Genomic DNA, 57671 nt, shown 5'->3' on the forward strand with positions numbered 1-57671 from the left:
GTTTTCAAGCTGGAGTTTTAACTCAAGAAATTCAAGTGCGTAAACAAGACGTTGAACTGTCTTCTAGCAATCCGATGACGCGATATCAGTTACTCTCTTATATTTTGAATCAATTTAAAGTAGATCAAACAACTTAAATTTTTAACTCTAAAATAAAAAAAACTCACCATAAGGTGAGTTTTTTTTATTCATTCAATTTAAGCTTCTAAAAGCTTGTAAATACTGTCCGATTTTTGACTTTCAAAAAGTAGTTCGATACTGGGTAGGATGATTTCACCTGCAATAATGATATGTTCAATGCGATGAAACAGCCCTCTTGAATCTTCTTCTGAAGGATTACGCACCAAAGCTTGTGCTTCATAAACCTGACTAAATTGGTCCTTCACTTTAATATCGATCATCTGTGTCATAGTGACGTCTCTACTTGTTTTAATAATTGAATTTTTTATATCACACCTTTACGCAACAACCTGCTTTGTAAATGTTAGATTTCATGGCAATGTAAACTTATTTTACTTTAGTAAATATATATCAATAACATAGATTGACTATTTAATTATTGTTTGACAAAAACACTATATTTTCACATTTTGAAAGACATTAAAAAGCCCGCATTGCTGCGGGCTCTATGTTGGAAGGCTAGTGCTGATTTCTTGTCTGTAATATTCAAAAACATCTTAAACATTACTAAACTCAACGAGCTGTCATTGATCCGTCCAACCTATTAGTAGCGTCTTGGTTATGACCTACTGTGATTTCAATATAGCACTTTTTTACCCCTTGCCAAGGGGGCGTGACACTTCTAAACATTTGATCAAATAAAATACAATTGATATTTTTTCAAAATAAGCGATCATAGCTCTGCCCAATGCTTGTGAAAGATTTAAATAAATAGGCCATTAAAAATAAATTCAACACTATCAATCTATAAACATTCTTTTCTCTTACTTTTAATTCAACCTTTGACAACCCTTGCATTAATTTCTGACTTGAATTTTAAGTCTGATATCCATTTTTAGCATTGCTTAAAATACTAGTAAGTAAGATTGCCGTCTCAAATTAAAATCTAAAACAAAAAAAAGCCCCTGTATCACTACAGGGGCTTTTTTGAATTTGGCGGAAGCGGTGTCCGTCTAACAGTAGTCCTAAGCAATCCTGGATAATATTATAAACATATATTTTTCAATTATTTAATATTTTTATCGTCCTAAGCCATCTTGCCCAATCCTACCATTTCCAGTATTTTATGAGGGGTAGGTTGTGGGGTAAATTAAGACATGCCAAAGAAATCTAAAGAGCTATCTGCACTCAGTGTAGCAAAAATTAAGAAGACTGGGCGACATTCTGTAGGGGGCGTTGATGGCCTTTGCCTGAATGTTGAAGGTAACTCCCGTGTCTGGATTTTGCGTGCAGTAGTGGGAAAACGTCTGGATAAAGATGGGAAGTTAAAACCACATCACCGTGATATTGGAATCGGTCCCTACCCTGAAGTTTCTTTAGCTGAAGCCCGTGCCAAAGCAACTGAATTAAGATTACAAATACGAAGTGGCATTGATCCAATTGCTCATAAACAAGAACAACTAGAAAAGCTGTATGTTCAGAAACTTCGTGACAAAACATTCCTTGAGTGTGCAAAAGTCGTTATTGCTAATAAAGCCCGTGAACTGAAAAATGAAAAGCATATTGGACAGTGGACTTCTACATTAGAAACCTATATTTACCCAACTTTAGGTGATATCAGTATTGGTACAATTACTAAAGTCGATATTGCCGAAGTTCTTAGACCTATCTGGACTGAGAAGAACGAAACAGCTAAACGTATTCGTGGTCGTATAGAAACCATTTTTGATTATGCTAAGGCCATGGGATATTTTGTTGGTGATAATCCTGCTGAATGGAAAGGCAATCTTGAACCAATCTTGGGTAACTTAAAGCAGGAATCACGCCCTCACCCATCATTACCTTATGAACAGGTAGCTGAGTTTATTCAGCACCTGAGACAGAAAAAAGGAATTTCACCTAAAGCTCTGGAATTTGCAATTTTAACTGCCTGTCGGTCTGGTGAGGTTTTTGGAGCTAAATGGCAGGAAATCGATTTTAAGAATAAGGTCTGGATTATTCCTAAAGAGCGGATGAAAGCAGAAAAGGAACATCGTGTGCCTTTATCTCAAGAAGCAATCGCTTTATTAGAATCAATTCAACCATATACTCAGCGACAAGACTTCATCTTCCCTGTTCCGCGCAATGGACAAATGCTTTCTGATATGTCTTTGACTACACTAATCAAACGGATGCATGAACAGAAGCTAAAAGAAGATCGCTTAGGCTATATTGATCCAAAACAAAATCGCGTGGTTACAACACATGGTTTTAGATCAACTTTCCGTGATTGGTCGGCCGATAAAACGATTTACCCTCGTGAAGTTTGTGAGCATGTTCTTGCACACAAGCTACCTGATGAAGTTGAAGCTGCATACTTACGTGGTGCGTATTTAGAGAAACGTAAAAGTTTAATGACTGATTGGGCCGATTATTGCTATCAAAGTGTCGTCCAATGATGGATTGGACAAGTAAAATTATATTTGTAATTTAAATCAAAAACTTATTATTGATACTTATAGCAAAGTGGTTCACTGCAAGCTGTACACAACCAAGATGCCAATCACAGCCGCAGATTTATTGAATGACCGCGTGTTACCATTCTATGAGTCACAAGAATTGCCAATGCTTCGCATTTTGACCGACAGAGGCACCGAATATTGCGGTAAAGTTGAACATCACGATTATGAGCTTTATTTGGCTCTGAATGATATTGATCACACTAAAACGAAAGCAGCCTCACCACAAACAAATGGGATCTGCGAGCGCTTCCATAAGACGATCTTGCAGGAGTTTTATCAGATTACTTTTAGAAAGAAACTCTATAGCTCATTAGAAGAGTTACAGCTTGATCTAGACGGTTGGCTGAAATTCTATAATACTGAACGAACCCATCAGGGTAAGGTGTGCAATGGCAGAACACCATTTGCTACATTACTTGATGGAAAATGTATTTGGGCTGAAAAGAATTTAGCTCAAATTTAACCTGACAGTCTTAAGCAAATATCGGTAACTGTCAGATCAGGTTTGAGCTAGTACAGCATTTAAAATTGATAGTTTGGAGCTTCTGCTTGTATAGTCATCCACTGCCATTGAGTAAATTCATCTGCATTCGCTGGACCGCCAATGCGTGTACTATTTCCAGATGAACCATACCCGCCAAATGGATTTAAAGTTTCATCACTCACAGTTTGATCATTTATATGCAATAGACCAACTTTTAGCTGTTGCCCTAATTTCATACCGCGACCAACATTAGAGGTAATAATACCTGCCGATAGCCCATAATCCCCCATATTTGCTAAATCTATAGCTTCTTGGTCTGTTGAAAATGGAATTAATACAGCTACTGGACCAAAAATTTCTTCACTAAAAATAGGATTATCTTGTTTGACTGCAGATAATACGCTTGGCTCAAAAAAGGCGCCTTTAGAGTTTCCACCAATTTCTAGTATTGCTCCATGCTCTATTGCATCATTAACTAATTGTTTAACTCGCAGGCTTTGCTTTTCATTTATTAATGGCCCAATTGTTACATTTTCTTGAGTTGGGTTACCTACAACAAATTCCTTAACTTTCTCAACAACCTTATTTTTCAATTCTGTATAGATATTCTGATGAATCAGTATCTTTCCTGATGTCATACAAATTTGTCCCGAATGAAGAAATGCACCCCAAACAATATTTTTAGCAGCTAATTCAATATTAGCATCTTCCAAAATTATAAGTGAGTTTTTACCACCTAACTCAAGTGATACTTTTTTTAAAGTTTTACCTGCATTTGCACCAATAGTACGGCCTACTGCTGTTGAACCAGTAAATTGAATACTATTTATATTAGGATCAATGGTTATAGCCTCTCCAGTTTCAGCATTGCCAGGTAAAACATGCAGTAACCCCTTAGGCAAACCAGCAAGTTCAAAAATTCTTGCAATAGCATAACCACTGCATACTGCAGTGCGCTCATCCGGTTTAAGGATGACAGCATTACCAAAAGCCAAGGCTGGTGCAACAGCACGTATAGCTAAATATAATGGAAAATTAAATGGAGAAATTACGCCTACCACACCTAATGGAAGACGTTTGGCAATACTAACCTTTCCATTCGAAGTTGGGAGAACGGTTCCTTGATCCATGCTTGGCAAAGCAACGCAATTTTTTAAAACCTGTAAGGCAATATTAACTTCAAAATTAGCTTTCAAACCAATAGAACCGCTTTCTTTGACAATCCACTCTACTAATTCAGCCTGATGTTCAACTACAATTTCTACAGCTCGTTCAAATACAGTTTGCCGTTCTTGATAGCTTAGAGCCCACCAATCCTTTTGCGCTTTTTGGGCTTGCTTCCCTGCTTCAATAACATTGTATTTATCTGCATATCCAATTTTACCAAGCGTTTCACCCGTTGCAACTTCTTCAACGCTATAATGATTTTCTGTATCAAACCAAGTACCATTAAATAATTTTCCATTCCAAATCGATTGAGTGATTAATGACATAATAATTTCCTAACATCCTGTTAAATAAAAGTAATACTCTGTCTCACCATCAGATAACAATGAAACATTAATTATCAATTAAAAGTTTCAAATAGTTTAATTGGCACTTTCCAATCCGACCTTACCAGCGACAGTTGATTCAATTTTCTCTATTTGGTCATCAGGTTTAAATTCATTTTCACCTTCATATTTTGGTAAAGCTGAATGAAATGGGCAGCCTGTAAATTTTGGATCATCTTTGTATAGAGCCGAAAACTGTGCAGGAAATTTTTTATCCAAATCACGAATTTTCTGTTTAAAAGTGTTTCGTTGCTCGTCACTCATCTCTTCGCGCATTTCAATAAAACTACGCGGAGGATCATCCTCAAATGTATCTTTATGCCAAAGGATAAAGGCAAGCATTTTAGGAAGGATTTCTTGCGCCATTGGTAAAGGAGGATCAATTTGCATTGTTTTCAAAGTCGACGGTAAAGCAAGGCTACGAATTAATTGATGACCTAACCAATGTAATTCTTCAGGGAAGTGACGTTGAACAAATTGTTCATAAATTGCTGATGCAATTAAATTCCCTTGTTCAGGCTGAGGTCTTGGCGTATTTTCGAGGTCTTCACAAAAGCGAATGCAACCTTCAAAATCTTCTGGGTATCCCTCTACTGGTATATTATTTTCCGCTCGAAATAACTTGCACATTTCCCCCCAAAATTTATGAGAAGCTATTTTTTCATTTTCCGAGACTCCAGGTAATCCTAGGCGAAGTCGAAAGCGATGACCTAATATCGCTGAGAAAGCACAAACATAAATATAGTCTTCTTGATATGAAAAGTTTCCAGGATATTTCTTAGCCCAAAATGCATGCAAGTTATTAATTCCTTCCACAGATTTTTTTGTGCGTTCATCATGAGGGCCATACCACCACCATAAAGCATTTGTGCTTTGAGTTTGTTCTACCCGAGAGTTAGCCCGTTCTACAACTTTCCCACCTTTATCTCGCCAGACAACTTCTGCCCCCCATTCCGTAACAACAAAATTAGGAAATGTTAAGGCATACATCAAATTAGACATAAATTCACTGGAATCATAACAAGTCGCAAGTTGCCAGATTCTCACATAATCTTTTTCTGGATCTAGTGTCTCAATTTCAGCCCTAATCCATTTTTTTGGCGAACTATTCATAGAAGTATTTCCTATATTTATTGATATCTAGAAAATATTAAAAACACAATTTAGGAAAACTCATTTTTTGTGTTTTAATATTTAATTTCTTAGTTACTATTTATTATGCATAGTAGAAATTGACTCAATAATTTACATGCCTAAATTTCGTAAGATTTTGATATCATAAAAATCATATTTAGAATGAAAAAATCATTTTTTCATTCTTCCATTTAATTACTTTGGCAAATGAGCAACATCTATAAAATGCTACCCATATTAAATATTACGGGAGAATTGCTTAACATTTTTGAGTTACCAACATATATGATGCAATCACACGCGCCACCTTTAACTAAACGAAACCGTTTAGTTAAAGGTGATTTTTATACACCTATTAATTAATGTCAAGCTTAATTTGGACATAAATGTAGTCTATTTTTTGAATTAATTTACCAAAGCAAAATTAATTGGATCATTACGATATGCGAAAAAAAACTAAGGATAAAGAACTCTTGTTTGTGAAAACTGCAAAAGATTTATTTATAAAACAAGGAATTGGAAGAACATCCATGGAAGCAATAGCAACGGAGGCTGGTGCTTCGAAAGCAACTTTATATAGCTATTTCCCAAGCAAAGAGTCTTTATTTGAAGCAGTTGTTAATGAAGCTGCCATTGGTGCGCGTGAATCTTTTGCATTTGCAAATAAAACAGAAAATCTTGTTGAAGCATTACATCGCTTAGGAATGGCATATTTAGAATTAATGACACGTCCAGATATCATTGCAGTAAATCGATTAATTATTAGTGAATCAGGTCGGCAGCCTGAATTAACTCGAATTTTTTATGAAAATGGGCCACGCAACATACATCTTTCAATATGTGAAACATTGCAAATATTCATTAATAAAAAAATAATAGATATAGCAGATGTACAGCAGGCAGGCATATACTTCAAAGCAATGTGTGATGCTGAACTTGTTGAACGTCAACTTTGGGGGTTAGATGATGCACCTACATCAAATAAGTGTAAAAATTCTGTAGAAAATGCTGTTAAATTTTTTTTAGCAGCATTTTCCTTGAGCCATATCATTAAAGTTAATAATAATTAAGCTGAATTTCACTTTAAAAATTAATAAATCATAGCTTTGCATCACAATGGCTTTGTTGCACAAAGATTTGAAATGCAAAGCGCCCCTAATTGAGCCAAATTTAAGGCGTAACTTGGGTAAGTGGTCGACCTAATTCCGTAAATCTGTTAAGAACTGCTACACGTGCATGGATCTCATTCACTTGGCTATCAAAACTCCTTGCACTGAGTTTATCTCCTAATAATTTGATGCAATGCATCTTAGTTTCAACCAAACTTCGCCGATGATAGCCTGACCATTTTTTCCATAGTGTCCTGCCTAAACGCTTAACTGTTCGAAGTAATTCATTTCGCTCTAGCGAGCTACTCTTTGTATCTTTCCATGGTTTCGCATTTTTTCTAGGTGGAATCACCGCATGCCCTTGCCGATCTGCAATGACCTGACGGCATTGCTTGGTGTCATAAGCTCCATCGGTATAAACAGAGTCAATCTGCTCATCTTGTGGAATCTGATTAAGTAAATCACCAAGCACCTGTGAATCACTGACATTATTGGTTGTAAGCTGAACTGCTCGTATTTGTAGGGTTTTAGCATCTATACCAATATGAAGTTTACGCCATTGGCGACGATATTCAGGTCCATGTTTCTTGCGCTTCCATTCGCCCTCACCTAGAAACTTCATGCCTGTAGAGTCCATGAGTAGATGCAGCCCATCGCTACTTTTTTGGTAGCTGATTACAATATCAATATGCTTTTGTCTTCTACAAAGCGTGGTGTAATCTGGTGCGGTCCAATTTAATCCGCAAAGTTTAATCAGACTTTGCACAAAGCCAGTAACCATACGTAAAGACAGACGAAATAAGGATTTAATCATTAAGCAGCATTGGATGGCTGCGTCGGAGTAGGTTTGATTTCGCCCTTGTTTGCCTTTTGATGGCGCATACCATTGCGTAGCAGGATCAAACCAAATGGCAATATTTCCGCGACTCATAAGTGCTCGGTTATATGCGGGCCAATTGGTTGTGCGGTAGATTTTGTGTGCAGGCTTCTTCATTTGAAAATTATATCGCTGAAAAACCCTTTACAGATAGGTTTGTGCAACAAAGCCCATCACAATCATTCAATATAAATTAAATTTGCCTGATAAAATCATCAGGCAAATTTAACATTAAAACAAATATAACCATCTAAATATAACATTTTCAGAATTTTCAAATCTATTCTCAACTTTAGATTCTTTATGGGATGTTACATAAAATTTATTATTACCATAATCAAGCATAAAAGCTGGCCCAATTGCAAAAACATTTTCTTTTGAATTATCTATAGTTTCGTTATTAATTTTATCCTTTGTTAATTGATGAAGATAATATCCATTTATACCTAAGGTAAGATGCTCCCCCATCTTATATCCTAGATTATAATTAGTAGTTAAAAATTGACCTGATTGCGTATTTCTAATATTATCATCAAGTGGTATGCTACTTGATGGTGAAGTATTTTTAAAATTATAGTAATAATATGGCCTTAAGCTAAGGGAAATATTTTCGTTAAAATTAAATGTCATTGCAGCATATAAAAATATAGATGAAAAATTTGCACCTGGGTTTATATCTTTATTTTTGTCATATTCACCAACAGGAATTGTAATACCAACACCTAGACGATCAGAAAATATTGGATTGTTTTTAAAATAAATTGGATCATGTTGAATATCTATCCCAATCGTTGGGTCTCCCATACCAAAAGGCTTATCTTTAAGTTGAACAGGACCATTCATATCTGCATCTAAATGTATAAATGGAACAATTAAATCTAAACCTGGATGACCTCCAAGTATTGTCTTTTGAGTATCAAACATATAAACATATTGATTGTTTATTACTGTTGTTTTTAAAGAAGATTTTCCTGGTAAAGCATTATTTCCGTGACTATCTTTCAAGTTGCCTGCATTTGAATAGCCAATATAGGTTTGCCAAATAGAATCATTAGGTTTACCTCCAAACCCATCATAAAAACTGGTTGCTCCTAAATTAATGCCATTAGGTAACGTTACACTCGGGATTGCAGCATAAGACATACTTGTGCAAGTTATAATGTTTAATAGATACAAAACTTTAAAAGATGACTTCATAGAAAAATCCTTATTTCTATACTGAGATTGTTTAATAACAGTGATACTAATCACTTTAAAAAATAAAACTATTTATGTGTGGTATAAACCATCCAAAATAATGAAATATCCATTTAAAAATTATTAGTATTAAGTTAATTCATTTATCACACTTAACTAAACGACACCGTTTAGTTAAGTGTGATTTTTATACAATCCCAACAGAGTGTCAAGAAAAAATTAAAACAATAAATTTTTCTTATAAAGAATGGCTTTTTTGCACAAAGATACGGAGGCTATACCTCTCCCAATCCAGACAAATTTAAGTGACAACTTGAGTATGCGGTCGGCCTGATTCTGTAAATTTATTTAATACGGCTACGCGAGCGTGAATCTCATTGACTTGGCTATCGAAGTAGAGTTTTTGATTGGGAGCTTTAGCTCGAAGTTGTTCATCCAGTGGATGTTTGTCCCAAAAAAATCCGGGGCATTACCACACAATTTTCGCTCCACGTTCCTTAATTAGTCGACTGATTAAACCCACTACCCTCGTGAAATTTCAAATACATACTCGCCCATATACTCCTTAGTGAGTTTGAAGAAACTTACATATGTGGAGTACATCTAGAGAAAAGAAAGGGTTTGAGGAAATGTTGGGCTCAGTTTTGTTATAAATTATGATCAGTGTTAATTTAAAATTCACATAATAAAATTACCCGTTCAACTACAACTCACCCCTGTATATTTACAGAATATTTTATTCGTGTATATTGATGATATAGTTAATAATTACCCAAAACTCCGTACTGAAATAACGCATAAGTATGTACACTTTGGATCAGGGCATAAAGACTAAAATTTACAATAATGTTCAATCAAAATATTGAGTGTAAGGAAATAATGGACACCGTAGAAGAACGTTCTGAAAATCTCTCTTTTGATGACCAAATCAAAATTGTAAATGATTTGGAACAGTATATATTTGAAAAAATTTATTCTAGTTTAGAATTCCGCTCAAAGATACATAATCAAATAAAACTAGATCCTCTAAACTTAGTCAAACTCAAGTATACGATATTTGATAAAAGTTTACTTTGCCAATCTTTTTATCAAATTCAAGCTGCTACACCTTTAAATTTCTTCAAACTTATTCATGACAAAATTCTTAAAACAGCAATCTACATATTACATGATCAAGGTATGTTTAAAGAATCAGATGAAGATCGAGTAAAAAGGTTATGTAGGGATACTGTCAAAAAACCTATTTCTTGTCCAAAAGATAATGATGAAGCTCCTTGTGAGATTTGTAAAAATAAAGATAAAGATAAAGTGCTTTGTAAAAAAGGTGATGATATAGCTGAGAAACTGGATTTTGAATATTTGCCTAAACATTATCATGAAATTATTCAAGGCATAAAAAATTTTCGTTCCGATATCGAAACTAAAAATTATATGCAAGCCAATATTACTTATACTACTTTATTCCAAGAATACTCAGAACATTACGATTGTTATATTATCGAGGTGTTGCCTGAAAGCTTTCAAAATAAAATTGATAAAATTAAAAAAAACAAATTATCTAAAATTAAAAAGTCCAATAAAAAAAATATGTACATTTCCTTTGTAAGTTCATTAATTAAAAAATATGAGAATAATACTGAACAACTTTGGGATGAAATAGGTTTCACGCCTTACGAAAAAATTCAACTAAAAAAATCAACTATAATACTTCCAAAACAAGAAAATAAGTTTAAAAGCAGTTCTTTAAAAAGAAGTAATTTTAATGAATCTGAAGAGCACTTAAATAAAATTTATGAATTACTCAATCTTCTAATTGGGCATATAGATGATTTAGCTGAGAAAGATGTAAAAGAAAAATTTAAGGTAGTACATAAAAGTAGAATATTAATTTTACAACTACAAATTAATAAGATTAATTATATTTTAAAGCAAAAATTTCAAAAAAAACCAAAAAAAAATAATTTACTGAATCAATCTAAGTCACTTTATTTAAAGAAAAAATTAACACCAAAACAAACACTCAAACTGTTACATTTATTCGAACCAAATATATCTATGCATGAACGGTCTGAGCTAATTGTATTAAGAAAAAAATTAGAAACATTACGAGATAAATATCAAAAAAAAGTTGATAATCAACAAACAGAAACAGATGATAATTGTGAAGATAAAACAAAAAACTATTTCGGAAACACACTAAAAATTATTGATGAGAATGAAGAATTATACTTAGGCTTATGCAGCCTATTAAAATGTAATGACAAAAATGATAAAAAACGTTAAAAACTGGTCACGCACTTTTCCACGAACATAAAATTTTTTTAGTACCGTCTATTCGTTGGTCCAACACCTTCCAGATTGAACCAACGTTATAGAAGGAAATCTAAATGTCTACTATCCAAAACACAATTCAAATGCTGCGTCTAACTGAGCTGATTAAACTCATCGGTTTATCTCGGTCGTCTATTTATGACCGACTGAACCGACGGTCTAAACGCTACGATCCTAACTTTCCCCGCCCGTTGAAGCTTAACAATGCCTCACGGTGGTTACTCTCTGAAGTTGAAGAGTGGATTGAAAGTAAAATTTCAGCACGCAATCACGTGAATACTGAGAGCTAACGCTGTACTTGTAAATTCAAAACATAATGCAGCTGTGCAATGCATTCTGAAATTATAAGTATGGCTAGGCTATCATTTTAATTTTCAATGAATTACGGTCTTATATATTTACTATTACTCTATATTTATAAATCAAAGAATATTCTATCTATTTATAGATGATCAGTAGTTTTAAAGTATTCAGCTACATCAATGTTCATGTTACCCGACAAGTTATTGATGTATTGGCAATACTGGTGAAGTAGATACGACTAATGCTCATTCTAAATTAGCTGAACCCATCTACATCCCATCATGGATACTGCCCTAAACAGTATCCATTGGATGTCTATACCCAGAATACTGATCACAGTTGCGCTTTTAACTTTTTAAATTAAGCGCAATCAATATGAACATTATCACAGCAAATGCTGGTCGCTATATGGGAACGCATGACCAATGGCTCCAGCAATTTGAAACCGAACTGCAAACTACTCCAGTCAACGATGGTTATAAAACCACCTTTTTAGTAAATTCACAGGATAACATCCTAGCTCCTGCTATAGGGAAAGCTAAACTGGTCAAACAGTTCAAAAAACGTAACTTCCCTGAAGTCATAACTGAAACGAAAATACTATCGAATGGTCGGTATGGCTTTGCCGTCAAACACCCTGCTCAAATGAGTAATTTACCTTCTGATATTGCAGAACTTATAAACTATTCTACGCTTTCAGACATTATCAGCGGTCTTGATATTCAGGCATTTGATTATGCACTAAGCCAGATGTCAGAGGATGAGTTAGAGCTTCTACGTAATGGCACACCTTTACCTTCCAGTCTAAAGGAGAATTTGCTCCCGTACATTAATGCAATAAATAAGTTTATTGGATTAATTCGTGCCTTTTTTCGTCGCCCGAACATCAGACGCAAAGTTTACGATGAGCGGAAGAATCTGAAAAAAAATAAGTCTCGAATGATCGAAATGTTCAACTCTTTAATTGAACGGTATTCGCGTGTAGTCGTTGTTCGACTTGATTTATATCTCAAGCATAAACCTGAAACATTACTGCAAACCTGTTTCAAAGCTGAAGATTGTTTATCTAAAAATGATTTTGATGCATTTAAAAAGTGTGTTGAACAACTATTAGAAAACAAGCGGCATAATCCTGTGTTGAAACAAGCCATCGGTTATATTTTTCGTTTTGAATATACGCCAAGACGTGGATTCCATCTGCATACATTCTGGTTTTTCAATGGGAATAAAAATCAGGAAGACATTAGCCTCGCACAAGGTATTGAAAAGCTTTGGAAAAAAGTGACCAATGATCAAGGTTATGCCTACATCTGTAATATGCGGAAGCATACTTATGAAAACTGTTTTTTAGGCACGATTGAATACAACCAATCGCAGAAAAGAAAGTGGCTTGAAGATGGCTTTGATTATCTCTGTAAAACCAGCCAGTTATTCATTTTCAGCAACATGAAAAATGGACGACGTTTCCAGATTAGTCAGCCTTTAAAACCACAGACTCGTGGTCGTCCGAGAAAAAACCACCTAGAACTCAATGCCTTTGCGGGAGATGAAGCATGATTAGATTACAGCCTGACGAATCCTATGCATCTCTACTCAGTACTCACCATATCACTCAAGCGTATATCCAGCCTTTTATTGGCTATATACCCAATAATCGCCCTCCTGTTGGCTTGGATGATTATCTGAAGTTGTATCTCATGATTACTGAAAATAAGACTTTTAAGATTATCTCCAAACAACCAACTTACGACTATCTGGTGCCTCATGTTTATCTAACGCCCAAGGGTGTTAATTTACTCAAGATTATTCAGGATATTCCGATTAATCCTTTTCTGACAGGTAAATTTTCAGATGTGATCATCAGACCAGAGATAAAGCTGATGGTTGATTTACTATACAAGCACAGACTCATTGACTTTCCACTTGGATTGTATCAACAGTTTGAAGCAGTTGTTGATGGGTTCTGTCAGGATCTAAAAGTGAGATCTAAAACACGAGATTTTATGAGCTTGAAAAATCACTGGGATTCTTCATTTGGCAATTCTAGAAAGGCTTATAATCGTTTTGAAGAAGCTGTCTTATGTAACAATCCAATGTTTCAAGTTCATTCATTGCTTGTTTCGGCTGAGTTTATGAATGTTGATGATTTTTCAATGGATCAGAAAACATTTAGTCCTGTGACTGTTGAGGATATGCTGCGTGCCACGTCAGGTAAAATTATCGAAGCAGTCTGGGCTAACAATGCTGAGAATCACACTCTAGGTATTTTGTCGAAACAGGAAACGACTATTCGAGGTTTTAGGAGTATTCGGCTCATATTTTTTGTAGCACGCGAAGATACCGACTTTACCCCTTTTGCTGAATCTCAGCTCTATACAGATGTTGAACCTTTTGTATTCCGAGAAGGTAAAACCAGTATTGGGTGGAGTGATATTACCTGCATGAACTCAGGGGTAGAGCCTTTGGTTTATGGTATAGAATCCAATTTTTACGATACAAATCAGAACTACATTGGGATGCGGCTTACCACTTTAAAATACAGTTTGATTGGTCCTGAATACTGGGTTCGGTTTAAGTACACCAACACAACGTTTAAAGTCGAAAAAAGTTCATATTAATCAATTATTTTATGATTAATAACATTCGCGTAACCCTGAAAGTTTCGGCTTTCGGGTTATTTCGTCTGACCTTAGTGTATTAGTTCAGACTTAATCTGACAGCCTCAATCAAATATCGGTAACTGTCAGATCAGGTTTGATTTAGTACATTTAAAATGATGAAAAGCAATTACACAAAATTATTTACAGGCTCTGTAAACAATCACACTAGTCTATTAATTGCATTAACTCTTTGCTCAAATCCATTTTCGGTTGAAGCATATCTGTTGCAAGTACACGCTTACTCCCTAAAAGTCTATCCAACTTGACTTCAAAAGTTTCTAATTCCTCCCCATCAGGTGCATAGATCGTTGGGTAATACACATAAACTTCTTTCTGCTGACCGATACGATAAGCGCGGTCAGTTGCTTGATCTTCTTTAGCAGGATTCCAGCTACGTGTATAATGAATAACATGATTTGCCGCTTGGATATTTACCCCGAACCCTACTGCTGTAGTAGAAAGAAGAATTACATTAAATCCTGGCTTTTCTTGAAACTTATCAATTAAATTTTGTCTAGTTAACCCACTTTTACTGCTTGTATTAGTATCCCCATTTACAGTCGTTACATTTAAGCCAAAACGTTCCATTAAAACGCGCTTCAGAAATACTTGGATTTCTCTAAACTCCGTAAAAATAATGGCCTTTTCATTCCTTTGCTGAATCATCTGCAGGGTATTGAACAACCAATCTACTTTTGGTGAATCTTTGAGTGTTGCCATTGGATCTTCTGCTAAAGGATGTGCACAAATCATTCTCAATTTGTGTAAGCTACTTAGCATGGCACCACGATTTCCCTCGGCCGACAACTTATGAAAATGTTGAGCCACATCGGCATATAATTTTCTTTGTAAGTTAGAAATATGAATTTTTTTACAACTATTTACTTCAGTTTTAGGTGGTAAATCAGCCACCTCATTTTTCATTCGTCTTAGGACTTGAGGATCAATCAATGCTCTCAGCTCATTTAAGACTTTCTCATCACTGACTTCAGCATCTTCTATCGGTCTACGATATTTTTTCCCAAACTCATTTAACGGACCAAGTAAGTTTTCCTGAATAAAATCGAATAAACACCATAAATCTGTCAAAGAGTTTTCCACGGGTGTACCGGTACAAGCAATTTTAAAATCCGCTTTTTGTGCTTTAGCCGCTTTAGTCACCATTGAGGTTGGGACTTTAATTTTTTGTGCTTCATCACACACCATGATTCCCCAGTCTTCCCGTGCCAAAGAGAATTCTAAATCACGTAAGGTTTCATAAGTGGTTAACACAATCTCTGCATCACCACGCCAGTCTTCTTCTAACAGATGCGTAATACCATGATTTTCACGCAACTGGGCGGATATCAAATGTTTAGGAATTTTTCTTGTTTTGAGGTGATCACCATATAAGCTTAAAATTTTAGGGAATTGGCGACTAAAAAAACGATTCGCTTCTGCTTCCCAGTTTTCAAGTAATGAAACAGGTGCAACCACGAGTACAGGCTTTTTATTTTTGGCATTTTCCAAATATTCGCCAATAAAACATAACAGCTGTAAGGTTTTACCTAAACCCATATCATCCGCCAATAGACATCCACTGACCTCTTCAGGCGCATATTGATGCAGATGCTGTAGCCACGCAACACCATAACGTTGATGCTGTTTTAAACTAAATTCGCTTTGCCTAAAACTTGTTGGCAATCTTGGTGCAGGAAAATTGTTTCGATCAAATGCAAGTTGTGCTGCACGTTGTTTACTATACTCAGCCTCATCAATGTTGTTAGCAATTAAGAGCGTATCTCTCTTTTTTTTCTGAGCAGAATTTTCTTCTTGCCTCACTTCTTTGTTATTCAGTGCATGATGTTTTTGACGTAGTTCTTCTAAAAGTTGTTTGCTTTGCTCAATTGACAACTTTTGATCCGCATGTGGCAACGCCACTTCTGTTAAACCATCCTGTTCTGCAGCTTGAATACATTTTTCAAGTGCAGTAACCATGTCATCTAGTTGAGCATCAGTATCAGTCTGATCATATATAGCTAAATACCAAATAAATCATTACAGTAATCTTTAAATAATTTATCAATATCTTTAACTCTAAACTTAGTTCGAATCGACTTGACTCGTGACCACATATTTTCTATTGGATTTAAATCTGGACTATATTTAGGAAGCCACACAATGTAATGGCCTGCACAACGTATCAACTCCTGAAGTCTTTTCCCTTTGTGAAAGGTCGCATTGTCCATAATCAAAACACTGCTTTCTTTCAACTTAGGTAATAAATCCTGTTCAATCCAACATTCAAATACTTCTGTATTCACAGAACAATTAAACACACCAACTGTCAACAATCTATTTTCGATAATTGCACCGATCGCATTACTGCAATTCTTCAACTGCCAGTTAAATTCACCTTCAGCACGTGTTCCTTGAAGGCTATAACTATGAGTTCTGGTACTTTCACTTTGAAAACCACTTTCATCTATGTAAATCAGAGGCAATTTCCCTTCTAAACACTCTATGAGATTTTGAAATTGCTGACGTTGATTTTGATCTGCTTTAGGATGCTTTAACGTCTTTTTTTACGCGATATTCCTGCGGCATGTAATGCATTAAATACCGCATGAGTGCTTACTCCTAAACGTTCAGCTCGCTCATACTGATAATCATCAGGATATTGTTCAACATCCTTCAATATTTGCTCTCTGCTAATTTTAGCTGGACGGCCAGGAATAGGTTTGTTTGTAGTGGACTTTTTCCAGTTCTGAATCGTTTGTATACAGATGTTAAAATGCTGTGCTGCTTTTCGCACAGACATTTCATCTCGAATCATAATTTCTATGACTTTGTCTTTAAAATCTTTTGAATATCCCATATCTCTATTGTTCTATAGTTTTTAGGATTTGGCTATAGATCAATTAAATGCTGTGGTAACCAACCTGATTCTCCACTGTTTCTCTGAATAAATTCTGAATTAAGCTTTGGTGCTTCACCAATGCCAATGACTCGATCACTATAGTTCGATAAATCCAAAACTTGCTGTGCTTGTGCTGCATCCTGATATTTTTGGATGGTCTCTAAGTCTTGCTTGAGTGTTTTTATCTCTTGGTCTAAAACACTTGTACGTTCAATTTCATAACCCGCCCATACAAAAAATGGCGTATTGCGTTCATATGCCTGAATGAAATATGCACTTTGTTCTAGATTACTCAGCGCTAAGACAATTGGGTTTGTCTCTCTTTCAGAATTTTCGAGTAAGTTGAGCGTTGCTGAGGTATAGAGATTTAATTCATTGTAATTTTTGTGAATACTTAAGGTGTAGCTATAAATTTCAGCTTGTTGTTTGGCTGCTTCAAAACTTTCTGGTGTCACCACATCTAGGGCATCTTCGCCCAATTGTGCAAAGGGATTATGTAAAAATGCCTGAGCTTGCTCACCTGCCACACGCCGATTGGGCATTTTTTTAATTTCTTGCAGTACATGTTTTACCTCTGGCTCAATCACCACATGAGCAATGCCACCATCTGGTAAACCAATACTGTACTGATCCTGAACCTGCTGATATTGATCAAACGTTGTTAACCAATCATTTGGCGCTTCATCGAATACCGGCTGTACTTCGACTACCGCTTCTTGGCTAATCAGATTTTTTCTTAAATTTAATTGTAACTTTTCAGGTGCCAATACAATGGTTTTTCTTAAAAAATCATCTAAATTGGCATTGGCTTTATGTGCTAAATTTCTAATTTTGGCCCAATATTTTTGATTTAATGCTTTATCTTTATTTTGTAGTCTTGAAAATTCTTTTAGCTGCTCTACGACTTTAAAATTGTGTTCATTCAACAAGTATTCTTGACCATCTATTATTAAGATGGCACCAATACGCTCAGGCTGATTTTTGAGTTTAATATTTTGTTCATTCAGCCAACCATCTAAAATGATTTTAAAAGTCGAATCGCTTAAACCACCTTCACTTTTAATGATCGGACGCACATTGGCTTGACTAGGTAAATGTAATAGATGAATCACACTTGCATGATCTTCATCATTTAAGATCTGGAATAGTTCTTCCCAAGGTAAGACATAGCCCTCATCCGTCAAATATGCTAAAGCTTCTTCTTCAAGACTTTGCCAATAGAAATCTGCGTCCGTCATAGCATTTTGTAAAGACGGAAACGTAATACCTAAGTCATTGTAGGTTAAGGGCTGTGTTGGCGCTTGTGGCACTTGCGCTTCAATAACCTCAGCAGACTTCTTTCTTTTCCAAAATGCCAATCTCATGCTAGATCCTAATGTGAACGCTTATATCTTGAAGAATCGTTATTGTTTGAAGGCTTTCGTGAAAAAAGACCAATTTCCGCTAATTTCTCGTCAAACCTACTTTCCCAATCCCCACTATGACTCAATGCTGTCGGTTCCCCCCATCCATTTCTAAAGAGTACAGTATCTTTATTTTTAAGATCTCCAATAAAAATTCTTTCTTTTTTATCATTGTATGGCAATTTGTTATAGGCATAGCAAGCATTACCTGTATCTGCAAAATCCACTACATATACATTATCAATTTTTAATAAAAAGGCATTATTTGTCTGCGTTGAGCCAATTAACTCTTTCAATCGACCACGGTTCATTTCACGAAACTTTTTATGTTGCGCTTGCTGAGAATTTAATGCACTAGGACCTAAAAAAATTTGAGAGAAGTTAATCTTATCTATAAATTTAATCCAATAATTAAACCTGTTCACATCTGCGGTTCGACTGAATAATTTAAAGAACGCTTCCAAATCAGCTTTTACAAACCATTGAACCACCATGCGTTTTGTATCAGGATTTACATTATTCCAACCCGCAGAAGAATCGTATTGTGGATTACCCCATTGATCTAACGCCATCTGCTTGAGTGTTTCATGTACATTGTCACGCTCAGATGTTTTTGCATAACGTTCTAACAGCGCAGCTAGAATATCTCGACTATATAGGCTATTTTGCGCTGAAAGCGTAATAAAACGTGCAATAAATTTAAAATAGTCTTTTTCATTCATCTGTCGAATGGACTGAATAGAAGATTTAATTAAGTCATCCCAAAACCAACTATTTGGTGCAATTCTTAGAGTTTCAAGTTCATTCTGAATCCCGCCCGTCTCATTGTCTTGCAAGAATTGTTTCACAAATGCTTTGGTTGGTGTATCAGATAAAATATCTGCATGATCAATTAAAGTTGTCATCCATTGTTTTGGACGTTGCGTACTTTTATAAACATTCAACTTATGACGATTCAATATATCTCGCAATGTCAACCAAACTGTTGGCTTCTCTACAACATCTTCTTTCGCTAAAGCAAAATAACTATACAATAATGGGTAATAAACCAAGTTAATGATGCTCTCTTCTGCCTGATTAAAATGCTGAACAATACGTTTGCCAATATCATTAAAAATAAGTTTTTCTTGGGTGTCTGGCAACATCTTACTTAATGCCCAAGCTAAATTCTTCCAATCTCTTCGAGTAAATTGTTCAAATCCTGAATACTCAAGTTTCGAAATCGTTTTGAATATTTTAACGTCTATTGGAATTGCATTTTCAAGATCATCAAATTTTCGCTCCAATAACTGCAAAGTTTTTGTTAAACGTACAGGTTGAGCAAACTTACTATATGTGGTTTCTTTTGGGAAAAGCTGGCTTAAACTATGTTCTAACCGATGTTGCAAACGTTCTATTGTCATCGTTTTACCTCGCCAACTGACAAGTTTCAACAGGAGATGAGACGAAATGTGGCTGTGGTTCAGCGTTTTCCTTTTCTTTTAAGCCATAAAACTGCATTCTTAATTCCACACGCCGCGAAGCTTCTTTACTGTCCTTTGCTGAGTTAAATGAAACACCACCTGCTAAAAAAAGCTGTTTCACTTGCTGTTTTTCCTGCTCAGTTAAAGACAAACCAGAAATAAACTTTGGATCAAGTAAGCTACACATCACCCATTCTGAACGTCTTAAACTTAAATTAAGATTGTATAAATAAGAGCCATCCGTATCAGTAAAGCCCTCAATCACAACTTGTTTAAACCATTTTTCACCTAAAGGACTATTCGCTTCCTCAAGAATAATCGGCACGATGGTATTGAGGCGATTGCGACCCACCTCATTTAAACGATAGTCATTATGTGCAAAACGTCCTGCTATCCCAAAATTTATACGGTTGTTTTTACAGTCCACTTCAATACCAGCATCTTTTAAACGCGCACTGGTCTGAATACTTTGACAAATACTTAAAATATCCGCATTACGTTGGTCTTCTGCTTGCGTCGCTTCATTAATTTTCTTGGTCACAATCATTAAAGACACAGCCATAACTACAAGGAAAAGAGTCATTAAAGCCGTCATCAGATCGGCGAAAGAAATCCAGAATGGCTTTTCACCTTCATCTTTAGATCGTGAGGTATTAGAGTACCGATTACCAAACATGACTTAAGTACTCCAATATTAATGTTTTTTCTGAGTCACAAGCTCTTCAAGATCTTCAACGAAACCACTTAACCCCTCTATACCTGTAGATAAGCGTTTAACGGCTTGATCAAGAGCATTGTCATATACGCCCAAAGTGTGATTAAGGCTTGTTTCGACTGAATTACCAAAGCTTTCAAAGCTTTTTACCATCACGTCACTAATTTGCGTTGAATAATCCTGCATTTCTTTCTTCACTTGATTTAATGCAGAAGTCATCTGATTCATGTCATTAAGCATTTTGCTACTCATACCGACTTCTGTTTGTGCTTGTTGAATAAGCCCTTCAAGTGTCGCAATTGCATTATTCACACTATCTTGTGAGTTTTTATAATCACCGAGCAAGGAAATCAGATTGCTGCTTGCACTTGTCAAATGGGTGGATGTTGTCGTGACCTCTGAAATCAATTGTGATGTTTTATCTGTAACCGTCGTTAACGATGAACCTGCTGTATTAAATTGATCTGCAGCAAGACGCATTTTTTCTGCACCAGTATTCATTCCTGAAATACTTTCTGTGGTCACTTGTGTCAGTTTATCCATATTGTTTTTATATGCATTTACAGCATGTTGGCTATGCACAATCAATTCTTTGATTTCTGTACCTAAGTGATCAATCAATGCTGATGATTGCTCATGCAATTTTTGTTGGTTATTGGCAACCAATTGGTCTTGTTCCATACGTTGTTTTGCCATATCTGCCATTACATTCGACATGGTGCCACCCATATGGCCAATTAACTCAGATACCTTGCCATTTAACTGCTCAATTGCATATTGTCCCTGCTCACTAATTTTTTCAGCACCTTGCGATAAATGTTCCACCATTTGATTCATTTGCTCAGACATCGCATTTTGCTTCGCCTGAATATCTTCAATCATTTTAGTGATCTGTATTTCCAAGTTTTGCGATGCACTTTCACTATTGAGTTTCATCTCTGTAATGAGCTGACTAAACCCCACTTGCATTTCTTTCATCGCAGATACAGATTGGGTCATCATTTCGCCCATACCCTGCATTTGTGTACCAAAAGTAGATTCCAGTTTGGACATAAACCCTGTTAAAACATCGGTAATTAACTCTTGTACCCGACTACCCTGATCTCCACTAACCTGTTGTACACTTGATGCAATCTTGTCTAACGGTGCTTGCAAAGTATCTGTAATGGATTGACCAATTTGCGTCGCCATATCCTGACTTGTTTTGGCATAACTCTCGGTGAGTTGGCTCGCAAATGCGAGTTGATTCTTTTTATTTTCCTCGACTAAGTTTGTCATCATGACTTTTAAATCATTGACCAAGCTGTCTTTTAATTGACGTGCATTGGTTTCATTCGCTTGGCTAGATCTTAGCAGTTGCGCCAAATACTCTTCACCTGTTTCATCAGGTTCAAATTTCAAATCAATGACGCTAGTCAGTTTCTCGAGCTTTGCATAGCATTCTCTTAGCCAATACTTTTCTTTCCAAGTAATGAACATTGCAATACAGATCGCAAGCCCAGATGCCATAAATGCCTCACCAACACCACCTAGAAGTAAGGCAAGGCTGTTCTGGACTTTGGATGGATCGCCAGCTGGATCAAAAGCCAGCAAACCAAATAGCAATCCAACAAAGGTAGCAATAATACCAACACCGGTAATAATGCCCGGAATGTGTTTATAGAAATCAACTTTCAGTGGCGTATCAATAATCGCGATATGAGAAAAAAAAGCATCGCTTGAAACAGTTGATCGGGAGGCAATAATTTTTGACTCACCATCGACTTCTTCACGAATATCATGTAGCGAGTTCTTATAATTCTCCCAAGCATGTTTCAGTTCGCCATCTTCTGAAAAAATTTCGTCAAGCACATGTTTAGCTTTATGTGACTGCTGATCTTCTTTCAATTTTTGAATAATTTCATCAAAATTCTGCGCTAACCTCTTTGCAGGAAACCAATATTGTTTGACAAAGAAATACATTACAAAGGAGACGAAAATCGCCATTACAATCGGTATAACATAATAACTTTGTAAAAATTCTGCTATTGTCAAAAAACTCACTGCATACCCCATAGTATTTTTATAAATTACAATTAGAAAATTATATCAAATAACTTAAAATCAATATCTCATCAGTATATCTAGGATGAAGAAGAGACAATCTAGAAAAACCAATCCGTTGCTATTCAACCCATGGCTTATCTTTCTACAAACCCTTACACTTCTTCCATCTCAATCAAGTTTTCCAAGGTCTGACTAAACGTGTCTTGGAATGCAGAATCCTTACGGTAGAGGTTGTACAAATCCACCATATTTTTACGCTGTACTACCATAATTTCATCCAGCATCTTTTTAAACATAAGTGCTCTATTTTGTGGATCTTGCGTCTGCTTATACTTCTTCATAAAGTTTTGATGCTGCTGAATACGCTTCACCAAATCAATAATAATCACCCGTTGATCTTGTGGTGTTGCACTCCAATCCTGAAACCATTTTTCATTAAACTTAGAAATAATCGTATCTAAAGTTTCATCATCATTTTCTTCGCTTGGATTACGAGGATTTGAATTTTGTGGATCTAAAACCGTTTCTTCGGCATCAAGTGTAATGGTTTTATTGATATGCTCACGCTTCAAGGCATAAGTACTTAAATCGACTGATTCCAACAGGTCATCAATACCATTTAAGCGACCATCCTGTACATTCAATTTTGGGATGAGGAATTTTAAAAACCAATACAGTTGCTCCCATTCCTTTTTATTGAACTGCATGATTGAAGATACTTGTGCATAAATTTTAACGAATTGTTTTGCTTTAACCTTAAAATCAACTCGTTGTTCATGCTCCCACGAGCCTTTTCTCTCCGCGTCAAATCGTGCTGCAACCGTATCGATGATAGGGCTTAAATCACTGCCTGACGCATCACTAAAGAACAGTTCATTAAACTTCACCACTTCATGTAATTCGTAAATGCCTGTGTCATCTAATGCCGTTTTAATATCATTCAGTACATTGACATTTGTTGCTTCGGACAATGAAGTCGAGGTATAGAAATCATCAAAGGCTTTTTTTATGTCATCAATCTCATTGTAGAAATCTAAGATAAATAAGTCTTCCGTGCGTTTATTATATTTTGGCGCAGCACGGTTTAAACGTGACAATGCCTGCACACATAGTACGCCTGTCAATTTTTTATCGATATACATCGTGGTCAGTTTCGGTTGATCGAAACCTGTGAGATATTTGTTTGCCACCACCAAAATACGGTTTTCATCTAAATCAAACTTTTCTTTTGTTTTAGCATCATTAAATCCATTCAGTGATTCTTCAGTATAGGTTGTACCATCAACTTCTTTCTCACCTGAGAACGCAATCATGATATTAAATGGGTTATTTTTTTGATCTAGCAATTTTTTGAGTGATAAGTAATAGCGGATTGCAGCTTCAATGCTTTGAGTCACGACCATGCCCTTTGCGACGCCTTTGAGCTTTTTCTTATTGACCACGTTATCAATGAAGTGCTCAAGCATAATGCTGGCTTTGGCATCAATGGATTGTTGTGATGCTTCCACATAGGCTCTTAAAATACGTTGTGCTTTTTTCGATTCAAACATTGGATTATCTTCAATCGACTTTTGAATCTCATAAAAGCTCTTATAGGTCGTATAGTTTGCCAACACATCTAAAATAAAGCCTTCTTCAATGGCTTGTTTCATACTGTATAGATGGAATGGTACATATTTGCCTGTCGCAACATCTAGTTGACCAAACTTTTCTAAAGTGGTGTTTTTAGGCGTTGCAGTAAAAGCAAAGTACGATACATTTTCACGCTTTTTACGTGTGGTCATCATTGCCACAAGCATGTCCTGAACATCATCAGCAGTTTTTAACGCTTCATTGCCCATCGCTCGGTTCATGCTGTTATGTGCTTCGCCTGACTGTGAACTATGTGCTTCATCAATAATGATGGCAAAGTTTTTATCACTTAAATCAGTCACGCTATCCCAAATGATGCGGAACTTTTGAATAGTGGTGATAATAATCTTTTTACCTGTTTCTAAAGCACTTTTTAGCTCTGCACTACTCAGCGCCGGGGCAATAATGTTTTTGATTTCTGAGAAATCTTTAATATTATCCCGCAGTTGTTTATCCAAGATTTTACGATCTGTGACCACAATGACAGAGTCAAACAATGGCTGATGCAATGCTCGTTTGCCTGCTGCTACTGCATTATTTGGATAGGCTTCAATGAGCTGAAAAGCTGCCCACGTAATTGAGTTTGATTTTCCCGAACCTGCGGAGTGTTGAATCAAATACGGCTTGCCTACGCCATGCTGTGACACATCACGAATGATTTTACGCACCACATCAAGCTGATGATAACGTGGGAAAAATAAGGTGCGTTTGCTGAGTTGATCTGAATCTTTACCGTCTAAACGGACAAAGTGCTGAACGATATTCACCAAGCTTTCTTTGGCAAAGATTTCTTCCCACAGGTATGCTGTTTTATAACCGTTTGGATTAACAGGATTACCTTGTCCACCTGAAGCTGTACCTTTGTTAAATGGCAAGAAGTAAGTCTTTTTGCCTTCTAGTTTGGTGGTCATATAGACTTCATCGGTATCCACAGCAAAATGCACCAAGCAACGTGCAGGCGTCAGTAATGGCTGTGTTGTGTCACGATCTTCACGATATTGTTTTTGACCGTGATAACGTGCTGTTTGATTGGTCCATGCATTTTTAAGTTCCATCGTCACCAATGGCAAGCCATTGAGGAAGATGACCATATCAATTTCTTCACGACGGTTTTTCAGTGAATACTGTACTTGTCGTGTCACACTAAAAATATTAGACGCAAAATTTTGTTTGACCGATTGGCTACTGCTTGCCAATGGGCATGGGTACATAAAATGAAAATGCTGTTCATCCAGTGCCATGCCTTTTTTCAGCATATAGGCAATGCCATGTTTTTTTATCAACTTATCAAAACGACCTAGAATTTTTTGTTTCCAGTCGTTTTTGTTATAGGCTTTATAGGCATCTAAGCTGTCTTTTTGGGTGCTTTCCAAAAATTGGAAAAAAAGTTTTTCATCAATGGCATAGTCTGCATTAAAGTCGGACACCTGCCCGATGACATAACCCAAACCCGTTTGGGTTTGAGCGATGCCTTGAGCAAGGTCTTCTTTACAGATACCGACCAATGCACGTTCGATATTTTTTTCTAAAGCCAGTTCGTTTAAATTTTTGTTCACAGTTACCCCTCTTACATGCATTGGTACTTTATATTTTTAAAAGCTAGATAAAGAATTAAACCACTTTAATTTTTCCTGTAATAGCATCATTAATCAGCGTGGTTTTATATTCTTTAAGCTTTTCTATTTGCTGTTTTTTAACATCAATTGCGAAAGCTATTTGCTCATCTAATTTTTTGATGTAGTAAATAATTTCCTGTTGTTCATCAATGGGTGGAACAATTGTCATTAATTGCTTAAAACCATCCCAATATAGACGCTTACGGAAATCCGTAATACCTTTCGAATATCTGTCCATTTGCTGAATAAATTCAGGACAACGATATTGATATTCAAAGAACTCTGAATTCATCAACTTATTCGGCTTTGCAACAATATATGCAGGGCTGACCATACCATCTACCGAAACAGCACCAATTCCACCCTGCCATGCTCGCATCATGTTAAAAGCGATATCACCTTGTTTAACCAATATATATTTGGATTTATCTTCAATTTTGATTCGACCACGAACATTTTCTTCTTCAGATATCTCTTCATTTGAGACACCTGAATGAATTGAAACGGATAAAAGTAGCAAGCCTTCTTTACCTTGTTCATTGCGCTCTTTAAAAATAGTTCGATTTGCTCGAACTTCCCAATGCTCAGGAATTTCCCCAATCCATTCCACACCCGAATCTTTCATCGCAACATTTGGATTTAAACCTTGTGTCACTGCTTTTTGAATCACAATTTGCTTACGTTCATTGAGTAAAGCAATTTGCTGTTCTTTAATTGCAATCGCTTGGTTTAGCTCACCAACCTTTGTATCTAAAAATTGTGATATTTCATGCTGACAATCAACATCAGGTAACCAAATAGTCGTGTCTTTAAGAATCGTCTTCGTAATGCTATAAACCTTTACACCTTTGACTGCTTTACGAATTTGATTTCGAAAAGTTAATGAATCAAAAACATAAGCCAAAAATCTAACATTAATATCATTTTTAGGTCGAACAATGACTGTATGATAACCAGCAAAGGTTAGTTGATGGCTATTCAAGTAAGTAAAATTTCCCGATCCATCAATATCTTCTGATGTATCAGCAAATACAAAGTCACCATATTGAAGTAAAGATTTTGGTGAAACTTTCAAGTAGTTTTCCGATACACATTTTAATTGGTGAATTTCAGGATTAACTTCAAAACCATATTTAGAATGGACTTCACCATAATTTACACATGGGATTCCGACATCTTCTAAGTTTTCTTTAGTAATATTTAAACCTTTTCCAAAATCGCAAATATCTCGAAATCTTAAAACATTCCAATCATTAGGTATCTCGCCTAAGGCTTCCACACCCGAATCTTTATAAGCATCATATTTTTTAAACATTCCGCTTCCCCTTAAAGACCCAAAATCTGTGCAATCAAACCATCGGCTTGTTTTTCAAGGCTTAAAATATCCTGAGCCACATCTTCAAGTGAACGTAACGGCTTATGTTGGTAGAAATACTTGTTAAAGCTGATCTCATAACCAATCTTCACAGAATCTAGATTAATCCATGCTTCATCCACATGCGGTTTTACTTCATCTAAAAAGTATTGGTGAATACGCTGATTTAATGGCACAGACTCACTGTCACGAATATCTGCATTGCTTTCATAAGTGATGAACTCGCCTTTTTTGCCTGTTGGATAATAACCAAAGTCAGCTAAATCAGATTCTTCACAACCTAATTTCTCAAGTAACTGTGCGAGCTTTTGCTCATTCAGTTTTTCGACTTTCTTCAGTACTTTCTCAGCCGTTTCGTCATACCAGCTAACGGCATTTAAAATACTGTTCTTTTCAGATCCAGATAGTTTTAAATCAAGGGCTTTAATTGCTTTATCTACGTTATTTTTAAACACATTAAAGTCGCTTGATTCAGCTTCACCCACTTGCGCCATAATCGCTTGAGCAGACTCAAATAACGTCTTGAGCGATGTCCAATGCTTGATATCAAACAGCTTCGCTTTCGCCTTGGTATTTAAGCTGATCTCTTGCTTCTCACACCAATCTAAAACATCTTTTTCCACGTCTTTGAGCTTGCCTGCTTGGTATAGCGCATCGCCATATTCAGCAAACATATACTCCATTGGCTCAAGCAATGACTTATCAAAACGTAATGGCTGTAAACGCTCCAAACTAAACTGTGCTTTACGACGGTCAGGACGTTCGATATTAACTTTGTAATAGCCAAAATCACTGTTATTAAAGACTTTCGATGCTAAGCCAATTGGGTCGTTATTGGCATCTAGACCGCGCTCAACATCTTGTCCATTCAGGTATACATTTAAAATTTCTTCAATATGCTCAGATGCAAACTCGCAGTTTTTTTGCCCTAAGTTTTTACGTAACTTACGGTAAAGTAAACTTGCATCTATCAGTTGCACTTTGCCCTTACGTGATTCAGGCTTGTTATTGGATAACAACCAGATATATGTGGTAATACCCGTGTTATAGAACAAGTTGTTTGGCAATTGAATAATGGCGTTCAACAAATCATTTTCGATGATATAACGACGAATGTTGGATTCCCCGCCACCCGCATCACCTGTAAATAAGCTTGAACCATTATGAACAGAGGCAATACGGCTACCGATTGGGCTGACATCGGTTGATTTCATCTTACTGACCATTTCCATCAAGAATAGAAGCTGACCATCACTTGAGCGTGGCGTTGCATCTTCTTCTTTTAGCGCACCCCAATAGTTTTTAAGCTCGACTCTAAAACGTGGGTCGATAACTTTTTTATCTTCTACAATGTATTTTTGATCTGATGCCCAGCTTTTACCATACGGAGGATTTGACAACATAAAGTCAAAACGTGTTGAGGCAAACTCATCACTTGCCAACGTTGAACCCACACGAATGTTTTCAGGGTTGTTACCCTTAATCATCATGTCAGATTTACAGATGGCATAAGTTTCGTCGTTAATCTCTTTACCGTAGAGGAAGATGTCACGATCTTCATCGCTATAACGCTCTTCAATAAAGTTTTGCGCTTCGGTGAGCATACCGCCACTACCGCAGGCAGGGTCATACACAGATAAGGCATACGGAATACGATCTTTGATTGGGTCAAAGACTAAGTGCGTCATCAGGTCAATGACTTCACGTGGGGTAAAGTGTTCACCTGCCTCTTCATTATTTTCTTCGTTAAACTTACGAATTAACTCTTCAAAGACATAACCCATACCAAGGTTAGACAAGCCACCGAGCTTATAGCCATTCGGATCTTGCGTTTCAAATGGGCTGAGGTTGATGTATGGTGATACAAATTTTTCCAGTACATCTAGCAGAACATCTTTATTTGCCATGTGGCGGATTTGAGCAAACAAATTAAAGCAGTCGATGATCTCTTTAACGTTATCGCTGAAACCACGTAGGTAGTCTTCAAAGTTTGCTAGTAGAATTTGCTGATTATTAGTCGCTGTTTCAAATAGGCTTTTAAGCGTCCATTGCGAAGTGTTGTAAAACACATAGCCTGAAATATGACGTAATGGTAAATCATCTAGTTCAACAAAATCAGGCTCTGCTTGTTGGTCCTGTACTTCGGCTAAGATTTCAGCTTTGGTTGGTTCCAATAAGGTATCTAAACGACGTAACACAACCATCGGTAAAATGATGTCACGGTACTTACCTCGTACATAAACGTCACGTAGGCAGTCGTCTGCAATTGACCAGATAAAAGAAACTAATTTGTTGTGAACTGAGTGATCCATGTATTAACCTAAAAATATAAATTTTATAATAACTTGCCTTTAACTAACCCTATTCTACATTTGAATAATCGCTAGCAAATGACTATCTTCCCACTTAGCGACAATAAATGTCGCTAAGCATTAATTCTAAAAATTTCCTGTACTTAAGACTTTTTAACTGCACATTAATATGCCATCTTTCGGCTATCAAAATCATAGGTCGTCAGCAAAGCCTCTCCATCTGCGACCACAACCACCCCACCTTTATCTCTGAGTCGCTTGGCAACTTTCAATTGTGCTTCGAGTTCATGAATTGTTTCATTCAACAATTTCCGATTCAGGAACCATCGATCACCTTGGATGACACCATGATCTAAAGTAAAGTTAATCATGTCTTTGGTAATGCCACGCTGTTGTGCTCGTTTTTGAACATGCTTGGTATCGTACATGACAGCTCTCCTTTAAATTTGGCTTAGCAACTGAGTAAGCTTTGTGTTCGCTGCTTGATATTCATGTTCAAGCATTTCTAATTTCGCTTTTTCTTTCGCTAAATCAAACTTTGGAACTTGAATTTGATTGATAAAATATTTGTTGAAACTCAAATTCATATCTTTTGAGCGAACTTCATCTACCGTCACGATCTTACAAATCTCAGGATCATCTTGCCCATTAAAAACTGACGCAATATGTTTAATCGACTCTTCTGATAGAACAGAACGTAAAACGGCACGCTGTTTGACATGGTCACTGATATCGATCAGTTTGATCCCATCATGTTGTTTTTCGCCCTTATTCAACACCAACAAAACTGTTTCAATTTTGGTATGTTGCATAAATCCCTTAGGTAACAAAATAATCGTGTCAATCCAATCATTTTCTAAAAGCTCTGTTCTCAAAGCGAGATCATACCCCCCGCGGAACAACCACCCAGATGGAATTTGGATAAACGCTTTACCCGTATCATTTAACTGATATAAAGCTTGCTGAATCCATGCACTATCAGAAGCACTCGTTGGCATTGCTTTAAATAGTTGTCTTAAATACGGAGTAGTCTTAATTGCATTTGGATTAATTTTCCCCCCAAATGGCGGTGTAGTAATAACTAAATCAACCGCATGAGACAACTCATTTTCAGTTAAGGAATCTTGGAGTTGGCAATCCAGTTTTTTACCTACCAATTTAAAGATCACTTCTACAATAGCAATCGGTAACTGATTAATATCTCGTAGATAATACTCTTCAGCATTTACCTGCGATGCAACTAAGCCTATACCACACGCCCCATCATAAAAACGCTTGATAGGTTGACCATCAAGAATAGCTGAAACGAGGTTTGCTAAATTTTCATTACTCGTAAAAAACTCATAATAAAATTCATTAGACAATAAGGTTGGCAACTCCTGAGCAAGCGCCTTGCCATATTCTTGCTTATTATCATAAGCAGAAGAGGCTTCAATAAATGCTCGAGTTAAGATAGAAAATTCAACCTCTTCAACTTTATCTGAGACTAAGTGATTCACAAACTTTAAGTCAGATTTATTTAGAAATTTCAGTAACTCTTCTTTCACTTTTGCCTTGCTGAGCTTTTCAATAGATTGAGCAAATTCAATATCAATAAAAGAAATATAAGCTGCAAGCGTAAGCAATTCAGAAGCATATTCAGCTTTTTGGAACAGATGCAATGCATCCAAGCTTTTTTTAATGCGTGCTTTTAAATCAAATTGATTCGTTTTCATGATTGAACCCTCATACCATCAATTGCTGTAAACTAGCTTCAACAGTAATAAGCTGTTGCGCTTTAAGCTTATCTAGTAGAGTTAAAGCCTCAATATTTGCATAAAAAATAGAACTGATTAATTTTTGATGCTCTATCTCAGGAACAGAGATCTCTAAATTTTTAAGACCTGCAATAGATAAGCTACGTACAGTCGATCCAATTGCAATCTCGTCCATCAATGCCTGCCCATGACCACTATTAACAAAGCTCACTATCACTTCAGGTAATATCTTCTCTCCACAACGAATCACAAATACATTCGGAGATGCAATGCTAGGAACATTCAAGTCATATTCTGTCAATAGAGCTGCCCGAAAGTTGGTTCCTCGTGCCATAAGTAGAATGTCTCGATCCTCCAAGATATGACCTTCCAAACGACTTTGCTCGACATAAACTTTTTTCAGCTCACCGTCTGTCAATTTCACTAGCCCATTTTCCAATAGGTTATTTCCAGTTAAGCAAACAACTTCAATAAAGCCTGTTTCTGGCTCTGACATCTCTCGCTGATTTGCAGCACTTAATCCTGATTGAATAGATGCTATATCTATTAACTTCTTCTTATTACTCATACACACCTCCAAGTACGCTTCTAATCGTATCCCATTTACGATTAAAACTTTATGGTTAAAATTTATCTCGTTTTTGATACGATGTCAATCGTACTTTGAATAATATTTTTAATAAATGTTAGTAAATATTCTTAATCATTTGATTTTTTTTATAATTTAAATATTCCAGATACCGTAGTTATTTTCTTTCCCCTGAGCATAAGCCCACTCAGCCACCTTATGCGAACGTTCTTTATCAGTTAAAAAACCAAGCACAGAGATTCGATCAACAATGATCAGATCCTGTTCTTCATTTCGTTCTTTCCACTTATGCAAAAACTCATCTGATGCAAGTAAATTACTTTTCTTAGAATTACAGCTTGAATCTGCTAATACAAAGTTATGCCCTGTGTCCGATGGGTACATCGACCAAGGAATAAAATGATCGACTGCATAATTACCTTTTCGCATTGGCTTATTACAGTAAAAGCATTTACAGTCTTGTAGCTCAACCAGTACATTCGCCACAGCATTCAATTGGTTTCGACTCGGCTCAAACATGAATTGTTCAAGGTTTGGAAGCTTATTTAAGATTGGTGCATTGGTGCTGTTCTTACGGATATAGTCAATCCAACGCTTCTGACAAAGCTCTTCAATAATTTCGCTAAACTGTCGTAAGCAGTACATCACTTGAGATAAAAGAATGAGTTGCTTACCGCATTGATTAAGCTGATATAAAAACTCAAAATTTTGGCCATTGATGTTTTGTAGGTAACGTACTGGCATCTCTTTGACAGTTCTTGCCACATCCTTTACTAGCTTCAACCACACCAATGAGTCTCGTCTTAACAGCCCAAGAGATGAGTAACTCTGCCGAAGTTCAATAATCCGATTTACAATCGCTGCTTGCTTACCATTGTTCTGATTTAAGATCAGTTGCCCTTCATCATTAAACACATATGGCACCGCTTGCTTCCAATACAGCTCAATAAATTTCTCAGCGATATCGGTATATTCAAGTGATAAGCTCCCACCTGTATCCTCACCTTTTTCGATCGCCAATCGGCTCAGGCTTATTAGTAAGGCAAACTTGTAGGTACTGCTAAAACTACCTGATTGTAAAATTAGCTGAATATTTTTAAGGAACTTAAGTTGTTCTTGCGCAGTAGGTACATGCATTTTTATCAATGTTCAACATCCTGCCTTATTTGAATACTGCTCATAAACGTTTATTGAAGTTCTTAACATTCAGCAAATATTTGTTAGTCGATTTTGCCTTTTTATGTTTAAAAAACATGTCTACTGATGACGCAAACAGACTTCTTTCATAAAGCTTATTCCCTCATCACCTCTGTGAAAACTGCTCTCTACCCAACTCGGTAATTCAAAATTCAGCTCCCACATATCTAGAAACATCATATCGAGTAAGATTGTAGGTGTAAGCAACAAACGAAAAATACTGAGATATCTGTATTGAATCAAACGATCATCATGCAGGTGTAATATAAGTTGCCGTCTACTTAATCTAATATCCAGCTGCATTGCTTTTATATCAGCTAACGATATAACGGTATCTTTGAGTAAAACGCACAGCTGTTCATTTTCATCTACAAATACTGCAAAGATACTTTCGGGATATTGAATATACATCCCTCGGATCATCTCTGTCTTTTTTCCTGTAGACGGTATGATCTGGTAACTTTCTACATCTCGCTTTAACCCGACTGTGCCACACCCATAAGCCGATGAATCAACCCAAGGTCTTAACCAATATTCTGACATGATTCATTATCCCTAGAGATGGTTTAGGCAATCTTTTTCCAAAGAAGATTGAGCCATTTTTCTTGCCGATCAGGTCGTTGATCAAGCGTAATCCATTGCTGAACCTGTTCAACATTGTGCAGTGTATTAAGTAGTGCCTTGGCCTGAGTCTCATCTAGATCCGTGAATTGCCGTCCCTCTTTTTCTCGATCTGTGTTGCCATATTTAAAAGACATATACAGTACGCCCATTGGTTTAAGTGCTTCTAATAACTTTCCAATGACTTCAGCTAATCGATCACGCTGACAATGTAATAGAGATGCGCATGCCCATATTCCATCGTATCTTTCAACGTCATTAAGCTCATAGAAGCTTTGGAGTTGTACATCCATTCCTGTCAATGCTTTTGCTTTTTTGACTAATTCGTCTGAGTAATCAATTGCATCAACTTTATGGCCTTTATTTATAAAGGCCAAAGTATCACGTCCTGTGCCACACCCAACATCAAGGATATGAGCAACTTCAGGTAATTCTGCTAAGAATGGCTGATATAGACTTGCCATATCGACATGTAATGTAGCTTGGCTAAATTCTTCGGCATTTTTATTGTAGTAGTCAATTGTTTTCATTAATAACACTTAGGCTAAAGTTTTCTTCAGTCTACAAGAAAACAAAAAAATAAGGGAGCTGATGCTACCCTTATTCTCGTTCCGCTAACTTACTTTCAATCCATTGATGGATCTCATAAGCTGACCAACCGATACGGTTTTGGGTGATTTTGACTTTCTTTGGGAAAGTCGGATCGTAGTAAGGTGAATTCTCATCCATCATTTCATAGATGGTTGATCGACACACACCAATTAACTCCACAACTTGTTTTAAGTTAATCAATTGATTCACTTGAAAGGCCTGTCCAACAAATGCATTCATGACATGTTCTCTTCAAATTATTTAAGCGAGCTGTCTTCCGCTCAATTAATCAGGACGCTCCGAAAAAAATAATTCGAGGGCGTCCTAACAGATCTAATTCACTGCCTGTACACTCTGCTTTAAACCTTGCTGAATCTCTTGCACGTAGCCTAATTGCGCTGAATGCTCTGTATCTACAGCACTGTCATTGTGTGGATAAAACTCCTCTAGCATTTCCATCCCCTCCTCTGCATGCACCTCAAACTTGGCATTGGCAAAACCCTGCCGTGCAATCTGATCCAATGCCGCCTGATCAAACCCCGCCTGCTTCCCCTGTTGGTCAATCTCCTTGGCTGTCTGAATCGCGGTTTGCAAATCCACGCCTTCCCGTAACGTTAAATCCACGTAATACACGGGCTGACGATAGCTTTGGGTGGTACTTTTTCCCCTTAACATGAGTTGCAATGGTAAACACGACAACAAACCACCTGATGCTGCATGGTAGTAATTCAAACGTGCTGCCAAAGTGCGAATGCTGTTAAAACCAGTGGTTCTGAAAATAAAAGTCCCAAACTCATCGGCTTCGCCTAAATTGACATGCAGGCGTCCATAAGGCTTGCAATGTCCACCTTGTCCAAGTGGGCATAAGTCGGGTGATGGACAAGGATGTTGCTCTACACCTTGTGATGTCATACGCTGACACGTCTGACCATTCCCCACACAAATCGGGCGACCTGTCTGTCGGTCAAATAAACTATATTCAGCTCGAAGATTGAGTTCAGGGTCATTGAAGATCATACGTACAGGGATGCTACGCAGCTTTTGATTCGGTGCTTGACTACGCAATTGCTCATCCAAGGGGTGTTTAATCCAACCGTCCTTACCCTGTATTTGACTGGTAATGGTGAACTGATCATCTTTCTCTGGCAGACGCTTGCCATTCTTTTCTATTACACGGCCAATACTGATCCGTCCCAAGATGGGTGGTGTGATTGCTAAACCTTTAATCATGTTGAAATTCCTCTGTCGTTGAGATGTTTAGATGTGTTGCCCTGTGTGCTTAAAATAAAATCGGCATAAAAAAATCCCATGCAGGGCTGCACGGGATTTCAGATTTCTTCTTGCTGAGTGATTAACTCTAAGTTTTGAGCTAATCGTGATAAATGTTGAAACGACGACTGCCTGCTTTCTGCAATGGGTACTGTTGGATGAGTTCAGGTTGGTGCTGAAGTAAGGATTTGATGTCCAGGCTAATACTATCCTTGCTCTTCTTCCATGTCACTGAACCTTGCTGAAATACGGCACGTTCATGTTCCTGCATCAGTGCCTGAATACGGTGTTTAAGTAGGTCAAATTGGCTTTGGTGCTGTTCAATCTGCTGTTTCTCCTGTATCAGCTGATCAAACAGTTCATTGGCAAGCTTAACCTCCGTTAGATCAACACAGCTCAGTGGGGTATGTTCAGGGTAGAGCTGTTGTAAAGCTTTGGCTGCCGATTCACTGGCATCCACTGCTGGCGGAACGTCATTTTCAACACACTCCCAAAACAACCGTTCCGCCTGAATGATCTGTTCAATCAGGGCTTCGTTACGACTGACTTTGTAGATTTTTGTTTCCTGTCCACACAGCAACACACAAATATGTGCCGCTTGCTTGCCTGTAACGGCCAACTGATGTTGTACCTGACACAACACGTATAACGGCACACCATCTCGCCAGAGTTTGGCACCATATTCCCCTGCAGTTTTACATTCCAGTATTTGTACTTCCTCATTGCCCACTACGGCATAATCTAAGTTCGCCAACATAAAGGCTTTGTCAGGATCAGGGTGCTGCAGTACCGCATTGACCCGACGGACTTTATTATTGGTGTGCATGCTGTAGTATTCTGCGACCAAGGGTTCTAACTGCTTGCCCCAATATAAAGGTGCATGCCCTGAGCTTTCATCTTCAATATTTTGCTGTACCCGTCCTGTTTTAATCATCCACAGTTCTAGCATCGACATATAAGGATTCAAGCCACAGGCAGCTGCGGCATCACTGCTGCCTATTCCCTGTTTACGCACTTCCAGCCATGCCTGATAGTCCAGTTGTTTGGTGTTGATCAGACGTTTGGCATTTAAGCTGCGTTTTGAACCTGATTGACTTTGTTTAGGCTTGTCATTGGCTATAGTTGGTAAATACTGAGATTGAGACGTTACTGTTGGGTTTATAATCTGATTCATGGGTTTATCCTTCTATCATTGATTTTAAAACGGCATAAAAAAAGCCACATCCGAAGATGTGGCAAAGAGGGATACAAGATAAAATTTAGGCTGCAAGATATAATGCTTGCTCTAATCCACGTTGCTTTAATGCTGCCCCTGCACCAAACCAAGCAGAGTCAAGGCGGTGATCAGTACTCATCGCACGACGTTCATGGTCGACAAACTCGGTGATCGCACAAAGTAGTCCATAGGCGGTGTCTTTGGCTGAAGATAAGTCTGCTCCACGTCCCTGCCCATTAAACATATTCATGACTTTGGTCATGGCACGTCCATTCGGTTCAGTTTTATTGGGTTGTGGATTGGCTTGAGACGCGACATTACGGTAGTACTGAATAATGTTATCCTCCTGTTCCATCGCACTTAGGCTATTGTTGTTAAATACCGCATCAAAATAAGCCGCTGCTTCTTTCTGGGTGACTTTACGTTGGGTGAGTTGTTTCATTTCATACATGTGGTCGTACCATGTTTTCACTGAAATACCGAGTTGATCTTTGACTTTGTCGGCATCAAACTTAGTACTGTGCGGTACTTTGACCACGCCTGCATTGGAACTCTGCCCTCGTAAGGCAATCGCTAAGGTGTTATTGCACACCACACGGATATTGGTGAATTGTGCGGTGGTGGCTAAAGTACCATCACATGCGGTTGCTAGCAGAATATAGCCATTGCTGACATCCCCACCTTTCAATTCTGCAGTTTGTCCTGTACGTGCCAAAGCCCAGAACTTTTTCCCACCTTTTAGGACACCTGCGGTTTCCAGTTCAAAGCCTGATTGCTCAGTCAGATCACGGTAGAACTCCAGAATTTCCATCGGTTGGACTTCTTGATAACGCTGACTCACCACCGATAAAGGAGCATGGGTATCTGAACGGTACAGTACCCGTTGTTCTTCATACGGCATGATGATGCTTTGTCCACGTGAGTTTTGAGCCATGTAGCTGACATTGGATGATTCAATGCGCCAATCCATACCTGCTTGCTTGGCCCAGACTTCAATCGGTTGGTTTTGGCTAAGTTGATTGCCCAGACCATGCCACGGGGTTTGTCCGACATACGCCATTTGTTCAATTTGATGTGCCATTTTGATTATTCCTTAAATAAAAGTGAAAGATGTAAAGATGCAGAAATGCGCTGTAAGGGTTTAAACAATCCATCTATTCAAAGATGTAACCGTGTAAAGTCAGAGATGCGATTACGGCACCCATGCAAACGCTTGTTGGCAATCCAAACAGAGATACTGCTCGGCATTGCTGTAATATTTTTCATAGCAGTACTGACTGACAATAACCAATACACCACCCACCACAACACCGATGGCTGCACCTGTAAAAGGCGGGAATCCTGCCTTTTTGGCAAGCTGCATGCCGAACAGCGCCATCTGTGTCGGTGAAATACAGCGTTGCAGTTGTTCGAAATAGTTGGCGTTTGCATGACTTGAATCAGTCTGTCTGACATGGGTGGACTGACAATAGGGGCATTGAATTAAGGACATTGAATATTCCTTGTTAAATGAATTGGGTACGAAAAGCTGAATTGAGGGCATAAAAAAACCGTGCCCATTGAGGACACGGTTTGATTTAAATTTTGCTTTGTCGAGGAGAGTCGCTATTGAAAGCTATAGCTTGCAGTGCCTTTATCTGTTTCGACATCAACCTGCACCACATTACTGTAGCTACAGTCTGTTAATTTCAGTGTTAAACGTTGCCCCATCTTAAAATGCTGCGGATATTCCAATGATCGACGATAGCCTTCATAACGGCATTGTCCATGATTGACAGAAACACCGCTGACATCGATAGGCTCTGCAATATTGGAACGGATGGTCAATACCGTAGCGGATTGATTTTGGGCATACCAGTTACTGGTATCAATTACATCGAGTTCGACCGTAAACGTGTTTGGATCAAGACCTGCATTACAGCCACTCAACATGATGCCTGTCGTTGTAGTCACTGCGAAGAGTAAGGGTTTTAAAAGTTGCTTCATCAAGTTCATCCTTAGCAGTAGTTATAGCTCACGCCATAATCACCTGTATTTAAATCAATGCTGGCCAGATGGATTTCACAGTCTGTGCCGTTATCAAATTTATAGACGTAGTAGCGATTACCCGCTTGCTCCGACTCCAGTGCGCCATGTTCTTGCAAGCTAAAGTCTTGCACTGATTTGCCTGTATCTTTTGCGGCTTTGGCAAAGATATAGTGCTGATACTTGTCTATATTGTCCTGCTCAAATTCAGGCAGTTCATCATAAGGCAGCATCGACAGTAAGGTATCCACCGCCTTAAGGTTTTGATCAAACTCAAAACTCAGCAATTCAGGTTCATGATCTGATGGACTCAAACGCTTGCTTCCCGTGGTCAATTCTTTGACATCGATCCCATCCATTTCTGCTGCTGCAATCTCAGTGGATACTGCTTCTGAACTGGTGGATTCTAAAGGTTGTGCAGAGCTGACCTCAGACGTACTGGCTAGAACCGTTTTTTTAGTTGCGTGTTTAGGGCTAAAGAAGTAGAAGCCTGCGATGCTGATCAGGGTCAGGGCTAAGATTGCCGCCAAGCCCAAGATGGTTTTTTGGTTCATTTGAATGTTCCCCTCATTTAGTTGGGCACAGTGACTTGACCATTCTGCGCATTAAAGTGAACAAAGCGTGGACAACCACCTTGAAAGTTCACCGTAAAATTACGCCAACCACGGTTGCCAGGATTGGTTTTATAAAGACATTGATAAACCCCACCGCCTGTATGACGTGCCTGAACAAAATAGGCTTCACTGGCTTGCGCAAACCAGCCTGCCTGCGCCAATGATGCGCCTGCAAGTAGTGATGAAATCAGGGTCATTTTTAGGAAAGTTTTAAACATCATCATTTTCTCTTTTTATAGGCATCACTGGTCTTGGTCTTAATCAGATACAGTGTTCCCCATGTCATAAATGTTGGAATGAATATCTATGTTTTTTTGAAGTGTTATAGACGATAAAGCACACAAATCTACGCCCCTCAAAACAGCATGAGAGATTCATCTTCATATCGGTAATATGTACTTGAAAAAGTTTTATTCTTAGAAAGTCATGGACACAGCTATGCATTGACTGCACGGCATCAGGTCTAATCACCCAACGGCACAAACATGAAAAAAGAGAAATGTAAAAGACGGTATTGATGTAAGCGCATGGCGTACTCCTTAGGTAATAGAGCTCCACCACAACCACTGTCAATTGATGGTGGCAGAACGAGAAAGGGTTGACAGACTGAACCTAAGAATCAGCACGCCCGAAGGCGTCCCTCCCCCGTCCTACCGCAACGCAGGAGGGACGAACGAGTTCGCCACCAAAAAATTACTTTTTGATGTTCTTAGGTAAGGGTCTGTCAAAACCCGCTGACGATGTAGGTCAGCAGACTAAGGATAATCTGCACGCTGTAGAGCGTCAAGCAAGCTAAATAAATGGGGAGTGAAAATATTTATAATAAAAAAATGTTTGAATAAGAATTTAGTTTGATTTAGACACAGTTTTCTAAACTGCATTCCACCATCTTCCGAATACGACTCAAAAAAGCCGATTCAATCCAAAATTTTATGAGGGGTAGGTTGTGGGGTAAAATCATAGACAAGAAAAAAGCCCTTGTTATTACAAGGGCTTAATTCAAAATTTGGCGGAAGCGGTGAGATTCGAACTCACGGAGGACTCGCGCCCTCGTCGGTTTTCAAGACCGGTGCATTAAACCGCTCTGCCACGCTTCCATGTGCGCCATAATACGGAGGTTTTATCCATCTGACAAGTAAAAAATACAACTAAACCTTTCAAATGAATATTGTTTCACCAGCCCATTAAAGTTTTGCCGCTAGTTCAGCCCCTTCACGGATTGCACGTTTAGCATCAAGTTCTGCTGCCAATTTAGCGCCACCAATAATATGGTAATTTGCGAGCGTTTTCTCACCTTGTTCTGGCATCAAATGCTTTACTGATTCCTGACCCGCGCAAACGACAATTGTATCTACTCGAAGTAATTGATCATGCCCCGCTGTTTCTACCCACAAACCTTCTTCAGTAATGGCTTTGTATTGCACACCACGTAACATACGTACACCATTTTTCTTTAATTGTGCACGATGCACCCAACCAGAGGTTTTTCCTAAACCAGCACCTAACGGTGTAGTTTTACGTTGTAACAGGTAAATTTCTCGCACAGGGGGCTCAATTTCAGCTGCTTGCATTCCACCTTCGGTGATATAGTTCGGATTTGGGTCAATACCCCATTCACGCTGCCAATCTACCAATGGTTGAGGCTGCGGCTGATGTGGCGGCTTTAATAAAAATTCAGAGACATCAAAACCAATCCCCCCAGCACCAATCACTGCAACTTTATCACCTACTGCTGCACCTTTTAGCACCTCAGCATAAGACAGTACATTTGGTGCATCACTGCCAGCAATCTTCAAATGACGTGGTACAACACCTGTAGCAATGATCACCTCTTCAAAACCTTCACGTTCAAGTTGTTCGCGGTTAACGCGCGTATTTAAACGCAGTTCAACACCAGTTTTTTCAATTTGAACTTTAAAGTAGCGAATGGTTTCATGAAATTCCTCTTTACCAGGTACAACTTTTGCCAAGTTAAATTGACCACCAACCTCATCATTGGCTTCAAATAAAGTGACATCATGCCCACGACTCGCAGCAACAGTGGCAGCTGACATACCTGCCACACCACCACCCACAACAGCAATTCGTTTTGGTTTTTTGGCCTTTAAATAAACCAGCTCAGTTTCATGTGCCGCACGTGGGTTCACCAAGCAACTCACGCGTTGATTTTTAAAAGTATGGTCTAAACATGCTTGGTTACATGCAATGCAGGTATTAATTTCATCGACACGGTTAGTTGCCGTTTTATTTACCCAAAAAGCATCTGCCAATAAAGGACGTGCCATTTGCACCATATCAGCTTTACCACTTGCTAAAATTTCTTCAGCGGTATTTGGCATATTAATACGATTGGATGCAATGACTGGTATTGATACATGCTTTTTCACTTCTGCTGTGTAATCGACAAATGCGGCACGTGGTACAGAAGTCACAATGGTGGGAATTCGCGCTTCATGCCAACCAATCCCTGTATTCAATAATGTAACACCCGCTTGTTCTAATGCTTTCGCAACAGCAATGACTTCTGCCATCGTGTTGCCGTCATGCACCAAATCTAATAAGGACAAACGGAAGCAAATAATAAATTTTTCACCCACTTCAGCACGAATCTTTTTAACAATTTCCACTGCGAGGCGCATACGATTTTCAATGTCACCCCCCCAACGGTCTGTACGTTGGTTCACATGGCGACTTAGGAATTGATTCAGCAAATAGCCTTCAGAACCCATGATTTCTACGCCATCATAGCCAGCTTTGTGTGCAAGGCTTGCGGATTTCACATAGTCATCTATGGTCGATAAAATTTGTTTATCACTCAGCTGACGTGGTTTAAAAGGTGAAATCGGTGATTTAATCGGACTCGATGACACCACAAATGGTTGATAGCCATAACGACCCGCATGCAGAATTTGCATTAAAATTTTAGCACCATGCTTATGCACGGCGTGTGTAACTAAACGATGTGGCGCCACATCGCCTAAGGTATTCATTGTTCCCCCGGCTGGTAACAACCAGCCTTGACGGTTCGGCGAAATACCGCCTGTAATGATGAGGCCAACACCACCTTTTGCGCGCTCGCCAAAATATGCAGCAAGTTTTGGATAATTATAAAAACGATCTTCTAAACCACTATGCATGGAACCCATGACCACACGGTTTTTAATGGTGGTAAAACCTAAATGCAGCGGTTTTAAAATATTTGCATAGCTAGTCGTTGTCATGCTGAATCCTTATTTTGGCTTTGCAACTTGTTGCATAACACTTTAGCGGTTTTTTTATATTTTGGGATGACAATTTAGAAAATATTCTTCGCTTTTATGGTCAATACCGTGTAACGCATAAATTATTCACTCATAAAAAAGCCGTGATATATCACATCACGGCGTGTCGTTTTTAAAAGCATTATTTCCAATGTTTCAGCTTACTGGTTTGTCCAATCCCGACATTAAAGCTATTGGTTGGATCCAGCTTTTGATAATGATTTTTTAATGCAGGCTTCGCCACATATAAATGTCCAACATTGTGTTCTGCAGGATATTCAGCGCCACGATCATCGAGTAAATGCCACATTGCATGTTCCATTGCCAAAGGATCTACACCTTTTTTCACAATATAATCTTGATGAAAAACATGACAGAGAAAATGTCCATAATAGAGTTTATGGATAATTTGCTCATCCATGGCTTTGGGTAAGGTTTCCACCCACTCGCGATCATTACGACGCAATGCGATATCCAGAGCTACAATATCTTCAACTTCTGAACGGTGCGTATCCCGATAACGAATTGCTGCACCTGCAACGGCAAAACGATGTAAAAATGCTTTACGTCCTTCTTCCTCGCTACAGTGGAAAAAATCACCTGAGGCTTTATCTTGGAAGTACCGTTTTAAAAAGCTTTCAACTTGCTCGACATCTTGATTTTCAATCCGAATAACCAAATGGTGTTCATACAGATCACGGAAGGCATTCATCCGTTTCGGTAAATGATTGGGCATGAATTTGGTCACCAGCTGTAAAACTTTATCTGACAGTCCTTTCATACCAAATTTTTCTAAGTACGCATCGACCTTATCTTTCATTGCAAATGCAGCAGGTACTTTGGCTGTGCCGAGTTTTTCAATGAACATGAAGGTGTCTTTACCGTACTCTGCCCCAATATCATAAGCCACGCGGTGGATATATTCCCCTGCAATCGGCAATCGCGGCAAATCTTTTAGTAAAAAACGGCGGATTTCAGTCAAATCATCATGTGAATTTGTACCGACGTAAAATACCTGACTTGGAATTTTTTCAAAGGTATCCAAACGTACGGCAAAAACACACACTTTACCTGCCGAACCCGATGCTTCATATAAACGAGACGGATCGGCATTAAAACGTGCAGGCGTATTTTCATCAACTTGTTTAACATCATGTCCATAACGATGGTCCGATGCGCAGCAGCCTGAGTTATTAATAATGTCGCCGATTTGATAATTTTTCGTTTCAAGCTTGCTTAGAATTTCTTCAGGTGTTTCTCCGAGATTTACCCCTAAATGATTCACCAACTCTAACTGACCATCATCATTGACACGAGCATACAATGCCAGCTCAGTATAAGCAGGACCACGGCGCACCAAAGCACCGCCTGAGTTATTACAGACGCCACCTAAAACTGAAGCTCCAATACACGATGAACCAATCACCGAGTGTGGCTCCCGATTAAATGGCACCAATTCTTTTTCAAGTCGATCTAGTGTTGCACCAGGTAGACAAATCACTTGTTGACCGTCATTAATGACCTGAATGCCAATCAAACGACGCGTGCTGATCAGAACCACAGGACGGTCATAGTCATCGCCAAAAGGCGTTGAACCACCGGTCAAACCTGTATTGGCTGCTTGCATAATCACAATACAATCTGCATCAACAGCCGCTTGTAGTACTTGCCACTGTTCCAGTAATGACCCTGGTGCAACAACAGCCAGTACTTTCCCTGCACCGTAACGACGACCTTGGCGGTATAAACGTGTGTCTTTATCGTCAGTTAAAACGTGTTGTTTACCAACAATCTCGATGAGTTTTTGAATGGTTTGCTGTGAATCTGAATGGGGTTGCATATTGGTTATCCTATGGATGAATGCTTATACAGTTCAGGCTTTAAAGGATTCATAACGGCGGAGTAATTTCAGTTTTGTTTATATTTAGGAATTAACCTTCGGTTCGACCTACTTTCCTTTTGGGAAAAGTAGGCAAAACCATTGTCATCCGCAAAACTCGTCAAATACTTTCTGATAAATATTATCTTCGCAGAAACATCACTTTAAATATGTAAGCCTGCCTCGAACAATTGCAGATGACATTTACGCGTATCAAAGTTAAGAAACAACTCGAATTTGACATTTAAAAGTTAACGGCTAAGCCAACTCTCGCTCTAAACGTACCAAACAATCTGAAGTAATATCAGCAATGGTTTTTGCACCTGTTAAAGTCATTGCCACACGCATTTCTTTATCAATCAGTTCTAAAAGATTTGAAACGCCCGCTCCACCCGCAGCACCTAATGCGTAAACAAAAGCACGACCGAGCATACACGTGTCCGCACCCAACGCCAGCATACGTACAACATCTAGACCATTACGAATACCCGAATCTGCAAGGATTTTAATATCACCCTTGACTGCATCTGCAATTGGTGGAAGCGCACGTGCAGAAGATAAAACACCATCCAACTGACGACCACCATGGTTTGAAACCACAATCCCATCTGCACCGAAACGCACTGCATCTTTGGCGTCTTCAGGGTCCAGAATTCCTTTAATGACCATTGGCCCATCCCAAAACTCACGAATCCACTCAAGGTCTTTCCACGAAATAGACGGATCGAAGTTAGAACCTAACCAACCAATATAATCTTCTAGACCTGTAGGCTTACCTAAGTATTTGGAAATATTGCCCAAGTCATGCGGACGTCCCATCATGCCGACATTCCACGCCCAATGTGGGTGGAAACATGACTGCATATAACGGCGCATTGCTGCATTTGGGCCACTCATACCCGAGTGGGCATCACGGTAACGCGCGCCCGGAACAGGCATATCCACAGTAAACACCAAGGTTGAACAGCCTGCCGCTTTAGCACGCTCCAAAGCATTTTTCATGAAACCACGGTCACGTAGTACATAGAGCTGGAACCACATTGGACGTTGAATCGCAGGTGCCACTTCTTCAATTGGACATACTGAAACGGTAGACAGTGTAAATGGAATACCCTTTTTATCTGCAGCGACCGCAGCTTGAACTTCGCCGCGGCGTGCATACATGCCTGTTAAACCCACAGGCGATAATGCAACTGGCATCGACAAAGTCTCATCAAACAGTTTGGTCTCTAAACTTAACTGTGACATGTCGTTCAGTACACGCTGGCGCAAAGCAATTTTTGATAGATCTTCTACATTACGCTTCAGGGTATATTCTGCATACGCACCACCATCGATGTAATGGAATAAAAATGGCGGTAAACGACGTCGTGCCGCTTCACGGTAGTCATTGGCAGAAGAAATAATCATGCTTATATCCTGTTTAATCGACTGGCACGCTGACGACGAGCTTCTTCTTCATCAATCATACGCACCTGTTGTACTACAAACTCAATGTGTCCACAGACTGCTCTACGTGCAGCTTCAGGATCACGACGTTCAATTGCATTCATGACTTGAAAATGCTGATCATGCAATTGATCAAATCGGTGTGCTTCGCTATAAACTTTTCGACGACCTAAAACGACATTAAATTGCAACAGATCAAATAGACCACGCATCATCTGAATCAACACTAAATTATGTGATGCTTCAGCAATCGCCAAATGAAATTTGGCATCTGCACGCGCTGCTTCATCGTCATTGCCTAAAGCCTGAAAATGATTGATCTGATCATAATAATGTCGGATATGTGCCAAGTCCTCTGCTGTAGCACGTTGTGCCGCATACCATGCAGTACCACCTTCCAAAATAATGCGCGCCTCTTGCACATCAAACCGGTAGGCAGGGTCTTCACTAATCAAACTGCTGATGGGCTGCACAATTTGATAACTCGACCAAGTCGCTGGTAATTGCTTTAAAAAAGTCCCCGCACCGACTTTACTGACCAACACGCCCATGCTGGTCAATTGAGAAATCGCTTCGCGTAAAGAAGTGCGTGAGACGCCAAGTTGTTCACACAGTTTCCGTTCTGCAGGCAGACGATCTCCAACTTGCATATTGCTTTCTTCAATCAATACGCGAAGACTTTGAACAGTTTTATCAGAGACTTTCATCTGCTTTCCTTAACGTTGTTACACAATGCGTGTTATGGAATCATCCAAGGGAACACATAAGCTTGTAGGGTGATTAAAATCCCCATCATGATTGTGAACGTTATACTGTGTTTTACGGTAAAACGGAATAAATCAGACTCTTTACCTACCAAGCCAACTGCCGCACATGCAATTGCAATGGACTGGGGTGAAATCATTTTTCCTGTCACACCACCACTGGTATTGGCAGCAACGAGTAATACTTCTGGTACACCGATTTGCTGTGCAGTGGTTGCCTGTAATGCAGCAAATAGCGCATTGGCTGACGTATCTGAACCCGTAAGGAAGACACCAAGCCATCCTAAAAATGGTGAGAAGAAGGTAAAGGCTTGACCTGTATGTGCAAGTGCTAATGCCAATGTTGCTGACATCCCTGAATAATTGGCGATAAATGCAAAAGCCAAGACCATCCCAATTGAATAAATTGGAATTTTTAATTCATTAATGGTTTCACCAAAGGTCACAATCGCGTCTTTCGGCTTCATTTTTAAGAAAATAATGGTAATGATCGCAGCGATAACAATTGCTGTACCTGTTGCCGAAAACCAATCAAATTTATAGATAGCATCGTAGTCCTTCATTTCAGGTACGACTGGCGGCATCTTTTGAACCAATTGATGTAAAAATGGCACTTTGATCGAAATAACTAAATCATGTAAGGCACCGTCTTTAGTAAATAAATCTTTAAACGGTTTAATACTCCAGATCGTGACCATCACCGTTAAGATCGCAAATGGCGACCACGCTTTTGCAATTTGACCCAAGCTATATTTTTGCTGTTTTTGTGCAGCAACATCTTCACTCATCGTCGCATCTTGATCTGCAAAGCGGAAAATATGTTTAGGCTGCCAATATTTAAATAAAATCGTTAATGACACTAAAGAGGCAATCGCCGCGGTAATATCTGGTAATTCAGGACCGACAAAGTTCGAGGTTAGGTACTGTGCAATCGCAAAGCTACTCGCCCCAACTACAACCGCAGGCCAAGTTTCCTTCACACCGCGCCAGCCATCCATAATCGCCATAATCCAAAACAGTACAATCGGCACCATAAATGGCAGCTGTCGACCAACCATCTGACTGATTTCCATCGTATCAACACCAGACACTTGTCCAGCAACGATAATTGGAATACCCATCGCACCGAAAGCTACTGGCGCTGTATTTACGATCAGACAAAGACCTGCCGCATATAAAGGCTTAAAGCCTAAACCTACCAATAGTGCTGCAGTAATCGCCACAGGGGCACCAAAGCCCGCCGCACCTTCTAGGAAAGTACCGAAAGCAAAGCCAACTAACAGCATCTGTAATCGTTGATCTTCAGTAATGGAAAGAATCGAAGAACGGATAATGTCAAACTGCCCTGTTTTGACAGAAATTTTATACAGGAACACCGCACCAATAATGATCCATGCAATCGGCCATAAACCGTAGAAGAAACCGTAGACCATCGAAGCCAATGCCATGAGCGCAGGCATGTCATAGGCAAATAAAGACACCAAAAGTGCCAGTACAACGGTGATCGTACCTGCCACACTGCCTTTTAAACGAAATACAGCAAGCGCCAAGAAAAAAAAGATAATCGGAATGAGCGCAATTAAACTTGATATCCATATATTCCCCATTGGGTCATATATTTGCTGCCATTGAAGCATTGTCATCTCCTTGAAATGCTTACTAAGATTTAATTATTGAGCAATATCAGCATGTGGTCTTTTCATATTGGTATTACCAATATAAATATTAAAGACATAAAAACTCATACTATTGCTGAAATACTCCGCAATTTTTAATTATTTCAACTCAACCATTCAAGCTTTTCTTATTTTTGGTATGACCAATATTCAATGCGAAAACATTATTTTCCAGTTTAAATTTTTAACAATCCTTTTTTAAATATATGTTTTATATTTATTATTTATGAATAAACTTTATAAAATATACTTTAGTCTAATAACCAAGCTTTGTTTGACTTCAGTCTCATTTCAACGAAAAGGATAAAAACCAAATCAACTCAATATTGGTATGACCATTTATTTAAATCAAATAGATTTATTTATATTTGCATCCTATTCCATTCAGAAAACGCATTTTCGGCCCGCAAAAACTGGATGAAGTATTCACCAATAGATTTCAACGATCATTTTTTTCCACCTCATCGCTTGTATCTCATGATTTTTTAGAAAAACCGTGCAGAAAAGTGCTACAATCGCGCACATATATGTATTCTTTCAGGCCACCCATTCTCGGTGCCTATATTTATATCGTTAGGATTAACAATGACTGATAATGCAACTATCTTGCAGAATGTCCCAGTTGGCAAAAAAGTTGGTATTGCCTTCTCTGGTGGTCTAGATACTTCAGCTGCGCTTTTGTGGATGAAACAAAAAGGTGCAGAACCTTATGCTTACACAGCAAACTTAGGTCAACCTGATGAAGACGACTACGATGCGATTCCAAAAAAAGCGGAAGCGTATGGCGCAGTTAAAGCTCGCTTAGTTGATTGTCGTTTACAACTTGCATTAGAAGGTATTGCGGCTATTCAATGTGGCGCTTTCCACATTTCAACTGGTGGTATGCCTTACTTCAACACGACTCCTCTTGGTCGTGCAGTTACAGGTACAATGCTTGTAACAGCAATGAAAGAAGATGACGTAAACATCTGGGGTGACGGTTCGACTTATAAAGGTAACGACATCGAACGTTTCTACCGTTATGGTCTATTGACTAACCCTGCACTTAAAATTTACAAACCGTGGTTAGACCAAACCTTTATTGACGAATTAGGTGGCCGTGCAGAAATGTCACAGTTCCTAATCGACAACGGTTTTGACTACAAAATGTCAAAAGAGAAAGCGTACTCAACTGACTCAAACATGTTAGGTGCGACTCACGAAGCAAAAGATCTTGAATACCTGAATGCTGGTATCAAAATCGTAGACCCAATCATGGGCGTTGCTTTCTGGAAAGATGACGTAGAAGTTAAAGCTGAAGAAGTTTCTGTAACTTTTGAAGAAGGCTTCCCTGTTGCATTAAACGGCAAACGCATCGAAAACCCTGTTGAATTCATTCTTGAAGCCAACCGTATCGGTGGTCGTCATGGTCTAGGTATGTCAGACCAAATCGAAAACCGTATTATCGAAGCAAAATCTCGTGGTATTTACGAAGCTCCGGGTATGGCTCTTCTTCACATCGCTTACGAGCGTCTTGTGACTGGTATTCATAACGAAGACACCATCGAACAATACCGCATTAACGGTCTTCGTTTAGGTCGTCTTCTTTACCAAGGTCGTTGGTTCGATTCTCAATCTTTAATGCTTCGTGAAACTGCACAGCGTTGGGTTGCTAAAGCGATTACAGGTACAGTTACTATTGAACTTCGTCGCGGTAATGACTACACCATCATGAACACTGAATCTCCTAACCTCACTTATGAAGCTGAGCGTTTAACCATGGAGAAAGGTGATTCTATGTTTAGTCCTGCTGACCGTATTGGCCAATTGACTATGCGTAACCTTGACATCACTGATACACGTGCAAAACTTGGCATCTACACTGGTGCTGGCTTGCTTGCAGTGGGTACAGGTTCTGCAGTGCCTCAATTAAAAGACAAAAACAAATAAGATTTGTTGAGTCAAAAAAAACCGCGCAATTTGCGCGGTTTTTTATATCCAAGCTTTATAAAAGCATCACTTAAACCTACCTTTAAGCGACATTGATTGCACGTATCGATTGGTAATAAATTTGATTCCGGCCTAATTGTTTCGCACGATACAACGCCTGATCGGCAATATTTAACAGTTCATCCTTCGTCATATTTTCAGCACGATATACCGTAATACCCAAACTAATAGTGACGTGATTTGAAACCTGTGATTTGGCATGTGGAATTTCTAAACGATCGATTGCTTTATAAATATTTGACGCTACCGCATAAGCACCATGCGCATCGGTTTCAGGCAGTAAAACCACAAACTCTTCACCACCATAACGTGCGACAAAATCCATATGTCGAATGGCATTTTTAATCGTTTTGGCAATCGTTGAAATGACCTCATCACCCTTCTGATGCCCATAGAAATCATTATAATTTTTAAAGTGGTCAACATCGATGAACAGCACAGCAAGTGCTGTATTGTTTTGTTTAGATTGCTCATAAAAAGTATCAAGCATTTCATCTAATGTGCGGCGATTGGATATTTTAGTTAGTTCGTCATGCTGACTAAGATGCAATAGCTCAGTGGTATGGATACGATGTATTTTCTCACTGATATCTGCACGTAACATATTTAAATAAATCATGCGTTCACGTGCGCAGAGCATTTTACTAACAGCAAAGCCCATCACACAGCTACCCATCAATACACGACCCATAACCATTGCATCAAATTGTACATACATTGAAAACAGCATCAGCATTGTAATCACTGCTGCCAACATGCCAACCATTAGCATGTGTATAGGTTTAACCCCTGTCAAAATATATCCCAAAATATAAATCATGCAGATGATCATCATCGCTTGATGCTTTAAGGCTTCGGTGTATACAGTCATGGTCAACCATGTCATCGATAGCACAGCCCAAAATACAATGAACATACTGGCATGGGCAAAATAAGCTTTGAGAATGTTATAACGCGAGAAGGCATAAAGCGTCAGCAAGCACAGTGCGCCATTAACCAAACCCAATAAACATTTAATAAAGTCATGGCTAAAATGTTCTTTTTGAATAATCCAGTAATCCCCAGGAATAATCAGGACAGTGAGAACAAAATAAGTTAGTACACCCATCCAAAAGTATTGGCTGATGTTATGACGGGCGCGTTGTAAATTGAGCGACCAAAATTGTTGCTCGAGTTTTTTCGGAAAAATTTCACCGACACGACGCGTTTGCCGTGTAATCAGTTCTTCTATTTTTTCCTTATCGTATTGCAACTTTGCAAGGTTATACTTGTATTCCATTTCCAAGCATTTATCTAATTCTTTTAGTGATTTAAAAATACCACAGTTTTCAAAATTTATTTATACCCACAATACCATTTGTCCTGAATTCTCGTTACCATTTTCACATTATATGCATTATCATTTGTATTATTTCAAAGTTCCGGGATCGCTGTGAATACGATTACTCTTCTTCAGCCAGATGATTGGCATGCACATTTACGTGATGGTTTAGCACTTGAGCGCACAGTTCCCGATTTAGCAAAACAATTCTCTCGTGCGATCTGCATGCCAAATACTGTTCCACCGGTTAAAACAGTGGAAGAAGCGAATGCCTATCGTGAACGTATCATGGCTCATGTACCTGAAGGCGTACACTTTGACCCACGCATGGTGTTGTATTTCACTGACAATACATCTCCAAGTGAAGTGAAAAAAATTAAAGAATCTGCACACGTCAATGCCATTAAACTTTACCCTGCGGGTGCAACCACAAACTCAGACAGTGGTGTCAGCGACATCAGTAAGGTCTATGCTGTGATTGAGCAACTAGAAGAACATCAAGTTCCTCTGCTTCTTCATGGTGAAGTGACACATAATCATGTGGATATTTTTGACCGTGAAAAACGCTTCTTAGATGAAGTGTTATCTCCACTGCTTAAACAATTTCCAAAATTAAAATTGGTGCTTGAACACATCACCACAAGTGAAGCTGCGCATTTTGTTCTAGAACAAGACCGTAACGTTGCTGCCACTATTACCCCGCAACATTTATTGTTTAACCGTAATGATATGTTAGTCGGTGGCATCAAGCCGCATTTCTACTGCTTACCAATTTTAAAGCGTCAAACACATCAGCAAACCTTACTTGAAGTAGCAACCAGTGCAAATCCTAAGTTTTTCTTAGGTACAGATAGCGCGCCGCACTCAAAAGATGCTAAAGAAAATGCATGTGGCTGTGCAGGATGTTATAGTGCACCTACAGCAATTGAGCTCTACGCTCAAGCATTTGATCAAGTCGGTAAAATCGACCGCTTAGAAGGTTTTGCAAGTCACTTTGGCGCAGACTTCTACGGACTCCCTCGTAATACCAATACCATTACTTTGGTAAAAGAAGATCAAGTGATCCCTGAAAGTTTAGACTATTTGGATGGCGAAAAAATTATTCCGTTATATGCGGGTAAGACCATTCAATGGAGAAAAGTGTGACAGATGAAACTCGACCAGTAGTTGGTCAACGTTTCCGTGGTTTTTTACCTGTTGTTGTCGATGTCGAGACAGCAGGTTTTAACTCACAGACCGATGCCTTACTGGAAATTGCAGCCATTCCAATTGTGTATGATGCAGAAGGGAAATTTGTGCCAGGTGAAGCTCACCATGCGCATATTAATCCGTTTGAAGGTGCGAATCTTGACCGTAGATCTTTAGATTTTATTGGTGTTGATCCATTTAACCCAATGCGTATGGCGATGGCAGAGGATGAGAAATCTGCGTTAAAGCGTATTTTTAAATCTGTAAATGAAGTACGTCGTCAACAAAACTGCACACATGCGGTATTAGTCGGTCATAACGCGCATTTTGACTTAGGTTTTGTACAAGCAGCAATTGCCCGTACCGGTACAAAAAATCAAAACCCTTTTCACAGTTTTTCCGTATTTGATACCGTAACTTTAAGTGCGGTGATGTTTGGTCAAACTGTACTTGCTAAATCGTGTATTCAAGCTGGAATTGAGTTTGATGGTAAAGAGGCTCACTCTGCCTTGTACGACACTCAAAAGACTGCTGAACTGTTCTGCTATATTTTGAACAAACTCGGCCCTCACCTACTTGACACTCTGGTGGCGGATCAATAAGATACCGCCATCTTCTAAACGTCCCTATCGTCTAGAGGCCTAGGACATCGCCCTTTCACGGCGGTAACCGGGGTTCGAATCCCCGTAGGGACGCCAATACTTCTTATCAAGCTCTTTCTTTTTTCTAATATTCATAACGAATGAATATTCTTAAATCATCACTATTTCTATCTTAATTCTCATTGACTGAATTTCTGTGTATTAAAAAAACATTTATTGCAAATAATTCTCATTTCTATTGATTATTTTTGTAAAGTTAATGATAATCGCTATCGTTTTTATCTGCATAATTGTTGACAGCCATGCGCTTTGCCTATTCTCCCCTTAATATCGCAATTTTGACTGCTTTAGCATCTCATGCGTATGCAAATGAAAGCCAGGTCACTGAAGAAATCAAAACCAATACGGTGTCGATGACACCTATTGAGGTTGAAGTTAAAGCCAAACAAGAAGTTGGTAAAATTGTTTATAGCAAAGAAGATTTAGAAAAAACGCCGAATAGCTCTAAAAACATCACTGACTTTTTAAAAGTTAATCCAAATGTGCAGTTTAGCCGTGAACAACGTTCTGCAGATTCACAGGCTGAGCTACGACCATCCGAGATTTCTATTAATGGCGCGCAATCTTACCGAAATAAATTTGTAATTAACGGCGTCAATACCACCAATAACCTTGACCCTCTGGCAAGCGGCAACTCCTATTCAGGCAAGCTTGATGGTGGCTCACAAGGGATTGCCCTAAATACCGATTTAATTTGTAAATTAGAATTGATCGATAGTAATGTTTCTGCAGCATACGGCGAATTTACAGGTGGTGTAGTTAATGCTGAAACTTGTGCACCAAATACTGAAATTGGCAAAATCCACGGCTCCGTTACTTACGACTACACGGAAAGTGATTGGTCACGTTATCATTTTACCGATGAAGAAGAAGCTGCAGAGTTTGAAGATCCAACATCATCAAATAATAAAGAATATAAAAAACACGGCCTAAGCCTGAATCTATACAGCAAACTCTCTGAACAATGGGGCATCAATAGTTATGCCTCTAAACGTGAATCCATCGTTCCAGTAATGAGTGGTTTAGAAGATCGCAGTAAAGTCAAAAGCGAGCGTAATAATATCAACTTAGGGACTACCCTTTTTTACACACCTTCGGACACAACCAAAGCGAAGTTTGGCTTTGATTTAGGGGATTTGGACAGTCTAAATTTCGTTGATAAGCGAATAAATTCAAAAAGTATTAGCAATACAGAAACGTTGACATTTTTTGGTGAATTAGAAAACAAACTCAATAATTCAACATTAAAACAAAATATTAGCTATCAAACGCTAAGCCAAGCACGTGAAAATGATTCAACTACCGGCATTCTTTGGAAGCAAACACCAACTAAAAACTGGAGTTCCAATCCTGGTGAAGGTACCACAAGTAGTGATATTGAATTACACCAAGATACATTTTCGTATAGTCTAAAAAATACGTTTGATACCATTCAGATTGGCAACAGCATGCAACAATTAAGCTTTGGTATGGGCTATTACTATTCTAAAGTTGCATGGGAACGGCCTAACGATGCCTATATGTATAATCAGCCTAAGACTTTTACATCTAGTTCAGGCATTAGCTGTACGGCAGGTGATATTCTTTGTGATGAAGCAACGGATGAAAATAACTATCAAGGCCAATATCAAACAAATGGCAAGTATTATCAAAAAGGTAAAGTTAATATTGACCAACAACGTGTGCATACCTTCATTGAAAACACATCGACTTGGGATAATTTTTCAGCGCGTTTAGGTTTACGTGCAGATTATGATAGCTTATCGAAAAATTTAAATATTGCACCTCGTACTGCCTTTAACTATAAACCGCTAAAAAATGATCTTCTGTCCTTCACTACGGGATGGAATCGATATTATGCAAACTATACCTTAGCCACTGAACTGCAAGATCAACTTGCATTTTTGGAATACAATTTAAAACGCACAAAAAATCAAACTGAAGACTATTGGACTCAAACTGGGTTATCAGATTTAATATTAGCTAATTCCAATGTTCAACGTGCCAATTTAAAGACCCCTTATGCTGACGAAATTGTGTTTGCCATTAATAGCCAAGTTAAAAACTGGAACCTTGGTCTGAAATGGGTGAATCGTGATAGCAAAGATGAAATCACAAAAAATCGTTTTATTGATCCAACCACCAGCAACACCATCGATCATTTTGAATATAGTAATAGTGGTAAGGCAAAAGCTGACATTTACACACTCACACTCAGAAATACGCTGCAAGTCGTATATAAAAACTCTCTGCACGGGTTTAACTTTGGCTTTGATTACACTGAATCAGAAAAAAATTATTTAGACTATTCTGAGTCATATAACGTTAACAGTAATACGACTGCTGAAGATCGCGATATTATCTTTAACGGCAGCCTCATCCAATTTAATGAACGTCCTGTTGAAAATTTCAATCAGCCTTGGACGGCTCGTTTTGGTTGGGACATTGAGTTTTCAAATTTACCATTAAAGATTAATAACTTCTTAAGCTACAAATCTGAATATAAAGATACGTATAAACTAAAAAACAAAGTTGAGCATGATGGTGTCCTGTTGGAAGCCTATGCCACAGATACAATTAGACCTCGATTTAGTTGGGATATGCGTACCACTTATGATTTCAATTTCTCTAAAGACTACAAAGCAATATTCGGTTTAACCATTAACAATATTACCAATCGACATAATATCTATACCACCCCAGGTATTAGTGAGTCGACCAACAGACTTAGATCTGAAATTGGGCGACAGTTCATTGCTGATGTCACATTTAAATTTTAATCTTCCCTATCAAGAGCGCCTTAAAAACGCTCTTGATTCATTTTTAAATAGACGAAAAAATGAAAAAAATAATCTTACTCTTTGGCCTGTGCATAGTATGTCTCGGTATCTTCATCTACATTTTTAGACCCGAAGCCAGCCTACCTACAAATCCTTCAAATACTGTTGAGCATGATGCCAATCAGACAAATCAAACAGCATTGAATGATGACCAAGAATCTTCTATTCCCGAAACCAACGATCATGACACTCAAATACAAGCGAAAAAAACCAAAAAATTGAGCGAAGAAGCAATACAGTATTACCGAACAGCAAGTAAATACGGTTGGGAGTCAATCGTTCGTGATTTTGAAAATGGAACCATCCTAAAAAGTAAAATGCCTAAAGGGGAAATAGAAAAACTTTGCGAAATTGCACTGAGTCAAAGCACTGCCGATAAAACCAAACGCTTATTTAAAGCAAATTGCAAACCACTCAATGGCCGTTCATCCTCTATGATTATTAATGGCGCATTAACCAATGCAGAAGGCAAAATAGATCAAAACGAAATCATTGAAAAATTAAAACTCTACAAGTCGGAAAATGTTTTACAAACACACGTTACGTATAAATTTGGCCCGTATGAAGAAAAAAGCTCTTTGCAATCTAAAACAATTGGTTGGGGGCTTGAAGACGTTTTTGATTATTTGCTGAGTATTGGAGTCGATTACACGGGCGTGGATGGTAATTTAATTTTAGACAATATCAAAGGCCGTAACCCTTCTGTGAGTTTCGTTCAAAAACTACTGAATGCAGGAATCGAGCCCAATAGTAACGTTTATAAACAAATGGAACAGAATGACTTTTCAACCAAATATCCTGACGTTTACAATTTATTAAAAGCACACAAACCATGAAAAACATCGTTATTACCAGCTGCCTGCTAATGAGTATGCATTGCTTTGCAAATGCTCCAGTGCCACAAAATCACGCTACCAATGCACCATCAGTGAAAAACATTCACGACTTTAAAAAGATCAAAGGGATGACAAATGATGCATCTCGTTATTATAAATTTATAAACATATATGGTTGGTCAGCCATAGTGCAGGAAT

Annotated in this window: 48 protein-coding genes, 2 tRNA genes and 1 pseudogene (2 of these 51 cut by a window edge); 15 read left to right on the forward strand and 36 right to left on the reverse strand. The window is 38.4% G+C overall.

Annotated features, from left to right (window positions below; genetic code table 11):
- On the forward strand, positions 1-137 hold the final stretch of the coding sequence (locus AC4CU0_RS10240; RefSeq protein WP_078192906.1) for a hypothetical protein. It extends 157 nt beyond the left edge of the window; only the last 137 of its 294 coding nucleotides appear in the window; its start codon lies off the left edge, out of view; the stop codon is at positions 135-137.
- Between the two features lie 60 nt (positions 138-197).
- Here the strand turns inward: AC4CU0_RS10240 and AC4CU0_RS10245 are convergent, their stop codons facing one another.
- Entirely contained in the window at positions 198-410 is a 213-nt protein-coding gene (locus AC4CU0_RS10245) for a hypothetical protein (protein ID WP_111885766.1), read from the reverse strand.
- A gap of 867 nt (positions 411-1277) precedes the next feature.
- On the opposite strand from AC4CU0_RS10245, the gene AC4CU0_RS10250 reads away from it, so the two are divergent.
- Both AC4CU0_RS10250 and AC4CU0_RS10255 read left to right on the forward strand, forming a co-directional pair.
- Positions 1278-2558 carry a tyrosine-type recombinase/integrase gene (locus AC4CU0_RS10250; RefSeq protein WP_490743077.1) on the forward strand — a complete coding sequence of 427 codons (1281 nt, stop codon included), beginning with the start codon at positions 1278-1280 and terminating at the stop codon, positions 2556-2558.
- Positions 2559-2595: 37 nt separating this feature from the next.
- A pseudogene (locus tag AC4CU0_RS10255) lies at positions 2596-3084 on the forward strand (integrase core domain-containing protein); the annotation flags it as partial.
- A 59-nt stretch (positions 3085-3143) separates the two neighbouring features.
- On the opposite strand, the gene AC4CU0_RS10260 reads toward AC4CU0_RS10255, so the two are convergent.
- Both AC4CU0_RS10260 and AC4CU0_RS10265 read right to left on the reverse strand, forming a co-directional pair.
- Positions 3144-4598, reverse strand: coding sequence for a benzaldehyde dehydrogenase (locus AC4CU0_RS10260; protein ID WP_067765056.1), 1455 nt, complete (start codon positions 4596-4598; stop codon positions 3144-3146).
- Between the two features lie 96 nt (positions 4599-4694).
- Positions 4695-5771: a hypothetical protein gene (locus tag AC4CU0_RS10265; RefSeq protein WP_067765060.1), complete on the reverse strand. Its 1077-nt coding sequence runs from the start codon at positions 5769-5771 to the stop codon at positions 4695-4697.
- A 464-nt stretch (positions 5772-6235) separates the two neighbouring features.
- Here AC4CU0_RS10265 and AC4CU0_RS10270 point away from each other — a divergent pair, with 464 nt between their 5' ends.
- Positions 6236-6862, forward strand: a complete 627-nt coding sequence (locus AC4CU0_RS10270) for a TetR/AcrR family transcriptional regulator (protein WP_490743078.1) — start codon at positions 6236-6238, stop codon at positions 6860-6862.
- A 100-nt stretch (positions 6863-6962) separates the two neighbouring features.
- Here AC4CU0_RS10270 and AC4CU0_RS10275 read toward each other — a convergent pair whose 3' ends face one another.
- Positions 6963-7895 (reverse strand): IS5 family transposase, encoded by a 933-nt coding sequence (locus AC4CU0_RS10275; RefSeq protein ID WP_178319544.1) that lies wholly within the window; start codon positions 7893-7895, stop codon positions 6963-6965.
- A 114-nt stretch (positions 7896-8009) separates the two neighbouring features.
- On the reverse strand, positions 8010-8975 hold the full coding sequence (locus AC4CU0_RS10280; protein WP_067765066.1) for a SphA family protein: 966 nt from the start codon (positions 8973-8975) through the stop codon (positions 8010-8012).
- Between the two features lie 879 nt (positions 8976-9854).
- Between AC4CU0_RS10280 and AC4CU0_RS10285 the strand changes: the two genes are divergently transcribed.
- The 4 genes from AC4CU0_RS10285 (at position 9855) to AC4CU0_RS10300 (ending at position 14227) form a co-directional block, all read left to right on the forward strand.
- Positions 9855-11258: a hypothetical protein gene (locus AC4CU0_RS10285; RefSeq protein WP_490743079.1), complete on the forward strand. Its 1404-nt coding sequence runs from the start codon at positions 9855-9857 to the stop codon at positions 11256-11258.
- 104 nt (positions 11259-11362) lie between these two features.
- Positions 11363-11596: a helix-turn-helix transcriptional regulator gene (locus tag AC4CU0_RS10290; protein WP_490743080.1), complete on the forward strand. Its 234-nt coding sequence runs from the start codon at positions 11363-11365 to the stop codon at positions 11594-11596.
- A gap of 388 nt (positions 11597-11984) precedes the next feature.
- The gene (locus tag AC4CU0_RS10295) at positions 11985-13166 is read left to right on the forward strand and encodes a YagK/YfjJ domain-containing protein (protein ID WP_490743081.1); all 1182 of its coding nucleotides are present in this window, start codon (positions 11985-11987) and stop codon (positions 13164-13166) included.
- On the forward strand, positions 13163-14227 hold the full coding sequence (locus AC4CU0_RS10300; protein ID WP_490743082.1) for a hypothetical protein: 1065 nt from the start codon (positions 13163-13165) through the stop codon (positions 14225-14227). Before AC4CU0_RS10295 ends, AC4CU0_RS10300 begins: the two co-directional genes overlap by 4 nt.
- 207 nt (positions 14228-14434) lie before the next feature.
- Here the strand turns inward: AC4CU0_RS10300 and AC4CU0_RS10305 are convergent, their stop codons facing one another.
- From AC4CU0_RS10305 to lldP, 30 genes are all read right to left on the reverse strand, one after another.
- Positions 14435-16162: a DEAD/DEAH box helicase gene (locus tag AC4CU0_RS10305; RefSeq protein WP_490743083.1), complete on the reverse strand. Its 1728-nt coding sequence runs from the start codon at positions 16160-16162 to the stop codon at positions 14435-14437.
- Positions 16163-16287: 125 nt separating this feature from the next.
- Positions 16288-16773, reverse strand: a complete 486-nt coding sequence (locus AC4CU0_RS10310; RefSeq protein WP_490743459.1) for a transposase — start codon at positions 16771-16773, stop codon at positions 16288-16290.
- A 47-nt stretch (positions 16774-16820) separates the two neighbouring features.
- Positions 16821-17126 (reverse strand): IS630 transposase-related protein, encoded by a 306-nt coding sequence (locus AC4CU0_RS10315; protein WP_087547287.1) that lies wholly within the window; start codon positions 17124-17126, stop codon positions 16821-16823.
- 32 nt (positions 17127-17158) lie between these two features.
- Positions 17159-18532, reverse strand: coding sequence for a hypothetical protein (locus tag AC4CU0_RS10320; RefSeq protein WP_490743084.1), 1374 nt, complete (start codon positions 18530-18532; stop codon positions 17159-17161).
- Positions 18533-18540: 8 nt separating this feature from the next.
- The gene (locus tag AC4CU0_RS10325) at positions 18541-19974 is read right to left on the reverse strand and encodes an EH signature domain-containing protein (RefSeq protein WP_490743085.1); all 1434 of its coding nucleotides are present in this window, start codon (positions 19972-19974) and stop codon (positions 18541-18543) included.
- 4 nt (positions 19975-19978) lie between these two features.
- On the reverse strand, positions 19979-20710 hold the full coding sequence (gene zorB1 / locus AC4CU0_RS10330) for a type I Zorya anti-phage system protein ZorB1 (RefSeq protein ID WP_490743086.1): 732 nt from the start codon (positions 20708-20710) through the stop codon (positions 19979-19981).
- Between the two features lie 18 nt (positions 20711-20728).
- Positions 20729-22792 carry an anti-phage ZorAB system protein ZorA gene (gene zorA, locus AC4CU0_RS10335; RefSeq protein ID WP_490743087.1) on the reverse strand — a complete coding sequence of 688 codons (2064 nt, stop codon included), beginning with the start codon at positions 22790-22792 and terminating at the stop codon, positions 20729-20731.
- A 155-nt stretch (positions 22793-22947) separates the two neighbouring features.
- Positions 22948-25983, reverse strand: coding sequence for a type I restriction endonuclease subunit R (locus AC4CU0_RS10340; protein WP_490743088.1), 3036 nt, complete (start codon positions 25981-25983; stop codon positions 22948-22950).
- A gap of 55 nt (positions 25984-26038) precedes the next feature.
- Positions 26039-27358, reverse strand: coding sequence for a restriction endonuclease subunit S (locus AC4CU0_RS10345; RefSeq protein WP_490743089.1), 1320 nt, complete (start codon positions 27356-27358; stop codon positions 26039-26041).
- Positions 27359-27369: 11 nt separating this feature from the next.
- Positions 27370-29730, reverse strand: a complete 2361-nt coding sequence (locus AC4CU0_RS10350) for a type I restriction-modification system subunit M (protein WP_490743090.1) — start codon at positions 29728-29730, stop codon at positions 27370-27372.
- Positions 29731-29894: 164 nt separating this feature from the next.
- On the reverse strand, positions 29895-30158 hold the full coding sequence (locus AC4CU0_RS10355; RefSeq protein ID WP_104470628.1) for a hypothetical protein: 264 nt from the start codon (positions 30156-30158) through the stop codon (positions 29895-29897).
- Between the two features lie 12 nt (positions 30159-30170).
- Complete coding sequence (locus AC4CU0_RS10360; RefSeq protein WP_180055088.1) at positions 30171-31445, reverse strand: N-6 DNA methylase; 1275 nt, start codon at positions 31443-31445, stop codon at positions 30171-30173.
- Between the two features lie 10 nt (positions 31446-31455).
- Complete coding sequence (locus AC4CU0_RS10365; RefSeq protein ID WP_490743092.1) at positions 31456-32055, reverse strand: restriction endonuclease subunit S; 600 nt, start codon at positions 32053-32055, stop codon at positions 31456-31458.
- A gap of 156 nt (positions 32056-32211) precedes the next feature.
- Positions 32212-33213 carry a DUF8808 domain-containing protein gene (locus AC4CU0_RS10370; RefSeq protein WP_490743093.1) on the reverse strand — a complete coding sequence of 334 codons (1002 nt, stop codon included), beginning with the start codon at positions 33211-33213 and terminating at the stop codon, positions 32212-32214.
- 120 nt (positions 33214-33333) lie between these two features.
- Positions 33334-33816 (reverse strand): hypothetical protein, encoded by a 483-nt coding sequence (locus AC4CU0_RS10375; protein ID WP_179989425.1) that lies wholly within the window; start codon positions 33814-33816, stop codon positions 33334-33336.
- Positions 33817-33839: 23 nt separating this feature from the next.
- Complete coding sequence (locus AC4CU0_RS10380) at positions 33840-34424, reverse strand: class I SAM-dependent methyltransferase (protein WP_179989424.1); 585 nt, start codon at positions 34422-34424, stop codon at positions 33840-33842.
- Positions 34425-34494: 70 nt separating this feature from the next.
- Positions 34495-34725: a helix-turn-helix transcriptional regulator gene (locus AC4CU0_RS10385; RefSeq protein WP_490743094.1), complete on the reverse strand. Its 231-nt coding sequence runs from the start codon at positions 34723-34725 to the stop codon at positions 34495-34497.
- 93 nt (positions 34726-34818) lie between these two features.
- Positions 34819-35715, reverse strand: a complete 897-nt coding sequence (locus AC4CU0_RS10390) for a recombination directionality factor (protein ID WP_490743095.1) — start codon at positions 35713-35715, stop codon at positions 34819-34821.
- 139 nt (positions 35716-35854) lie between these two features.
- Complete coding sequence (locus tag AC4CU0_RS10395; RefSeq protein WP_490743096.1) at positions 35855-36928, reverse strand: YqaJ viral recombinase family nuclease; 1074 nt, start codon at positions 36926-36928, stop codon at positions 35855-35857.
- An 85-nt stretch (positions 36929-37013) separates the two neighbouring features.
- The gene (locus tag AC4CU0_RS10400) at positions 37014-38051 is read right to left on the reverse strand and encodes a DUF932 domain-containing protein (RefSeq protein ID WP_042054040.1); all 1038 of its coding nucleotides are present in this window, start codon (positions 38049-38051) and stop codon (positions 37014-37016) included.
- A gap of 111 nt (positions 38052-38162) precedes the next feature.
- Positions 38163-38462, reverse strand: coding sequence for a hypothetical protein (locus AC4CU0_RS10405; protein WP_004960801.1), 300 nt, complete (start codon positions 38460-38462; stop codon positions 38163-38165).
- Between the two features lie 113 nt (positions 38463-38575).
- Positions 38576-38956 carry a hypothetical protein gene (locus tag AC4CU0_RS10410; RefSeq protein ID WP_490743097.1) on the reverse strand — a complete coding sequence of 127 codons (381 nt, stop codon included), beginning with the start codon at positions 38954-38956 and terminating at the stop codon, positions 38576-38578.
- A gap of 11 nt (positions 38957-38967) precedes the next feature.
- Positions 38968-39549, reverse strand: coding sequence for a hypothetical protein (locus tag AC4CU0_RS10415; RefSeq protein ID WP_490743098.1), 582 nt, complete (start codon positions 39547-39549; stop codon positions 38968-38970).
- A gap of 17 nt (positions 39550-39566) precedes the next feature.
- Positions 39567-39827, reverse strand: coding sequence for a hypothetical protein (locus AC4CU0_RS10420; protein ID WP_490743494.1), 261 nt, complete (start codon positions 39825-39827; stop codon positions 39567-39569).
- A 789-nt stretch (positions 39828-40616) separates the two neighbouring features.
- A tRNA-Ser gene (locus AC4CU0_RS10425) sits at positions 40617-40706 on the reverse strand.
- 87 nt (positions 40707-40793) lie between these two features.
- A complete protein-coding gene (locus AC4CU0_RS10430) occupies positions 40794-42830 on the reverse strand; it encodes an FAD-dependent oxidoreductase (protein WP_490743099.1) in 2037 nt (678 codons plus the stop codon).
- A gap of 181 nt (positions 42831-43011) precedes the next feature.
- Complete coding sequence (dld, locus tag AC4CU0_RS10435; RefSeq protein ID WP_490743100.1) at positions 43012-44709, reverse strand: D-lactate dehydrogenase; 1698 nt, start codon at positions 44707-44709, stop codon at positions 43012-43014.
- Between the two features lie 297 nt (positions 44710-45006).
- Positions 45007-46158 (reverse strand): FMN-dependent L-lactate dehydrogenase LldD, encoded by a 1152-nt coding sequence (lldD, locus tag AC4CU0_RS10440; protein WP_067765993.1) that lies wholly within the window; start codon positions 46156-46158, stop codon positions 45007-45009.
- Between the two features lie 2 nt (positions 46159-46160).
- Complete coding sequence (lldR, locus tag AC4CU0_RS10445) at positions 46161-46904, reverse strand: transcriptional regulator LldR (RefSeq protein ID WP_067765996.1); 744 nt, start codon at positions 46902-46904, stop codon at positions 46161-46163.
- 32 nt (positions 46905-46936) lie between these two features.
- Positions 46937-48604 carry an L-lactate permease gene (lldP, locus tag AC4CU0_RS10450; RefSeq protein ID WP_171256696.1) on the reverse strand — a complete coding sequence of 556 codons (1668 nt, stop codon included), beginning with the start codon at positions 48602-48604 and terminating at the stop codon, positions 46937-46939.
- Between the two features lie 618 nt (positions 48605-49222).
- Between lldP and argG the strand changes: the two genes are divergently transcribed.
- Positions 49223-50566, forward strand: coding sequence for an argininosuccinate synthase (gene argG, locus AC4CU0_RS10455; protein WP_490743102.1), 1344 nt, complete (start codon positions 49223-49225; stop codon positions 50564-50566).
- An 82-nt stretch (positions 50567-50648) separates the two neighbouring features.
- Here argG and AC4CU0_RS10460 read toward each other — a convergent pair whose 3' ends face one another.
- Positions 50649-51905 carry a GGDEF domain-containing protein gene (locus tag AC4CU0_RS10460; protein WP_067766002.1) on the reverse strand — a complete coding sequence of 419 codons (1257 nt, stop codon included), beginning with the start codon at positions 51903-51905 and terminating at the stop codon, positions 50649-50651.
- A gap of 153 nt (positions 51906-52058) precedes the next feature.
- On the opposite strand from AC4CU0_RS10460, the gene pyrC reads away from it, so the two are divergent.
- The 6 genes from pyrC to AC4CU0_RS10490 all read left to right on the forward strand — a co-directional run.
- Positions 52059-53093, forward strand: coding sequence for a dihydroorotase (gene pyrC, locus AC4CU0_RS10465; protein WP_067766005.1), 1035 nt, complete (start codon positions 52059-52061; stop codon positions 53091-53093).
- On the forward strand, positions 53078-53737 hold the full coding sequence (rnt, locus tag AC4CU0_RS10470) for a ribonuclease T (protein WP_067766008.1): 660 nt from the start codon (positions 53078-53080) through the stop codon (positions 53735-53737). Before pyrC ends, rnt begins: the two co-directional genes overlap by 16 nt.
- 20 nt (positions 53738-53757) lie before the next feature.
- A tRNA-Glu gene (locus AC4CU0_RS10475) sits at positions 53758-53833 on the forward strand.
- A 206-nt stretch (positions 53834-54039) separates the two neighbouring features.
- The gene (locus tag AC4CU0_RS10480) at positions 54040-56577 is read left to right on the forward strand and encodes a TonB-dependent receptor plug domain-containing protein (RefSeq protein ID WP_490747080.1); all 2538 of its coding nucleotides are present in this window, start codon (positions 54040-54042) and stop codon (positions 56575-56577) included.
- A gap of 59 nt (positions 56578-56636) precedes the next feature.
- Positions 56637-57473: a hypothetical protein gene (locus tag AC4CU0_RS10485; RefSeq protein ID WP_490743104.1), complete on the forward strand. Its 837-nt coding sequence runs from the start codon at positions 56637-56639 to the stop codon at positions 57471-57473.
- Positions 57470-57671, forward strand: the beginning of a protein-coding gene (locus tag AC4CU0_RS10490; RefSeq protein WP_490743105.1) for a hypothetical protein. The gene runs 566 nt beyond the window's last position; the window shows 202 of its 768 coding nt (coding positions 1-202); its start codon is at positions 57470-57472; the stop codon falls past the right edge of the window. The genes AC4CU0_RS10485 and AC4CU0_RS10490 overlap by 4 nt, the downstream gene beginning before the upstream one ends.

The organism is Acinetobacter sp. LipI_15 (assembly GCF_058242865.1).

Coding starts and splice junctions, on each gene's coding strand:
- AC4CU0_RS10245 (WP_111885766.1), bottom strand. CDS start 410: ATGACACAGATGATCGATATTAAAGTGAAGGACCAATTTAGTCAGGTT.
- AC4CU0_RS10250 (WP_490743077.1), top strand. CDS start 1,278: ATGCCAAAGAAATCTAAAGAGCTATCTGCACTCAGTGTAGCAAAAATT.
- AC4CU0_RS10260 (WP_067765056.1), bottom strand. CDS start 4,598: ATGTCATTAATCACTCAATCGATTTGGAATGGAAAATTATTTAATGGT.
- AC4CU0_RS10265 (WP_067765060.1), bottom strand. CDS start 5,771: ATGAATAGTTCGCCAAAAAAATGGATTAGGGCTGAAATTGAGACACTA.
- AC4CU0_RS10270 (WP_490743078.1), top strand. CDS start 6,236: ATGCGAAAAAAAACTAAGGATAAAGAACTCTTGTTTGTGAAAACTGCA.
- AC4CU0_RS10275 (WP_178319544.1), bottom strand. CDS start 7,895: ATGAAGAAGCCTGCACACAAAATCTACCGCACAACCAATTGGCCCGCA.
- AC4CU0_RS10280 (WP_067765066.1), bottom strand. CDS start 8,975: ATGAAGTCATCTTTTAAAGTTTTGTATCTATTAAACATTATAACTTGC.
- AC4CU0_RS10285 (WP_490743079.1), top strand. CDS start 9,855: ATGGACACCGTAGAAGAACGTTCTGAAAATCTCTCTTTTGATGACCAA.
- AC4CU0_RS10290 (WP_490743080.1), top strand. CDS start 11,363: ATGTCTACTATCCAAAACACAATTCAAATGCTGCGTCTAACTGAGCTG.
- AC4CU0_RS10295 (WP_490743081.1), top strand. CDS start 11,985: ATGAACATTATCACAGCAAATGCTGGTCGCTATATGGGAACGCATGAC.
- AC4CU0_RS10300 (WP_490743082.1), top strand. CDS start 13,163: ATGATTAGATTACAGCCTGACGAATCCTATGCATCTCTACTCAGTACT.
- AC4CU0_RS10315 (WP_087547287.1), bottom strand. CDS start 17,126: ATGGGATATTCAAAAGATTTTAAAGACAAAGTCATAGAAATTATGATT.
- AC4CU0_RS10320 (WP_490743084.1), bottom strand. CDS start 18,532: ATGAGATTGGCATTTTGGAAAAGAAAGAAGTCTGCTGAGGTTATTGAA.
- AC4CU0_RS10325 (WP_490743085.1), bottom strand. CDS start 19,974: ATGACAATAGAACGTTTGCAACATCGGTTAGAACATAGTTTAAGCCAG.
- zorB1 (WP_490743086.1), bottom strand. CDS start 20,710: ATGTTTGGTAATCGGTACTCTAATACCTCACGATCTAAAGATGAAGGT.
- AC4CU0_RS10345 (WP_490743089.1), bottom strand. CDS start 27,358: ATGTTTAAAAAATATGATGCTTATAAAGATTCGGGTGTGGAAGCCTTA.
- AC4CU0_RS10350 (WP_490743090.1), bottom strand. CDS start 29,730: ATGGATCACTCAGTTCACAACAAATTAGTTTCTTTTATCTGGTCAATT.
- AC4CU0_RS10355 (WP_104470628.1), bottom strand. CDS start 30,158: ATGTACGATACCAAGCATGTTCAAAAACGAGCACAACAGCGTGGCATT.
- AC4CU0_RS10360 (WP_180055088.1), bottom strand. CDS start 31,445: ATGAAAACGAATCAATTTGATTTAAAAGCACGCATTAAAAAAAGCTTG.
- AC4CU0_RS10365 (WP_490743092.1), bottom strand. CDS start 32,055: ATGAGTAATAAGAAGAAGTTAATAGATATAGCATCTATTCAATCAGGA.
- AC4CU0_RS10370 (WP_490743093.1), bottom strand. CDS start 33,213: ATGCATGTACCTACTGCGCAAGAACAACTTAAGTTCCTTAAAAATATT.
- AC4CU0_RS10375 (WP_179989425.1), bottom strand. CDS start 33,816: ATGTCAGAATATTGGTTAAGACCTTGGGTTGATTCATCGGCTTATGGG.
- AC4CU0_RS10380 (WP_179989424.1), bottom strand. CDS start 34,424: ATGAAAACAATTGACTACTACAATAAAAATGCCGAAGAATTTAGCCAA.
- AC4CU0_RS10385 (WP_490743094.1), bottom strand. CDS start 34,725: ATGAATGCATTTGTTGGACAGGCCTTTCAAGTGAATCAATTGATTAAC.
- AC4CU0_RS10390 (WP_490743095.1), bottom strand. CDS start 35,715: ATGATTAAAGGTTTAGCAATCACACCACCCATCTTGGGACGGATCAGT.
- AC4CU0_RS10395 (WP_490743096.1), bottom strand. CDS start 36,928: ATGAATCAGATTATAAACCCAACAGTAACGTCTCAATCTCAGTATTTA.
- AC4CU0_RS10400 (WP_042054040.1), bottom strand. CDS start 38,051: ATGGCACATCAAATTGAACAAATGGCGTATGTCGGACAAACCCCGTGG.
- AC4CU0_RS10405 (WP_004960801.1), bottom strand. CDS start 38,462: ATGTCCTTAATTCAATGCCCCTATTGTCAGTCCACCCATGTCAGACAG.
- AC4CU0_RS10410 (WP_490743097.1), bottom strand. CDS start 38,956: ATGAAGCAACTTTTAAAACCCTTACTCTTCGCAGTGACTACAACGACA.
- AC4CU0_RS10415 (WP_490743098.1), bottom strand. CDS start 39,549: ATGAACCAAAAAACCATCTTGGGCTTGGCGGCAATCTTAGCCCTGACC.
- AC4CU0_RS10420 (WP_490743494.1), bottom strand. CDS start 39,827: ATGTTTAAAACTTTCCTAAAAATGACCCTGATTTCATCACTACTTGCA.
- AC4CU0_RS10430 (WP_490743099.1), bottom strand. CDS start 42,830: ATGACAACGACTAGCTATGCAAATATTTTAAAACCGCTGCATTTAGGT.
- dld (WP_490743100.1), bottom strand. CDS start 44,709: ATGCAACCCCATTCAGATTCACAGCAAACCATTCAAAAACTCATCGAG.
- lldD (WP_067765993.1), bottom strand. CDS start 46,158: ATGATTATTTCTTCTGCCAATGACTACCGTGAAGCGGCACGACGTCGT.
- lldR (WP_067765996.1), bottom strand. CDS start 46,904: ATGAAAGTCTCTGATAAAACTGTTCAAAGTCTTCGCGTATTGATTGAA.
- lldP (WP_171256696.1), bottom strand. CDS start 48,604: ATGACAATGCTTCAATGGCAGCAAATATATGACCCAATGGGGAATATA.
- argG (WP_490743102.1), top strand. CDS start 49,223: ATGACTGATAATGCAACTATCTTGCAGAATGTCCCAGTTGGCAAAAAA.
- AC4CU0_RS10460 (WP_067766002.1), bottom strand. CDS start 51,905: ATGGAATACAAGTATAACCTTGCAAAGTTGCAATACGATAAGGAAAAA.
- rnt (WP_067766008.1), top strand. CDS start 53,078: ATGGAGAAAAGTGTGACAGATGAAACTCGACCAGTAGTTGGTCAACGT.
- AC4CU0_RS10480 (WP_490747080.1), top strand. CDS start 54,040: ATGCGCTTTGCCTATTCTCCCCTTAATATCGCAATTTTGACTGCTTTA.
- AC4CU0_RS10485 (WP_490743104.1), top strand. CDS start 56,637: ATGAAAAAAATAATCTTACTCTTTGGCCTGTGCATAGTATGTCTCGGT.